The 57,671-nt window shown below is 63.5% G+C and carries 46 protein-coding genes and 2 tRNA genes (1 of these 48 running past the window's edge); 30 read left to right on the top strand and 18 right to left on the bottom strand.

Translation table 11 applies throughout. The features are described from left to right. Positions 1-1,247, bottom strand: the 5' portion of a protein-coding gene (locus BM193_RS21920; RefSeq protein ID WP_092801044.1) for a cytochrome c. 28 nt of this gene lie to the left of the window's left edge; only the first 1,247 of its 1,275 coding nucleotides appear in the window; it begins with the start codon at positions 1,245-1,247; the stop codon falls past the left edge of the window. Further along, entirely contained in the window at positions 1,244-1,921 is a 678-nt protein-coding gene (locus BM193_RS21915; RefSeq protein ID WP_254786380.1) for a c-type cytochrome, read from the bottom strand. The genes BM193_RS21920 and BM193_RS21915 overlap by 4 nt, the downstream gene beginning before the upstream one ends. 176 nt (positions 1,922-2,097) lie before the next feature. Between BM193_RS21915 and BM193_RS21910 the strand changes: the two genes are divergently transcribed. Beyond that, entirely contained in the window at positions 2,098-3,519 is a 1,422-nt protein-coding gene (locus BM193_RS21910; protein WP_092801050.1) for an aminotransferase-like domain-containing protein, read from the top strand. A 90-nt stretch (positions 3,520-3,609) separates the two neighbouring features. Continuing rightward, positions 3,610-3,957: a DUF4870 domain-containing protein gene (locus BM193_RS21905; protein ID WP_092801053.1), complete on the top strand. Its 348-nt coding sequence runs from the start codon at positions 3,610-3,612 to the stop codon at positions 3,955-3,957. Between the two features lie 22 nt (positions 3,958-3,979). Here BM193_RS21905 and BM193_RS21900 read toward each other — a convergent pair whose 3' ends face one another. From BM193_RS21900 to BM193_RS21890, 3 genes are read right to left on the bottom strand one after another with little or no spacing between them, the layout of a single operon-like run. Further along, positions 3,980-4,408 (bottom strand): SMI1/KNR4 family protein, encoded by a 429-nt coding sequence (locus BM193_RS21900; protein ID WP_092801056.1) that lies wholly within the window; start codon positions 4,406-4,408, stop codon positions 3,980-3,982. Between the two features lie 21 nt (positions 4,409-4,429). Continuing rightward, the gene (locus tag BM193_RS21895; protein ID WP_092801059.1) at positions 4,430-5,077 is read right to left on the bottom strand and encodes a 3'-5' exonuclease; all 648 of its coding nucleotides are present in this window, start codon (positions 5,075-5,077) and stop codon (positions 4,430-4,432) included. A gap of 9 nt (positions 5,078-5,086) precedes the next feature. After that, complete coding sequence (locus tag BM193_RS21890) at positions 5,087-5,596, bottom strand: ProQ/FINO family protein (RefSeq protein ID WP_092801062.1); 510 nt, start codon at positions 5,594-5,596, stop codon at positions 5,087-5,089. 567 nt (positions 5,597-6,163) lie between these two features. Between BM193_RS21890 and rpoD the strand changes: the two genes are divergently transcribed. Further along, complete coding sequence (gene rpoD, locus BM193_RS21885; protein ID WP_092801065.1) at positions 6,164-8,710, top strand: RNA polymerase sigma factor RpoD; 2,547 nt, start codon at positions 6,164-6,166, stop codon at positions 8,708-8,710. A gap of 62 nt (positions 8,711-8,772) precedes the next feature. Here rpoD and BM193_RS21880 read toward each other — a convergent pair whose 3' ends face one another. The 3 genes from BM193_RS21880 to ppc form a co-directional block, all read right to left on the bottom strand. Beyond that, complete coding sequence (locus BM193_RS21880; protein WP_092801068.1) at positions 8,773-9,918, bottom strand: hypothetical protein; 1,146 nt, start codon at positions 9,916-9,918, stop codon at positions 8,773-8,775. A gap of 90 nt (positions 9,919-10,008) precedes the next feature. Continuing rightward, entirely contained in the window at positions 10,009-11,766 is a 1,758-nt protein-coding gene (locus tag BM193_RS21875; RefSeq protein WP_092801071.1) for a PAS domain-containing sensor histidine kinase, read from the bottom strand. A 178-nt stretch (positions 11,767-11,944) separates the two neighbouring features. Next, positions 11,945-14,794, bottom strand: a complete 2,850-nt coding sequence (gene ppc / locus BM193_RS21870; RefSeq protein ID WP_092801074.1) for a phosphoenolpyruvate carboxylase — start codon at positions 14,792-14,794, stop codon at positions 11,945-11,947. 252 nt (positions 14,795-15,046) lie between these two features. Between ppc and hemC the strand changes: the two genes are divergently transcribed. From hemC to BM193_RS21850, 4 genes are read left to right on the top strand one after another with little or no spacing between them, the layout of a single operon-like run. Then, positions 15,047-16,027, top strand: coding sequence for a hydroxymethylbilane synthase (gene hemC, locus BM193_RS21865; protein ID WP_092801200.1), 981 nt, complete (start codon positions 15,047-15,049; stop codon positions 16,025-16,027). Next, positions 16,020-16,811 (top strand): uroporphyrinogen-III synthase, encoded by a 792-nt coding sequence (locus tag BM193_RS21860; protein ID WP_092801203.1) that lies wholly within the window; start codon positions 16,020-16,022, stop codon positions 16,809-16,811. Before hemC ends, BM193_RS21860 begins: the two co-directional genes overlap by 8 nt. After that, entirely contained in the window at positions 16,808-17,968 is a 1,161-nt protein-coding gene (locus BM193_RS21855) for a uroporphyrinogen-III C-methyltransferase (RefSeq protein WP_092801077.1), read from the top strand. Before BM193_RS21860 ends, BM193_RS21855 begins: the two co-directional genes overlap by 4 nt. 4 nt (positions 17,969-17,972) lie before the next feature. Continuing rightward, positions 17,973-19,169, top strand: coding sequence for a heme biosynthesis protein HemY (locus BM193_RS21850; protein WP_092801080.1), 1,197 nt, complete (start codon positions 17,973-17,975; stop codon positions 19,167-19,169). Positions 19,170-19,419: 250 nt separating this feature from the next. On the opposite strand, the gene BM193_RS21845 is transcribed toward BM193_RS21850, so the two are convergent. Further along, complete coding sequence (locus BM193_RS21845) at positions 19,420-21,855, bottom strand: membrane-bound PQQ-dependent dehydrogenase, glucose/quinate/shikimate family (protein WP_092801083.1); 2,436 nt, start codon at positions 21,853-21,855, stop codon at positions 19,420-19,422. Between the two features lie 686 nt (positions 21,856-22,541). On the opposite strand from BM193_RS21845, the gene ppa reads away from it, so the two are divergent. Together ppa and BM193_RS21835 are read left to right on the top strand one after the other, a co-directional pair. Next, positions 22,542-23,090 carry an inorganic diphosphatase gene (gene ppa / locus BM193_RS21840; protein ID WP_092801086.1) on the top strand — a complete coding sequence of 183 codons (549 nt, stop codon included), beginning with the start codon at positions 22,542-22,544 and terminating at the stop codon, positions 23,088-23,090. A gap of 195 nt (positions 23,091-23,285) precedes the next feature. Next, positions 23,286-23,867: an HdeD family acid-resistance protein gene (locus tag BM193_RS21835; protein WP_092801089.1), complete on the top strand. Its 582-nt coding sequence runs from the start codon at positions 23,286-23,288 to the stop codon at positions 23,865-23,867. 52 nt (positions 23,868-23,919) lie between these two features. Here BM193_RS21835 and BM193_RS21830 read toward each other — a convergent pair whose 3' ends face one another. Then, positions 23,920-25,065: a GNAT family N-acetyltransferase gene (locus BM193_RS21830; RefSeq protein ID WP_092801092.1), complete on the bottom strand. Its 1,146-nt coding sequence runs from the start codon at positions 25,063-25,065 to the stop codon at positions 23,920-23,922. 87 nt (positions 25,066-25,152) lie between these two features. Here BM193_RS21830 and BM193_RS21825 point away from each other — a divergent pair, with 87 nt between their 5' ends. Then, complete coding sequence (locus BM193_RS21825; RefSeq protein WP_092801095.1) at positions 25,153-26,769, top strand: NAD+ synthase; 1,617 nt, start codon at positions 25,153-25,155, stop codon at positions 26,767-26,769. Between the two features lie 40 nt (positions 26,770-26,809). Then, the gene (locus tag BM193_RS21820; RefSeq protein ID WP_034758685.1) at positions 26,810-27,148 is read left to right on the top strand and encodes a P-II family nitrogen regulator; all 339 of its coding nucleotides are present in this window, start codon (positions 26,810-26,812) and stop codon (positions 27,146-27,148) included. Between the two features lie 25 nt (positions 27,149-27,173). On the opposite strand, the gene BM193_RS21815 is transcribed toward BM193_RS21820, so the two are convergent. The 3 genes from BM193_RS21815 to trxB all read right to left on the bottom strand — a co-directional run bounded on the left by BM193_RS21815 (position 27,174) and on the right by trxB (position 29,574). Further along, positions 27,174-27,803, bottom strand: a complete 630-nt coding sequence (locus BM193_RS21815) for a trimeric intracellular cation channel family protein (protein ID WP_071324539.1) — start codon at positions 27,801-27,803, stop codon at positions 27,174-27,176. Positions 27,804-27,938: 135 nt separating this feature from the next. Continuing rightward, complete coding sequence (locus BM193_RS21810; RefSeq protein ID WP_092801098.1) at positions 27,939-28,613, bottom strand: Smr/MutS family protein; 675 nt, start codon at positions 28,611-28,613, stop codon at positions 27,939-27,941. Between the two features lie 7 nt (positions 28,614-28,620). Beyond that, positions 28,621-29,574: a thioredoxin-disulfide reductase gene (gene trxB, locus BM193_RS21805; RefSeq protein ID WP_034758671.1), complete on the bottom strand. Its 954-nt coding sequence runs from the start codon at positions 29,572-29,574 to the stop codon at positions 28,621-28,623. Positions 29,575-29,788: 214 nt separating this feature from the next. Here trxB and BM193_RS21800 point away from each other — a divergent pair, with 214 nt between their 5' ends. From BM193_RS21800 to BM193_RS21790, 3 genes are all read left to right on the top strand, one after another. Beyond that, a complete protein-coding gene (locus BM193_RS21800; protein WP_092801101.1) occupies positions 29,789-32,149 on the top strand; it encodes a DNA translocase FtsK in 2,361 nt (786 codons plus the stop codon). Positions 32,150-32,152: 3 nt separating this feature from the next. Continuing rightward, complete coding sequence (lolA, locus tag BM193_RS21795; RefSeq protein ID WP_254786364.1) at positions 32,153-32,809, top strand: outer membrane lipoprotein chaperone LolA; 657 nt, start codon at positions 32,153-32,155, stop codon at positions 32,807-32,809. 70 nt (positions 32,810-32,879) lie between these two features. Next, complete coding sequence (locus BM193_RS21790; protein WP_092801107.1) at positions 32,880-34,199, top strand: replication-associated recombination protein A; 1,320 nt, start codon at positions 32,880-32,882, stop codon at positions 34,197-34,199. A gap of 2 nt (positions 34,200-34,201) precedes the next feature. Here the strand turns inward: BM193_RS21790 and BM193_RS21785 are convergent, their stop codons facing one another. Continuing rightward, positions 34,202-34,939: an NAD-dependent epimerase/dehydratase family protein gene (locus tag BM193_RS21785; RefSeq protein ID WP_092801110.1), complete on the bottom strand. Its 738-nt coding sequence runs from the start codon at positions 34,937-34,939 to the stop codon at positions 34,202-34,204. Further along, on the bottom strand, positions 34,936-35,226 hold the full coding sequence (locus tag BM193_RS21780) for a DUF2917 domain-containing protein (RefSeq protein WP_175533384.1): 291 nt from the start codon (positions 35,224-35,226) through the stop codon (positions 34,936-34,938). The genes BM193_RS21785 and BM193_RS21780 overlap by 4 nt, the downstream gene beginning before the upstream one ends. A 180-nt stretch (positions 35,227-35,406) precedes the next feature. On the opposite strand from BM193_RS21780, the gene BM193_RS21775 reads away from it, so the two are divergent. The 5 genes from BM193_RS21775 (at position 35,407) to BM193_RS21755 (ending at position 39,243) form a co-directional block, all read left to right on the top strand. Beyond that, positions 35,407-36,828: an aminotransferase-like domain-containing protein gene (locus BM193_RS21775; protein WP_092801206.1), complete on the top strand. Its 1,422-nt coding sequence runs from the start codon at positions 35,407-35,409 to the stop codon at positions 36,826-36,828. Positions 36,829-36,977: 149 nt separating this feature from the next. After that, positions 36,978-37,181 (top strand): hypothetical protein, encoded by a 204-nt coding sequence (locus BM193_RS21770; protein ID WP_092801116.1) that lies wholly within the window; start codon positions 36,978-36,980, stop codon positions 37,179-37,181. A 135-nt stretch (positions 37,182-37,316) separates the two neighbouring features. Beyond that, positions 37,317-38,606 carry a serine--tRNA ligase gene (gene serS / locus BM193_RS21765; RefSeq protein WP_092801119.1) on the top strand — a complete coding sequence of 430 codons (1,290 nt, stop codon included), beginning with the start codon at positions 37,317-37,319 and terminating at the stop codon, positions 38,604-38,606. Positions 38,607-38,717: 111 nt separating this feature from the next. Further along, positions 38,718-38,807, top strand: a tRNA-Ser gene (locus BM193_RS21760). 346 nt (positions 38,808-39,153) lie between these two features. Continuing rightward, positions 39,154-39,243: transfer RNA gene (locus BM193_RS21755), tRNA-Ser, on the top strand. Between the two features lie 162 nt (positions 39,244-39,405). Here the strand turns inward: BM193_RS21755 and BM193_RS21750 are convergent. Continuing rightward, complete coding sequence (locus tag BM193_RS21750) at positions 39,406-40,173, bottom strand: hypothetical protein (RefSeq protein ID WP_139229973.1); 768 nt, start codon at positions 40,171-40,173, stop codon at positions 39,406-39,408. Between the two features lie 130 nt (positions 40,174-40,303). Between BM193_RS21750 and hisC the strand changes: the two genes are divergently transcribed. Then, the gene (gene hisC, locus BM193_RS21745) at positions 40,304-41,362 is read left to right on the top strand and encodes a histidinol-phosphate transaminase (RefSeq protein ID WP_092801125.1); all 1,059 of its coding nucleotides are present in this window, start codon (positions 40,304-40,306) and stop codon (positions 41,360-41,362) included. A 48-nt stretch (positions 41,363-41,410) separates the two neighbouring features. On the opposite strand, the gene BM193_RS21740 is transcribed toward hisC, so the two are convergent. Next, positions 41,411-42,064: a PEP-CTERM sorting domain-containing protein gene (locus tag BM193_RS21740; RefSeq protein ID WP_254786363.1), complete on the bottom strand. Its 654-nt coding sequence runs from the start codon at positions 42,062-42,064 to the stop codon at positions 41,411-41,413. Positions 42,065-42,327: 263 nt separating this feature from the next. Between BM193_RS21740 and BM193_RS21735 the strand changes: the two genes are divergently transcribed. The 8 genes from BM193_RS21735 (at position 42,328) to BM193_RS21700 (ending at position 51,726) form a co-directional block, all read left to right on the top strand. Beyond that, on the top strand, positions 42,328-43,197 hold the full coding sequence (locus BM193_RS21735) for an NAD(P)-dependent oxidoreductase (protein ID WP_092801129.1): 870 nt from the start codon (positions 42,328-42,330) through the stop codon (positions 43,195-43,197). Positions 43,198-43,414: 217 nt separating this feature from the next. Next, complete coding sequence (locus BM193_RS21730) at positions 43,415-44,479, top strand: YeiH family protein (protein WP_092801132.1); 1,065 nt, start codon at positions 43,415-43,417, stop codon at positions 44,477-44,479. 16 nt (positions 44,480-44,495) lie between these two features. After that, positions 44,496-45,845 (top strand): D-amino acid dehydrogenase, encoded by a 1,350-nt coding sequence (locus BM193_RS21725; RefSeq protein ID WP_092801135.1) that lies wholly within the window; start codon positions 44,496-44,498, stop codon positions 45,843-45,845. Between the two features lie 29 nt (positions 45,846-45,874). Then, on the top strand, positions 45,875-46,699 hold the full coding sequence (locus BM193_RS21720) for a thiazole synthase (protein ID WP_092801138.1): 825 nt from the start codon (positions 45,875-45,877) through the stop codon (positions 46,697-46,699). Positions 46,700-46,782: 83 nt separating this feature from the next. Further along, positions 46,783-47,793 (top strand): porin, encoded by a 1,011-nt coding sequence (locus BM193_RS21715; RefSeq protein WP_092801140.1) that lies wholly within the window; start codon positions 46,783-46,785, stop codon positions 47,791-47,793. A gap of 225 nt (positions 47,794-48,018) precedes the next feature. Next, positions 48,019-49,836 (top strand): sulfoacetaldehyde acetyltransferase, encoded by a 1,818-nt coding sequence (gene xsc, locus BM193_RS21710; protein ID WP_175533383.1) that lies wholly within the window; start codon positions 48,019-48,021, stop codon positions 49,834-49,836. A 125-nt stretch (positions 49,837-49,961) separates the two neighbouring features. After that, a complete protein-coding gene (pta, locus tag BM193_RS21705; protein ID WP_092804713.1) occupies positions 49,962-50,963 on the top strand; it encodes a phosphate acetyltransferase in 1,002 nt (333 codons plus the stop codon). A 1-nt stretch (position 50,964) separates the two neighbouring features. Then, positions 50,965-51,726, top strand: a complete 762-nt coding sequence (locus BM193_RS21700; protein ID WP_254786362.1) for a TSUP family transporter — start codon at positions 50,965-50,967, stop codon at positions 51,724-51,726. 13 nt (positions 51,727-51,739) lie between these two features. Here BM193_RS21700 and BM193_RS21695 read toward each other — a convergent pair whose 3' ends face one another. Next, entirely contained in the window at positions 51,740-52,423 is a 684-nt protein-coding gene (locus BM193_RS21695; protein ID WP_092804715.1) for a response regulator transcription factor, read from the bottom strand. A gap of 81 nt (positions 52,424-52,504) precedes the next feature. Here BM193_RS21695 and BM193_RS21690 point away from each other — a divergent pair, with 81 nt between their 5' ends. After that, positions 52,505-54,535 carry a sensor histidine kinase gene (locus tag BM193_RS21690; protein WP_092804707.1) on the top strand — a complete coding sequence of 677 codons (2,031 nt, stop codon included), beginning with the start codon at positions 52,505-52,507 and terminating at the stop codon, positions 54,533-54,535. A 171-nt stretch (positions 54,536-54,706) separates the two neighbouring features. Continuing rightward, the coding region (locus BM193_RS21685; protein ID WP_139229972.1) for a two-partner secretion domain-containing protein at positions 54,707-57,671 on the top strand (2,965 nt) is incomplete at its 3' end.

The following is a 57,671-nucleotide window of genomic DNA, read 5'->3' as shown; positions in this document are numbered from 1 at the left end:
TTCACCTCCAGGGCCGACACCGCCGGCGCATCATTGCCCCACGACGCGCGCAGGTACGTGACCACGGCCGCCACTTCCGTGTCGTCCATGACGGGGCCGAACGGCGGCATGCCATACGGGCGCGGGTTGCCCTTGGTGCCGGGCGCGAAGCCGCCGTTGAGCACCAGGCGGATGGCGTTCACGGCCGAGACGGTCGTCAGCGCACGGTTGCCGGCCAGCGGCGGGTAGGCGGGCGGCATGCCCTTGCCATCGTCCTGGTGGCAGCTCGCGCATTGCGCCGCATACAGTTTCGCGCCCAGCGCCAGTTGCTGCTTGGCTGGCTCGGACGTGTCGCGCGGCACGCGCCGTGCCGGTTGCGCCGGACCGGGCAGGCTCTTCAGGTAGACGGCCATGGCTTGCACGTCGCTCGTGTCCATGTGCTGCAGGCTTTGCCGCACCACCTCGGCCATGGGGCCGAAGACGGTGGCGCGCGGCGACACCCCCGTTTGCAGCAATTCCACGATATGCGCCGTGTCCCAGTCGCCCAGGCCCGCTTCCGCATCCGACGTCAGCGATGGGGCGTACCAGCCCAGCACGGGGATCAGGCCGCCCGACAGGCCATCGTCGCTGCCACCGAGCGTGGTGCGGCTGCTGTGGCAGGCGCTGCAGTGACCCAGGCCCTGCACCAGGTAGGCGCCGCGGTTCCATTCCACGCTTTTTTCCGTTGCCGGCTGGTAGACGCCCGGCTTGAAGTACAGGGCACGCCAGGCGGCCAGGGCGAACTGCTGGTTGTAGGGGAAGCGCAACGCATGTGGCTGATTCGTCTGCCTGTGCGGCGTTACGCTCTGGAAGTAGGCGTACAGGGCGTCGCTGTCCTCGCGCCGCACCTTGGTGTAATTGGTGTAGGGAAAGGCCGGATACAGCAGCCGCCCATCTTTCGATTTGCCGTTGTGGATGGCGCGCCAGAAATCGTCGGCCGTCCAGCTGCCGATGCCCGTTTCCCTGTCCGCCGTGATATTTGGCGAGAGTACCTTGCCGAACGGCGTCTGCAAGGCCCGTCCGCCCGCGTACGCCACGCCGCCGCGTGTCGTGTGGCACGCCATGCAGTCGCCCGCCTTGGCCAGGTAGGCGCCGCGTTCGATCAATTGTTGCGGGTTCAGGCCGCTGGCGGCCGCTGGCGGGCCCGGGTCGTCGGCGGGATACAGCAGGAAGGCGGCGCTGGCGCCGGCGATCAGGACCAGGCCTGCCGCGATGCTCCATTTTTTCATGGCGCCACCTGCGCGCCGGAACCGGGGACGCCGCCGCAATGCAGGGGCAGCGGCAAGGCGATGCTGGCGCCCGGACGCGCGTCGGCGCTGGCCACTTGCGTGCCCAGCCAGGCCGAGACGGCGCCCACGTCCGCATCCGACAGGCGCTGCGCCACTTGCGCCATGCAGTCGGGCGCGTGGGCGCGGCGGATGCCGTTCTTCCAGGCGCCCAGCTGGGCGTTGATGTAATCGCGCGGCAAGCCCAGCAAGCCGGGGATGGCGGGCGCCACGCCGGCCAGCTGCTGGCCGTGGCAGGCGATGCAGGCGGGGATTTTCTTGCCGCTGTCGCCCGTCAGCACCAGTTGCTTGCCGCGCGCCAGGGCCGCCGTGCCGGCACCGCTGGGCTGGGCCGGCGGCGGGGCAGGGTGCTGCCCCGCAAAATAGTCGGCGATTTCGCGCAGGTAGGCGTCCGGCAAATGTTCCACCATGTAGTTCATCAGCGGATACTGGCGCCGGCCTTCGCGGAAGTTCAGCAGCTGGTTGTACAGATAGCCGGCCGGCTTGCCGGCGATGCGGGGAAAGAAGGCGTCGTGCTTTTCCTGCTGCGCATGACAGGCCGTGCACGCCTTGATGCGCTGCTCCAGGCTGTCCGGCAGCGTGGCCGCCATGGCCGGGCCGGGCAGCACGAGCGCCATGCCGACAAGGAGGAAAGGAAGCCTGGCAATGGGAAGTCGCATGAAATAATTATCCTCTCTGGGCTGGCCGGGGCTGCTGGCATCATTGCCAAGGATATACTGTGGGCGGATATTGGAACAGGATCAGTTGTGCGGAAAAACTACGGATCAGTTTTGACGGAGACAGGGGAGCGGGATTGAAGCGATACGAAGTGTTGGCGGAAGAGATGGCTGCCATGATCAGCACGCAGCTGCTGCTGCCCGGCGACAAGTTGCCGTCCGTGCGCCAGCAGCATGCGCGGCGCGGTGTCAGCCCGTCGACGGTGTTCCAGGCCTATTATCTGCTCGAAGCGCGTGGCATGATCGTCTCGCGTCCCCGTTCCGGCTATTACGTGGCGCCGCAGCGCGCCGCGCTGGCACCCGAGCCGGACAGTTCCCACCCCGTCGACGCCAGCACCACCGTCGACGTCAGCGACCTCGTCTTCGAGGTGCTGGGTGCCGTGGGCGCGCGCGACATCGTGCCCTTCGGCTCGGCCTTCCCCAGTCCGCATCTGTTCCCAATGGAAAAACTGGCGCGGGCCGTCTCGGCCAGCATGCGCCGCCTCGACCCGTGGAGCACGGTGACGGATCTATCCCTCGGCAATGCCGAGCTGCGCCGCCAGATCGCCTTGCGCTACCAGCAGGACGGCGTGCCCGTCTCCAGCGATGACATCGTCATCACGAATGGCGCGCTGGAAGCGCTGAACCTGTGCCTGCAAGCCGTCACGCGGCCCGGCGACACGGTGCTGATCGAGTCGCCCAGCTTCTATGCCTGCCTGCAGGCGCTGGAGCGGCTGGAACTCAAGGCCGTCGAGATCGCCACGAGCCCGCGCGACGGCGTCGACCTGGCGGCGCTGGAGGAGGTGCTGCAGCGCCACCAGCCCGCGGCCTGCTGGCTGATGACAAGTTTCCAGAATCCCCTGGGCAGCCTGATGCCGCCCGAAAAGAAGCGCGCGCTGGTCGCCTTGCTGGCGCGCCATGGCGTGCCGCTGATCGAGGACGATGTGTATGGGGAATTGTATTTTGGCCAGCGGCGGCCAGGCTTGACGAAGAGCCATGACGGCGCGGGCCTGGTCATGCATTGCAGTTCGTTTTCCAAGACATTGGCGCCCGGTTTCCGGCTGGGCTGGGCCGTGGCGGGACGTTACGCGCGCCAGGTCGAGCGCCTGAAGCTGACCACCAGCCTGTCGGCGCCGATCCCGCTGCAGATGGCGCTGGCCGATTACCTGGCGCAGGGCGGCTATGACCGCCATTTGCGCCAGCTGCGCCTGACCCTGGCCGCGCAGCAACACATCATGTTGCAAGCCATTGCCGTGCATTTCCCGCCCGGCACGCGGGTCACGCGGCCGCAGGGCGGTTACTTCGTGTGGGTCGAAATGCCGGTGGGCGTCGATGCGCTGGCCTTGCACCGCCGCGCGCTGGCGGCCGGCATCAGCATCGCGCCCGGCCCCATCTTTTCCGCCACGCGCGCGTTTCGCCACTGCATCCGTCTCAATTACGGCCACCCGTGGACCGCGCCAATGGAAGCGGCCATCGCCACCCTGGGGCGGCTGGCGCAGGCGGCGGCAAGCGGCACGTGAAAAAAAATCCCGTGCGGCAGCAAGTGTTTCATTCCAAAAAGAAATATTACTGTTATATTGATGTATCTATAACAAATGATGGGAATGATAATGGAAAACTCGCAGCCGGAAGTGGGTCGTACGCAAGATACGACGATCGCCATTCTGTCCCATATCGGCGGGCTGTTCACCAGCTGGGTGGCGCCGCTGATCATTTATTTGATCAAGAAGGACGATGCGGACAAGTTCTCGGCCGAGAATGCCCGCGAAGCGCTCAATTTCCAGATCACCCTGATCCTCTGGTACATCGCCTGCTTCATCCTGTCGTTCGTGCTGATCGGCCTTTTCATGTTCTGGCTGGTGGCGCTGGGGAACCTGGTGTTTTCCATCATTGCCGCCGTCAAGGCCAGCAATGGCGTCGTCTACCGCTATCCGCTGACCTGGCGTCCCGTCAAATAAGCTGGCGCCGGCTGTCCGGGTTTTATCCCGGGCGGCCGGGCAGTATCAGGAATGATGCAAAATCGGGCGCCACCGCGGTGGCAGCCCCTGTTTCGTGCGACCACAGCACGACCACGGGTTCGCCAGCCGGCCCCATTTGCGCATAATCAAAACAATAGTAGTCGCCCGTGCCGAACTGGGCAAAGGGCAGCAGGGAAGCGGCATCGCTGCCGTTCGCGCCCGTATTCTCCAGCCATTCCTGCCAGCTCGTCTCGTAATGGCGCGCTATCGATTCCCACGTCTTGCGTGCATTGGCCGCGTCGTAGACGGGAAATATGCACAAGGCGCCCAGCGCGCGGCCATTGTTAAGCAATAACCATTGCGCGTAGGACGGGGGCAGGGATCGCCCCAGCGCCTGTTCGGCGGCGGCGATCGCGTCCAGCGTGGTGCCGATGGCCTTGCTCTTGCTCATGTGGCTGGAGGGCGTGCCGCCTCAGGCGGCGACGGGCGGCGGGGCCGGCGGCGTGCTGGCGCGCGGGGCCTTTTGCGGCGCCACCTTGCCGCCGTCGGCGATCCAGCGGCGGTACACGCGCAGGGCCACTTGCGCATCGTCGGCCGCGTACAGGATCTGCTTTTCCGTCAGGCGCGACGTGGCCCAGTTGGTGGTGGAGATTTTTTTCGACTTCTGCAGGTGCAGGCCGAAGAACTTGGCGACGGCCGTCTTCGCGCCCAGGTCGTTGCGCTGCCCGCCGCGCAGGGCGACGGACAGGTCGAGCACCTGGGCCGGCGCGATGCCCAGCTTGGCGCGCAGGCGCTTGACGTCGTCGGACAGGCCGAAGCCCACCTTCAGGGTGGTGGTCGATTCGAGGATGGCTTTCAGTTCGGCCAGGGCCGGGGCCGGCGTGGCGCCCACCTGGAACAGGTAGGCGATGTCATCGGTGGCCAGCTGGATCAGGTGCGGTCCCGTGGAGGACTCGCCCTTCACAAAAGTGGGCTTCGATTCCGTATCGAAGCCGATGGCGTCCGCTGCCAGCAGGGCAGCCATGGCCGCCTTGGCATCGTCACTGGTGCGTACCAGCTTGACGTGGTCGAGTTCGATGCCCCGGTAGGGCGGCAGTGGCGGCGCGGCAGCGGTGTCCATGAAACCGGATCAGCCTTTGCGCGAGAATTTCGCGGTCAGCTGATTCAGTTTTTCCAGGCGCAAGCGGTTCGCTTCTTCGGCGGCGGCCGCATCGCGCTCGGCTTTCTTGCGCTCGGCTTCTTTCTTGAAGCGCTGCTGCAACACTTGCGTGGCGTGGTCGCGGTGGGTTTGCGTCACTTCCGCGCCGGCGGTGCCGTCGAGGTCGTAGCGCACCTTGGCTTTTTCCATCACGCGCAGGTAGCGCAGCGAACCCGTGTGGATGCCCAGCGCCGTGCGCATCAGCTTGCGGTCCAGGTCCGGCAAACGCGCCAGGATCTGCTTGTCGATACCGATCGACAAGGGCAGGCAATCGCGGAAAGGCGTGAATTGCTCCTGGAACTGCTTCAACAGGGCGCGCGCGGTCAATCCGGCGGGCGCCGGTGTGGCCGCGGCGGCGGGTGCCGCCGCTGGGGCTGCATCTGCTGGCGTGACAGGAGTGGTGGCTTGCTGGTCTGGCGTGGAGCTGGTCATCGACATCATTGGTTGGGCTATAAAAGGGGAGCATAGCACGCGCCACAGGCAAGTGCATTGTCTTTTTTGGCAACTTGACCTGCGATAAGCGGCTTCGCACTGCAGGGAGCACAGCGCGAAATACGGGAAATGTGTATAATGTCGGCTTGCGCTGATGACTGGGCCCTGTTTTTGATGGTCTGGCTCAGGTGTGCAGGGGATAGGAGCAGTGCGGTGCAGGGCGACAATTATTGGTATTTTTGATATCGGACATTCCGTTTATCAATTATCCAGATAACTGGCCTTCGTGCATAATCTTGCTCTCCGCTGTGTCTTCAATGAACAACAATAGATTCAAGCCCGTTCTGGTACGGGCTTTTTTTCATTCCGCAATGTACATCGCCTATTTATCTGACCCGGTTTCGGCCTCGCCGCTCCGCCTGCCGGAGGCGCGGGCTTTGAACGTTCCGATAGACAGGCGCCGCTGCCGTTGACGGCAGCCGCAACAACACGCTCCATCGAGTCCGGTTTCGCAGGCTTAGGTGGAATCATTCACTTCGCGCCGACACCATCTGGTCTCGCATTAAGAGATATCTCATGAAGAATACGCCAAAAACTTTAACGTTGTCCGCCAAGGCGCCACGCCCAGCCGCGGCGCCACTTGCCGTACCCAAAACGACTTTATCTTACTTCATCGATAATGCGCAAGCGAATCCGGAAGCCACCGTCACGACGGCGCCCACCGTCGTCACCGTGGTGAAGAAAAGCCGCTCGCGCCTGGCCGCCGTGCCGCCAGCCGAGTCGGCTGCGGAAGCGCCAGTGGCCGCAGCGGTCGTCGAGGCGGTTGCCGAGTCGGTCGACGCGGCGCCAGCCAAGGTGCCGAGCGTGAAAATCGCCCCGGCCGTCAAAGTGGCCGTCGCGCCGCGCAAGGTCAGCGAAAGCGCCGCCACGAACAAGGTGGTGACGGCGGCCCGCTCGAAAGTCGTGCGCGCCAAGCCGGAAGCGGCGCCCGTGACCATCATCAGCGGCGCGCAAGTGGTCAGCAAGACCACCGATGCCGACGCCCTGGCCGCCATCGATACGTCGAATTATTTCTTGCCGACAGTCAAGGTGCCTGGCCGCCGTGGCCGTAAACCAAGCGAATTCACGCCGGAAAACGATGAAGTGGCAGCACTGAACGCCGTCGAACGCGCCGAACTGAAGGCCGTCTCGAAAGCGCGCGACCGCAAGGCCAAGGGCGGCCTGGCCGATGCGCTGGGCGATCCGGAAGCGTCGGCAGCGGACCTGGAACGCCGCCGCAAGCAGATCACGGGCTTGATCAACATGGGCAAGGAACGCGGTTTCCTCACCTATGCCGAGATCAATGACCAATTGCCGGAAAATATTATCGATCCGGAAGCGATCGAAGGCATCATCGCCACCTTCAACGACATGGGCATCGCCGTCTACGAGCGCGCCCCTGACGCGGAAAGCCTGTTGCTGACAGACAACGTTGCCACCGTCACCAGCGACGATGAAGTGGAGGCGGCTGCCGCCACGGCCCTGTCGACGGTCGACTCCGACTTCGGCCGCACCACCGACCCCGTGCGCATGTACATGCGTGAAATGGGCGCCGTGGCGCTGCTGACGCGCGAAGGCGAGATCGAGATCGCCAAGCGCATCGAAGGCGGCCTGAAGGACATGATCCAGGCCATTTCCGCCTGCCCGACCACCATCGGCGAAATCGTCGCCCTGTCGCAGAAAATCGCGCGCGACGAGATCAAGGTCGATGAAGTGGTCGACGGCTTCGTCGATCTGAACGAAAGCAATGCCCCGGCGCCCGCCGCTGCCGCCGCGCCGGCCGCCGCCAGCGATGAGGACGAAGAGGAAGAGGAAGCCGAGGAGGAAGACGGCGACGCCAATGGCGGCGCGGCCGGCTTCTCCAGCGAGCAATTGGCGCAGCTGAAAAAGAATGCGTTGGAGAAATTCAACGTCATTTCCACGCAGTACGACAAGATGCGCAAGGCGCCCGAGGGCTACAACTCGAAAGCCTACATCAAGGCGCAGGAAGCCATTTCGCAGGAATTGCTGGGCATCCGCTTCACGGCCAAGGTCGTGGAAAAGCTGTGCGACACCCTGCGCGGCCAGATGGAAGAAGTGCGCCACATCGAGCGCGCCGTGCTGGAACTGTGCGTGAACAAATGCGGCATGCCGCGCGCCCACTTCATCAAGGTATTCCCGGGCAATGAATGCGACCTGGAATGGGTCGACCGCGAAGTCGACTGCAAGTACCCGTACAGCGCCATCCTCAGCCGCAACGTGCCGGCCGTCAAGGAACTGCAAAAGAAGATGATCGACCTGCAAGCGCGCGTGGCCCTGCCACTGGCGGACTTGCGCAAGATCAACAAGCAGATGGCTGCGGGCGAAAAGCGCGCGCGTCACGCGAAACGCGAAATGACGGTCGCCAACTTGCGCCTGGTCATTTCGATCGCCAAGAAATACATCAACCGCGGCCTGCAATTCCTCGACCTGATCCAGGAAGGCAACATCGGCCTGCTGAAGGCCGTGGATAAATTCGAATACCGCCGCGGCTACAAGTTCTCGACCTACGCCACGTGGTGGATCCGCCAGGCCATCACGCGTTCGATCGCCGACATGGCCCGCACCATCCGCGTGCCGGTGCACATGATCGAAACGATCAACAAGATGAACCGCATCTCGCGTCAGATCATGCAGGAAACGGGCAGCGAACCGGACCTGGCGACCCTGGCCGTCAAGATGGAAATGCCGGAAAACAAGGTACGCGAAATCATGAAGATCGCGAAAGAGCCGATTTCCATGGAAACGCCGATGGGCGAAGATGGCGATTCGCAACTGGGCGACTTCATCGAAGACAACACGACGCTGGCACCGCTGGATGCCGCGCTGCACGCCTCGATGCGCAACGTGATCAAGGAAGTGCTGGACTCGTTGACGCCGCGCGAAGCGAAAGTGCTGCGCATGCGTTACGGCGTGGAAATGTCGAACGACCACACGCTGGAAGAAGTGGGCAAGCAGTTCGACGTGACGCGCGAGCGCATCCGCCAGATCGAGGCGAAAGCCATGAGCAAGCTGCGCCAGCCTTCGCGTTCGGACAAGCTGAAAACGTTCCTGACACAGAACTAAGCGTTCAGCAGGCAACAAAAAAGAGGCGCAAGCCTCTTTTTTTTCGTCTGTACTGTCGTGGTCTACATGAATCGCGTGCGCGCCCCCAGCAGACCCATGCGGTAGTTGCGCTGCAGCTTGTACAGCACCACGCCGCTGGCGCCGATGACGAAGGTGATGACCAGCCAGTCCAGCGGGTTGCCGCGCTGTGGTGGCGGCGCCGCGCGCGACGAGACGGCAAAAGCCTGGAATTTATGCCCCGTGTAGATGGCGCCCACCACTAGGCCGGCGTCCGTGATCTTGTTGGTCAGGTACAGGCCGTCGTCGCGGCGGCGCACCGTCATCACGCCGTCCTTGTAGACAAAGGTCATCGGTTCATAGCCATTGATCTTGACGCTGCCGACGACATGCCCGGCCGCATTCACGGCCGTGGCGTAGCTGTCGCCCTGGCCGATCATGGCGCCCAGGTCGAGCATGCGCTTGCCGTCCCAGGCGAAGGCATGCCAGCGGCGTTTTTCCGTTTCCGAGGCGCCCACGACCAGGCCCGCGTCATTGATGGCGGTGGCCGAGCTGATGCGCCCGCCAGGCAGGGTGCCGATTTCCTGCATGCCCGCACCGGGGCGGTAGACGAAGGCGCGGCGGTAGCCGTCGCTGCGCTGCGCCGTGCCCACCACCACGCCATGCGCGTTCAGGCCGCTGGCATAGCTGCTGGCGCCGCCCAGCGTGCCCAGGTCTTGCAGGCTGTGGTCGGCCTGTGTGACGAACGCATGGAAGTCGCCGCCGCTGGTATCGGCATAGCCGGCCACCTTGCCATCGCGCGTGATGGCCGTCGCATAGCTGCTGTTGCCGCCCAGGGTGCCCAGGTCGCGCATGCCGCCCGCTTCCTCGTAGCGGAACGCATGCCAGGCGCCGCTGGCGGTCTGCGCGGAACCGACCACCACGCCATGGGCATTGATGGCCTTGGTAAAACCTTCATTGCCGCCCAGGGTGCCCAGTTCGCGGATGCGGCCGTGCTGGTAGATCACGGCGCGGCGCCGTCCTTCTTCTTCCGTGATGATGCCGGCCACCAGGCCCGCCGGGTTCAGGTCGGAAGCGATGCTGCCATCGCCGCCTTTTTCGCCGAAACCATGTTCGGCGTAAATGCTGGCGCCGGCGAGGGGTGTGGCGCACAGCAACAGGAGCAAGGTCAGGCGTGGGGCGGCGGACAGGCAGGAGAACCGTGGCGGCATGATAGTTTCCTTAAAGAAAAAACTCACTATACTTTTTTACGTTGTCACTGCATACCTAAATTTCTACTATTTTTAGTAACTTTTGCAATGTCATGCCCGCGCCGCGGCCGGGCGGGGCTGCGGCAGGTGGATCGCCAGCGCCGTGCCCTGGCCCGCCTGGCTGTCGATGCGCAGCTCGCCACCGAGCGCATGCACGCGCTCGCGGATGCTTTTCAGGCCGAAGGCGGCCTGCTTGCCGTCGTCGCCCGGCTGCATGCCGATGCCGTTGTCGCTGATGCGCAGCACGATGGCGTCCTCGTCCTGTGCCAGCGCCACCTCCACTTCGCTGGCCTGGGCGTGGCGCACGATGTTCGACAGCGATTCCTGCAGGACGCGGAAGATGGCCGACGTCTGGCGCTGGTCCAGGCCCAGGTGCTGCGCGTCGCTGGCGATGCGCAGGCGGTAGCGGATGGCGCTCCGGCCCTCCATCTGGCGGATCAGCCACTCGGCGGCCGGCCCCAGTCCCAGTTCCAGGGTGCTGGGGTGCAAGTCATTGATGATGGTGCGCACGGAACGGATGGTGGCGTCGATGGTGTCGAGCACGCGCTGCGCGTGGCGGTGCAGGCGCGGGTGCGTGATGGCCGTGCGCGCGTGCAGCAGCGAGACGTCGATGCGCAGCACCATCAGGTTTTGTCCCAGGTCATCATGGATGTCGAGCGCGATGCGCCGCCGCTCCTCTTCCTTGATGGTTTGCTGGTGGTCGGTCAGCTCGCGCAGCTGGGCCAGCGTGCGCTGCAGGTTTTCCTCGTTGCGCTTGCTGTCGGTGATGTCGATGCCCATGGCGATGATCATCTGCGGCTTGCCGTCGGCATCGAAGACGGGCTTCTTATGCGTCTGCACCAGGCGGTTTTCCTGCAGCTGGGCATTCCACACGAGTTCTTCGCGGATCACCACCTGGCGGCTGGCAAATGCCTGCTGGTCGGCCGAGAGGAAGCCCGTGTTTTGATCAGCGGGGAAGTGCCGCAAGTCGCGCCCTTCGGCCACATCCTGGAAGCGCACGCCCCATTGCTGTTCGCAGGCCTGGTTCATCAGCAGCAGGCGCGAATCGGCATCCTTGAGGAAGAGCGACAGGGGCATCATCGAGATGATGTCCTGCAGCCGTTCCTCGCTGCGCGCCAGGGCCGCTTCCGTCTGCGCGCGCATGGCGACCTCGGCACTGAGCAGGGCATTCACGTCCTGCAACTGGGCCGTGCGCAGCGCCACGCGGTTTTCCAGCTCCGCATGGGCCAGGCTTAAGGCCTGCTCGGCGTGTTTGTGTTCGGTGATGTCGCTGGCCAGCACCAGGGCGCCCGTCAGCTTGCCGTGCCGGTCGTACAGGCGGCGTCCGCTGATCATGGCCCAGCGTTCCGTGCCGTCGCTGTGGCGGTATTGCAGTTCACCCATGCAGCTTTGTTCCTGCGCGCGCAGCAGCGGGCACAGGCGCAGCAAGGTGGCATGGTCGTAGTATTCGCTCATTCTGCGGCCCAGCAACTGGTCCGCGGGAATACCCAGCATATCGCTGAGGCGCTGATTGATGTGCAGGATGGTGCCTTGCGCATCCGTTTGCCACATGCCGTCCTGCGCCGTCTCGCTCAGGTCGCGGTAGCGCATGGTGCTGGCGTCCAGTTGCTGGCGCGCGCTGGCCAGGCAGGTGCGCAGCTGGTGCATCAGCCACATGGCCGTGCCGGCGGCTGCCACCAGCAGCAGGGCCAGGCAGACATGTTCCCAAAAATCGAGTCCCGGCCAGGCCGCGCCCGACAGCCAGCCCAGCATGACCAGGATCAGTGCGGCGCATGCCGAACCCAGCGTTTCAATCGACCATTTACTCATCCGCGCCCCTGGCGTCGTGGTTGGCCGCTGCGGTGCCCTTGGCGCCGGAGTGGGGGGAAGTATCCGACGCTAGTGTAATGGGTTTTGTTGTCTTATTGAGAATAATTTTCCAACAGGAAAGCAAAAAAAAGGCCGGCGTCGATGGCGCCGGCCTCGTTTTCCGATCCGTCTGCCCTTGTCAGCCCGTGTTGCGCAGGCCGGCCGCCACGCCGTTGATCGACAGCTGGATGCCGCGATGGACCCGTTCGTCGATCTTGCTTTCACTGGACAGGGCGCGGTTGCGCTTGATCAATTCCACTTGCAAGTGGTTCAGCGGATCGAGGTAGGCGAAGCGGTTCTGGATCGAGCGGGCCAGCAGCGGATTGCCGGCCAGGCGTTCCGTATTGCCCGTGATCAGTTCCAGGCATTGCAGGGTGTTGCCATGCTCGTCCGTGATGCGCTTGTAGATGCGTTCGCGCAAGCCCTGGTCGGCCACCAGTTCCGCGTAGCGCGAGGCGATCGCCAGGTCTGTCTTGGCCAGCACCATGTCCATGTTCGACAGCAGGGTGGCAAAGAACGGCCAGTCGGCGTACATGGCGCGCAGGGTGGCGATCCTGTCATCCTTCGACGCTGGCGCGCCGTCATGGATCCACGCGTGGATGGCGCTGCCGAAGCCGAACCAGCCGGGCAGCAGCAAGCGGCACTGGCCCCACGAAAAGCCCCAGGGGATGGCGCGCAAGTCTTCGATGCGCTGGTTGGCCTTGCGCGAGGCGGGGCGCGAACCGAGGTTCAGCTCGGCAATTTCCGCGATCGGCGTGGCCGAGAAGAAATACTCCGTGAAGCCCGGCGTTTCATACACGAGGTCGCGGTAGGCGTGATAGGCCAGGTCCGACAGTTGCGCCATGACCGCTTCGAACTGCGCCAGCTGGCTGTTGCGCGCCGGGTTGGCTTCCTGCGGCGCCAGGCTCGCTTCCAGGGTGGCGGCCACCAGCAATTCCAGGTTGCGCCGGCCGATTTCCGCGTTGGAGAATTTCGAGGCGATGATCTCGCCCTGTTCCGTCAGGCGGATCTGCCCGTTGACGGTGCCCGGCGGCTGGGCCAGGATGGCTTCGTAGCTGGGGCCGCCGCCACGGCCCACCGTGCCGCCGCGGCCATGGAACAGGCGCAGCTTGACGCCGGCCTTCTGGAAGTCGGCCACCAGCGCCAGTTCCGCCTTGTACAGTTCCCAGTTGGAGGTGAGAAAACCGCCATCCTTGTTCGAGTCGGAATAGCCGAGCATGACTTCCTGCAACTGTCCCTGCTTGGCGATCAATTGTTTGACCAAAGGCAAGGCCATCACCTGGCTCATGATGCCGGCCGCGCGCTGCAGGTCGGGGATCGTTTCGAACAGGGGGATGACCATCAGCTCGCACGTGCTGTCGCCGTCGCCACCGGCTGTCCGGTCGGTGCGCAGCAAGCCCGTTTCCTTTTGCAGCAGCAGCACTTCCAGCAGGTCGGACACGGTTTCCGTGTGCGAGATGATGTAGTTGCGGATGGCCCGCGCGCCGTAGCGCTGGCGGATGTCGCGCGCCGCGCGCAGGATCGCCAGCTCGGAATCGGTCTCGGTGGCGTAGCCGATGTAGGGCGAATACAGCAAACGCGGCTGGGCCAGCTCATTGAGCAGCAGGGCCTGCTTGTCCGCCTCGGCCATGCCGGCGTAGTCGGCGGCCACGCCGCTCTTGGCGAACAGGTCGGCCAGCACGCGCTCGTGCACGTCGGAGGTCTGGCGCATGTCCAGCGAGGCCAGGTGGAAGCCGAAGATGTCGGCCGCGCGCGCCAGGGTGGCCAGGCGCGGGCGCACGAGGGCCGCGCCATGGTGCGCTTCGAGCGAGGCGACGATGGTGCGCAGGTCCAGCACGAAGGCGGCCGCATCGGGATAGGCGGCGGCCGGCCCCACTTCCTTGCGCAGGATGTTGGTGGCGCCCAGGGCGCGGGCGGTGGCGGCCAGGCGCGCATAGATGCCGATCAGGGCGCGGCGGTACGGTTCGTCGCTGCGGTGCGGCGAGGCGTCCGGCGACTGGTCGGCCAGCGCCTGCAGTTCGCCGCTCACGCCCACCATCAGCGTCGAGACGGACAGTTCCGCGCCCAGGGTGTGCACTTCGTCAAGGTAAAAGTCGAGGATGGTGGTGGCGTGGCGCGCCAGCGCGTGCTGCATGGTGCCCGCGTTGACGTTCGGGTTGCCGTCGCGGTCGCCGCCGATCCAGCTGCCCATCTGCACGTAGGCGGCATTGATCGGTTCGACCGTGCCGTCGCCATTCGGGTATTCGGCGGCGATATCGTCCTCGATGTCGTCGTACAGGCCCGGCAGCTCGCGCAAAAAGGTGATGCGGTAGTAGGACAGGGCGTTCTCGATCTCGTCGGCCACCGTCAGCTTGGAATAGCGCAGCATGCGCGTCTGCCACAGCGTCGATACGCGCGAGCGCAGCAGCTGCATGTTGGCGTGGCGTTCCTTCGGCGTCAGCGGCAGGTCGCGCTCGGCCAGCAGGCGGGCGATGTCGTGCTCGGCGTCGAGGATGCTCTTGCGCTGCACTTCCGTCGGGTGCGCCGTCAGCACGGGGGCGATCAGCGCATCCTGGAAGAAGGTGTCGACGGTCTTGCGCGGCACGCCGGCGGCGCGCAGCTTTTTCAGCGCGAAGCTGACGCTGCCTTTCTGCGCCGGCGAGCCGGCCAGCAGGTGGGCGCGGCGGCGGCGGATGTGGTGCTGGTCCTCGGCGATATTGGCCAGGTGCGAGAAATAGGAAAAGGCGCGCACGACGGAAATGGTCTGTTCGCGGCTTAGTTCCTTCAGCATGGCGTCCAGTTCCAGCGCGGCATCGGCGTCCGCCTCGCGGCGGAAGCGCACGGACGTCTGGCGGATGGTTTCCACCACGTTGAAGACGGCGTCGCCTTCCTGTTCCCGCAGCACGTCGCCCAGCAGGCGGCCCAGCAGGCGGATATCTTCTTTCAGGGGCGCATCCTTGTCGGCGCCGGCCGGTGGGACTGTTTCTGGTGCTACAGCGTCATTGAGCATAATAAAGAACCAAAGTAAGTGGAAAAGCAAGGGAATGAAGATCGCACCGGGCGTTTGGCCGCAGGGGGAGGGGGCGCATGATAAAATTTATGGTCTTTAACATGGACGCCAGCCTGACTTGGCCGTGTAGGCAAAGGGATAACGATTATAGCCACGGCGGGCGCGATATCGCGCATCACGCATGCCACATCGCGTGGCGCGGCCCGCGAAACAACAACGACAGCGAAAGAACTTGTTTTGAAAGCATCCGAATTGACCCAGAGTATTCCTTCCCGGCTGGTGATCGCCTCGCGCGAGAGCCGTCTTGCCATGTGGCAAGCTGAACACGTGCGCGCGCGCCTGGCCGCCTTGTATCCACAGTGTAGCGTCGAAATTCTCGGCATGACCACACGCGGCGACCAGATCCTCGACCGCGCCCTGTCCAAGGTAGGCGGCAAGGGCCTGTTCGTCAAGGAACTGGAAGTGGCGATGGAAGATGGCCGTGCCGACCTGGCCGTGCACTGCCTCAAGGATTTGCCGATGGACTTGCCGGAAGGGTATACCCTGGCCGCCATCATGGAGCGCGAAGATCCGCGCGACGCGTTTGTGTCGAACGACTATGCCAGCCTGGACGCGCTGCCGCATGGCGCCGTGGTGGGCACCAGCAGCCTGCGCCGCCAGGCCCTGATCGCCGCCCGCTACCCGCACCTGACCATTTTGCCCCTGCGCGGCAATCTCGATACGCGCCTGGGCAAGCTGGACCGTGGCGACTATGCCGCCATCATCCTCGCCGCCGCCGGCCTGAAACGCCTGGGTCTCGCGGCGCGCATCCGCGCGCTGCTGGCGCCGGAACTGAGCCTGCCAGCGGCGGGCCAGGGCACGCTGGCCATTGAAATCATGGGCCAGCGCGCCGATGGCGTCGACCTGCAGCGCCTGCTGGCGCCCCTGAACGACGCCGAGGCGACGCAAGTGTCGCTGGCCGAGCGCAAGGTATCGCGCATCTTTGGCGGCAGCTGCCAGATTCCCTTGGCCGCCTACGCCACCGTCGACGGCGACACTATGCGCCTGCGCGCCATGGTCGCCACGCCCGATGGCGCGCGCATGGCCAGCGCCGAAGCCAGCGGCCCGGCCAGCGCGCCGGAATTGCTGGGCGAGCAAGTGGCCGCGCTGCTGCGCGCGCAGGACGCCGCCGGCATCCTCGCCTCGTGTGCCGTCACGCCCGACAACCATGAAGGCCTGGCGCCGCATGCCTGACACCGTGGTGATCACGCGGCCCGCGGCGCAAGCGGGGCCGCTGGCCGCCAAGGTCGCCGCCCTGGGCTTGCCCGTGCAACTGCTGCCGCTGCTGGAAATCCATGCCCTCGACGGCGAACAGGAGCGCGCGCAGCTGCAAGCCGTGCTGGCGCGCCTGCAGCAATTCGATCTGGTGGTGTTCGTCTCGCCGAACGCCATCGACTGCGTGTTTGCGCATTTGCCGGCCTGGCCGGCCGGCGTGCCGCTGGCCGTGGTGGGCGAGGGCAGCAAGATGGCCCTGGCCGCGCACGGCGTCACGGATGCCAATGCCAGCATCACCAGTCCGCTCGATACGGCGCGCAGCGATTCCGAGCATTTGCTGCTGGCGCTGGACCTGCCGGCCCTGCGCGGCAAGCGCGCGCTGATCGTGCGCGGCGATGGCGGCCGCGACTTCCTGGCCGAGGGCTTGCGGGCCGCCGGTGCCAGTGTCGAATTCGTCACCGCCTACCGCCGCTGCGTGCCAGCCTTGACGCCGGCCTTGCGGGCGACCCTGGAAAACTTGTTGCAGCATAATAACGACTGGATCATCACGAGCTCGGAAGCGCTGCGCGGGTTGCTGGCATTGCTGGCTGCGCTCGATGACAGTGGCAGTGAAAATGGGGTTGTTGTGAAAATGCAACAGCAGCATCTGATCGTGCCACACGCCCGCATTGCACAAACGGCGACCGCCCTGGGCTTTGCCCGGGTCACCTTGACAGGATCAGGCGACGCAGGAGTGCTCGCCGCGTTACAATCACGACCATGAACGAAATGCCTACCATCTCCGAAACGAATGCATCGCCTGGCAGCGCCGTGAAGACGGCGCCGCAGGCGGCCGACCAATCCGCTGGCCGTGCGCCGACCCTGCTCGAACAGCTGCAAAAGCCCATGAGCATCGCCGTCATCGTGCTGGCCGTGCTGCTGGCCGCGCAAAGCTGGTCGACCAGCAAGCAGATCCGCAGTCTGCGCGAAGAAGTGGCCAAGCGCCTGCAAAAAGGCGATGTCAGCAATGCCGAAACGGGCGTGCTGGCGCGCACCGTGCAAGAAGGCACGAAAGAGCTGCAGATCAAGGTGGGCGCCCTGGAAAACCGCCAGAGCGAAACCCAGAGCCAGCAGCTGGCGCTGGAACAACTGTATAACGACTTGTCGAAGAACCGCGACGAGTGGGCGCTGACGGAAATCGAGCAAGTGCTGTCGACCGCCAGCCAGCAGCTGCAACTGGCAGGCAACGTGCCGGGCGCGCTGATCGCCCTGCAAAACGCCGACCGCAGCCTGTCGCGCTCGGACAAGCCGCAATTCATCACCATCCGCCGCGCCATTGGCCGCGACATGGAAAAACTCAAGGCCCTGCCCAGCGTCGATTCGACGGGCGTGGCCCTGCGCCTCGATGCCGTGATCGCCCAGATCGATGCCTTGCCGATGCTGTCCGACGAAACGCCGGCCTTGCCGGCCGCGCCGGAAAAGCCGGGCAAGGCCAAGGCGGGCGCCAAGCCCGTGCGCGATGCCGCCGGCAAGCTGGTGGGCCCGCCCGCGCCGGAACCGCTGCTGCAGAAAGTGCGCGACGGCTGGGACACCTGGAGCAGCGACATGTGGAGCGACGTGCGCCAGCTGATCCGCATCCGCAGAGTCGATACGCCGGAAGCGCTGATGCTGTCGCCGACGCAGTCGTATTTCTTGCGTGAAAACGTCAAGCTGCGCCTGCTCAATGCCCGCATGGCCCTGTTGTCGCGCAACGAAACGGCGTTCAGGAACGACTTGATCGCCGCCCAGGATGCGCTGGCCAAGTATTTCGATACGCGCGCCCGCAGCACGCAGACGGCGCAAGCGCTGCTGCGCCAGGTGCAGGCCAGCAACCTGGCCATCGAAATGCCGACCTTGTCCGACAGCCTGGCGGCTGTGCGCAACTACAAAGCGAAGTCCTGAGCCCATGCGTCTATTTCTCTGGTTACTCGCCCTGATGGCCGCGGCGATCGGTATCGCCGTGACGGCCCGTTTTAACCCTGGCAACGTGGTACTGTTCTATCCGCCGTACCGCATCGACTTGTCGCTCAATCTGTTCCTGCTGCTGCAGGTGCTGCTGTTCGCGCTGCTGTATTTCCTGCTGCGCGCCGTGCGCGCCACCGTGCGCATGCCGGCGCAAGTGGCCGCCTACCGCCAGCGCAAGCGTGAGCGCGACGGCAACAAGGGCTTGCGCGAAGCCTTGAAAGCCCTGTTCGAAGGCCGTTTCGGCCATGCGGAAAAAGCCGCCCTGCGCGCCGCCGAACTGGAAGAAAACGCGGGCCTGGCCGCGCTGATCGGCGCGCGCGCCGCGCACCGCATGCGCCAGTCCGAACGCCGCGACAGCTGGCTGGCCCGCGTCGAAGGTGATGCCAGCCTGAAGACGGCGCGCCTGATGACGGTGACGGAATTGTTGGTCGACGACCACCAGCCGGAAGCGGCGCTGGCCGCCGTGCGCGAGCTCAACGCCAGCGGCACGCGCCACATCCACGCGCTGCAATGGTCGCTGAAGGCGGAGCAGCAGGCGAAGAACTGGCCGGAAGTGCTGCGCCTCGTGCGTTCGCTCGACAAGCACCGCGCCCTGCATCCGGCCCTGTCGTCGCGCCTGCGCGAGCTGGCCTACGACCATTTGCTGTCCGACCCGACGCACGACGCCGAATCGCTGATGCGCGTCTGGTCCACCGTGCCAAGCGCGGACCGCGTCAAGCCGTATATCGCCTGCCGCGCCGCCACGGCCCTGAACGCGCGCGGCCTGCACGACGAGGCGCGCCTGGTGTGCGAAGAGTCCTTGGCAGCCGACTGGGACGACCGCGTGGTGCGCGCCTACCGCGAAGCGGCGGCGCCCGCCGGCACGCCGGCCTTGCTGCTGCAGATCGAGCATTGCGAACAGTGGCTCAAGCAGCGTCCGCTCGATGCGGAGCTGGCGCTGACCCTCGGTTCGCTGTGCCTGAAGCAAAAACTCTGGGGCAAGGCGCAGCGCCACCTGGAGCAAGCCCTGTCGGACGCCAACGAGCCGCAGATGGTGCGCGAGGCGCACCTGAAGCTGGCGCAGATGCACGATGCCTTGCAGCAAACGGAACAGGCCGCCGCGCATTACCGGCAGTGTGCCCTGGCGACCATCCTGTAAGGCGTTTCTCCAGACGTAACAAAGCCGTTCAGTGCAGACTGAACGGCTTTTTTTATGCGCGCGCGTTCCTCCCGCCGGCTTGGCGCATTGCCGCCGGTGCGTGCCCGTGGGCAGAGCTCTGTCATCGGCTGCGCCCGGTGAAGGCCCGTCTCGCCGGCGCCAGCCCGCCATGCAGCCGGCGTCCACGTAAAAACGGCCCGGTCGATGATTCGACCGGGCCGTCTGGCATGCAGTTAATGTCGTGCCTGGCTTATTTCTTTGCGTCGGCTTGCTTGCTGGTCGTTCCTTCCGGCAAGGCATACGCCACCAGGGTATCGCTCATCTTCGTGCCCAGCGAACCGTGGCCGCCGGCCATGACGACGACGAACTGGCGTCCCGACTTGTTCGACACATAGCTCATCGGCGTGGCCTGGCCGCCAGCCGGCAGGCGGGCTTTCCAGATGACCTTGCCGTTGCTGACATCGTAGCCGCGGATGTAGTAGTCGAGCGTGCTGCTGAGGAAAGTCACGCCACCGGCCGTGGTGACCATGCCGCCCAGGCTAGGCACGCCCAGTGGCAGGGGAATCGGCACGGGGCCGCTGTCGCGCGTGGTGCCGTTCTTGTGCATCCACACTTTTTTCATGGTGCGCAGGTCGACGGCGGCCACATAGCCCCAAGGCGGTGCCTGGCATGGGAAGCCCAGCGGCGACAGGAAGGCCTTGATTTCCACGGCGAACGGTACGCCCGTCTGTGGCTGCAAGCCCATTTCGCCGCCCGTGCCGCCCTTGGCCGTCGTTTCCGCGCGCGGCACGAGTTTTTCCAGGAAGCCCATGTAGTCGGGATTGACGATCAACAACTGGCGCACGGGATCGACGGCTGCGCCGCCCCATTCGAAGATGCCCAGCGGGCCCGGCGAGATGACGGCGCCCTTGCCGGCCGTTTGCGGCGTGAACGGGCCTTCATAGCGGCGTTCCTTGAAGATGATGCGGCAGGCGAGCTGGTCGAACGGCGTGGTGCCCCACATGTCCGCTTCGCTGATATTGCGTTCTGGCAGGAATGTCAGGGCCGAGAACGGCTGCGTGGGCGACAGCGTGTCGCCGGCGGCCGGATTGCTCGTTGGCACGGGTTTTTCCGGCGCCGGCACCACCAGGCTGCCGTCGCGGCGGTCGATCACATAGATGTCGCCGCGTTTCGTCGTGGCCACGACGGATGGCACCTTGCCCTTGGGCGTGTCGATGTCGACCAGGGTAGGCTGGCCGCCGATGTCCATGTCCCAGATATCGTGGTGCACGGTCTGGTAAGCCCAGCGCACTTTACCCGTCGCCAGGTCCAGCGCGACGATGGCGCTATTGTATTTCTCGCCATTCTTGTTGCGGTTGCCGCCCCAGGTGTCAGGGGTTTCATTACCCATAGGAATGTAGACCATGCCCAGCTTTTCATCGATGCTGGCCACGCCCCACGAGTTGGGCGAGTTGTTGACGTAGTTCTTGCCCTCAGGGAAGGGGGCCGTATCTTCCGGCGTGGCCGGGTCCCAGTTCCACAGCAGCTTGCCGGTGACGGGATCGTAGCCGCGGATCACGCCCGATGGCTCTTCCGTCGAATGGTTGTCCGTCACGCTGGCGGCGATCACGGCCACGTTTTGCGCCACGGCTGGGGGCGAGGTCGGCATCAGGAAACCGCGCTTGATCATGGCCATGTTTTTATACAGGTTGACGACGCCGTTGTTGCCAAAGCTCTTGCAGGACTCGCCCGTATCGGCGTTGACGGCGATCATGGTGCCGTCCATGGTCGGCGCCAGGATGCGGCGCGGGCATTCCATGCTGGCCGCTTCGGGCGCAGGATTGTTCTTGGCGCGGCCCGCGTTGACGTCCCAATATGCCACGCCACGGCAGATCATGTGCTGGTAGCTGGCCGCGTCGCGGTTGATCTTCGGATCGTGGCGCCAGATTTCCTTGCCCGTATCCGGATTCAGGGCGATGACGATATTGTGCGGCGTGCACAGATACAGCATGTCGTTGACCTTCAGCGGCGTGACTTCGTTGGCGATCTCGCCCGGGTCGGTCACGCCCTTGAAGTCGCCCGTGTGGTAGGTCCAGGCTTCTTTCAGGCCGGAAATGTTGGCAGGGGTAATCTGCGCGGCCGGGGCATAGCGGTCGCCATAGCCGGAGCGGCCATACGCGGACCAGTCATTGTGCTCGACGCCGGGCGCCAGGTCGCCCGTGGCCGTGGCGGCCATGTTGTCCGCTGGCACCTCGCCATGCAGGTCATGGTAATCCTGGAACAGGGCGATGACGCCGGCGATGACGGTCAGGGCCACGGCGGCGGAGAGCGCCGTCTTGCCGGCCTGTCCCTGTTTCTCGGCGGCGGGTGGCGCCAGGCGGCGGCTGACGAAAGGCAGCAGCAGCCAGACGGCGGCGGCAAACCAGATGTCCAGGCGCGGCAGCAATTGCCACCAGTCGAATTTCACTTCAATGACGGACCAGACCAGCGTGGCAAACAGCAAGAAGGCGAGGAAGGGCTGCGCGCTGCGGCGTCCCTTGAAGACGAGGCCGCCAGCGACCAGCATGCCTATGCCAGCCAGCAAGTAGTACCAGGAGCCGCCGAGACTGGCCAGCCAGATGCCGCCGCCCAGCAGGGCGAGGCCAAACAGAATGAAAATAACGCCGGTGACCTTTAATAAAGGCCCGGGCCGGTAAGAGGGAGTCATATTATTCCTTTTTGCAAGGATTTATCGGTGGCGCATTGAAAGCGCCATAGTCAATTCAGGGAAGGCGTCGATTGCAGAATATACAAAGTTTGAAATCACCAGAATGTGACAGTTTATCAGAATTGATGATTGTCTTCTGGTCGCGCCATTTTTTTCAGGGCATTCAATTTGAATCGAATAAACTCTTCAAATAAAAGCAAATATTATGCTGGAAAGGGCGGAAAGGCGTCTTCCAGGGGCGGGAGATGGGAGGCATGCAGCGGGGGCGGTAGAAAATACTGCAATGGGCGCATCCACCTGCGCGGCAATGGCGAGGCGATTCGCGGCGCTGCCACTATTATAGAAGACTGCAAAAAATACAATATTATTTATAATATGCGTGCCGATGTGCTGATTATGTGCCGAGGCACGATTGCGGAATTATTCGATATTAATTCAGGGTGGCAGTAGTATTACTTAAGTGTTTTCACTTATTATGTCTGGCGGCCCGCCTGTTTCCTGAATGGCCAGGCTTGCCAGGCGGGGAATGGCAGACGGGCGGCAGGCTGCGCGTGGCGTCGGGCGCTCCTGCCACTGTTGCTGGCTGGATGCGCGAAACGCGGCCAGGCTGCTGCTGCATCGCACAAGCGGCCTGTACTTCGCTATAATTACGCGGTTAAAAACACAATCCGCTAATGAGGAACCCCATGAGTTTGAATAACGTCTCTTCCGGCCGCGACCTGCCGAACGATTTCAACGTCGTCATCGAAATCCCGATGAACGCCGATCCGATCAAGTACGAAGTCGACAAGGAAAGCGGCGCGATCTTCGTCGATCGCTTCATGGGTACCGCCATGCACTACCCATGCAACTATGGCTACGTGCCGAACACCCTGTCGCCGGACGGCGACCCGGTCGACGTGCTGGTCATCACCCCATTCCCGCTGATTCCAGGCGTGGTGGTGCGCTGCCGTCCTATCGGCGTGCTGAAAATGACCGACGAGTCGGGCGAAGACGCGAAAGTGCTGGCCGTGCCAGTCGACAAGGTCCTGTCGATCTACAGCCACTGGCAAAAGCCGGAAGACTTGAACGAACTGCGCCTGCGCCAGATCCAGCATTTCTTCGAGCACTACAAAGATCTGGAAAAAGGCAAATGGGTCAAGATCGACGGCTGGTATGGTCCTGACGTGGCCAAGGAAGAAATCCTCGGCGGCGTCGCCGCCTACAAGGCGGATGCCGAGAAAGCCGCTTCCTAAGCAAGCGATTGCCCGCGGAGCCGGCGGCTAGCCGCCGGTGTTCTGCCGTGTGCGAGTAAAAAGCGCACCCTGCTATGATGGCCGGGTGCGCTTTTTTATTGCCACAACATAACTCTTTCCGGTGGATAGTACGGCACTCGCACGCCAAAAATATTATCGAAAAGTTAACTTCGCAGTCCTTGAACGGGAGGTGGTATGTATACTGAGCACTTATTGATGCGCTCGTGGTGGGTACTGGCCCTGCGCGGCCTGGCCGCGATCGCCTTTGGCGTGATTGCCCTGGCCTTACCCGGCGTGACGGTGCTGTCGCTGCTGACCGTGTTTGCCGTGTATGCGCTGCTGGGCGGTGGCGCCTCCATCGTCGGCGCCTTCAGCAACCGCAAGCATGGCGGCGACTGGTGGGCCTTGCTGCTGCTGGGCATCTGCGGCCTGGCCGTGGGCATTTTGACCATCATCTACCCGCTGCTGACGACGTTTGCCCTGATCGTCATGATGGGCGTCAACGCGCTGGTGTCGGGCGTGTTCGATATCGTGCTGGCGATCCGCCTGCGCAAGGCCATCCAGGGCGAATGGCTGCTGGTGCTCAATGGCATCATTTCCATCGCCTTCGGCATCCTGATCCTGGTGTTTCCCGCCGCCGGCACGTTCGCCCTCGTGTGGATGATCGGCGTGTATGCCTTGCTGACGGGTATCTTGTTGCTGAGCCTGGCTTGGCGCGCCTACAAGCTGAAGAAAGACGGCGCCTTCGGCTCCGGGGCGGGGCGCCCGGCCGTCTGAACGACGCGCGCGTGACCGCAGCTGCTCCCCGCCCGCCGGCCGGGAGCATTTTTTACGATCGAAACGGGCTGTGCTCGTTCAATTCATCGAGATAGGCATCGATGCCGCCCCGTTCGCGTTCCAGGAAGCGCTGCACCGCGTCGGCGAAGGCCGGGTGCGCCAGCCAGTGGGCGGACCAGGTCTTCTGCGGCAGGAAGCCGCGCGCCATCTTGTGCTCGCCCTGCGCGCCGCCCTCGAAGGTGGCGATGCCGTTGGCGATGCAAAATTCCAGCGGCTGGTAGTAGGCCGTCTCGAAATGCAGGCACGGCACGTGCTCGAGCGCGCCCCAGTAGCGGCCATATAAAGTATCGGCCGTGTGGATCAGCAGCGAAGCGGCAATCGCCCGGCCGTCGCGCTCGGCGATCACCAGCAGGATGTTGTGCGGCATGCTGACGGCTATGCGCCGGAAGAAGTCCAGCGACAGGTAGGGCGAGGACCTGTGCTCGGCATAGGTATTGCTGTAGCAGCGGTGGAACAGCTGCCAGTCCGCGTCCGTGGCGTCCAGGCCGCGCACCTGGCGCAGGGTCACGCCCGCTTCCCTTACCTTGCGCCGCTCGGCGCGGATATTCTTGCGCTTCTTGTGTTCCAGGGTGGCGAGAAATTGCTCGAAGTCCGTGTAACCGGGATTGAGCCAGTGAAACTGCACGCCACTACGCAGCAGGTAGCCGGCATCTGCCAGTTGCCGCGCCTCGCTTTCGGGCGGGAACAGGATGTGCGTGGACGACACGTCGGCCGCTTGCTGCTGCGCTTGAAGAAAGGCCAGCAGGGCGGCGCGCGATTCGCCGTCGCGGGCCAGCAGGCGCGTGCCGCTGACGGGCGTGAAGGGGATCGCGGACAATAGTTTCGGGTAATATTCGAGGCCATGCTGCTGATAGGCATCGGCCCAGGCCCAGTCGAAGACGTATTCGCCGTAGGAATGCATTTTGAGGTACAGGGGCAGGGCGGCGGCCAGGGTTTCGCCTTGCCACAGCACCAGGTAATTCGGCTGCCAGCCCGTGTCCGCGCTGGCGCAGCCCGATTCGTGCAGCGCGTGCAGAAAGGCGTAGGACAGAAAGGGATTGGCCTCCGCCTTGGCGTCCTGCTGGCGCGCCAGCAGGTCTGACCAGGCCGCTTCACCAATTTCCGCCAGGGTCGAGACGATAGCCGTGCGATAATTCATTGTTGTAGTGTGCATTCATCACTCTCGGGGCGCCGCCATCGGCCTGCGCGCCACCGTCTTGTTTAATAAAACGAAATTTCCATCATCATGACAGTCAAAGTCGCAATTGCTCAAATGAATAGTACGGTCGGCGATCTGGCCGGCAACCGTGCCAAGATCTTCGACCTTTCCCGCCGCGCCTTTGAGGCGGGCGCCGATATCGTGCTCACGCCGGAACTGTCGCTGGTCGGCTATCCACCCGAGGACCTGCTGCTGCGCAATGCATTCTACGCAAAAACGCAGGAAGCGTTTGCGGCGCTGGCCGCAGACCTGGCCCAGTTCAAGGATTTGCACGTGGTGGTGGGCTTGCCCCTGCAGGATGAGAAGGGCGTGCGCCATAACGCCGCTTCCGTGCTGCTCAACGGCGAAGTTCTGGGCACCTACCGCAAGCACGACTTGCCGAACACGACGGTGTTCGATGAAAAGCGTTACTTCACGTCGTCGGACCAGGCCTTCGTGTTTGGCGTGAAGGGCGTGCGTTTCGGCATCAATATCTGCGAAGACACGTGGTTCGAGCATGCGCCCATGCGCGCCCGCGCGGCCGGCGCGCAAGTGCTGCTGGTGCCGAACGGCTCGCCCTACCACATGAACAAGCAGCACCTGCGCTATGACACCATGCGCAAGCATGTCAGCGCGCAAGGCATGGCCCTGGTCTACGCCAACCTGGTGGGTGGCCAGGATGAGCTGATTTTCGATGGCGACTCGTTCGTCATGGATGCGGCCGGCACCATCTGCGCCCAGCTGCGCCACTTCGAGGAAGACTTGCAACTGGTCGAGTTCGACGGCGCCACGCCCGTGCCGCAGGCGCTGGCCGCGCCCTTGACCACCGAGGCGCAGGTGTACCAGGCGCTGGTGCTGGGCGTGCGCGACTACATCGTCAAGAACGGCTTCCCTGGCGTGCTGATCGGCATGTCGGGCGGCGTCGATTCCGCGCTGACCCTGGCCATCGCCGTCGATGCGCTGGGCGCCGACAAGGTGCGCGCCGTCATGATGCCGTCGCAATTCACGGCCGATATCTCGTGGATCGATTCGCGCGACATGGTAAAACGCCTCAATGTGCGCTACGATGAAATTCCGATCAAGCAAACCTTCGATGCCTTCCGCGCCACCCTGGCTGACGAGTTCGCCGGACTGGCGGAAGACGCGACGGAAGAAAACATCCAGGCGCGCATCCGCGGCACCTTGCTGATGGCCCTGTCGAACAAGCATGGCAGCATCGTGCTGACCACTGGCAACAAGAGCGAGATGGCCGTTGGTTACTGCACCCTGTACGGCGACATGGCGGGCGGCTTTGCCGTCATCAAGGATATCGCCAAGACGCTGGTGTACCGTTTGTGCGCGTACCGCAATAGCGTGTCGGACGTGATTCCCGAGCGCATCCTGACGCGCGGACCGTCGGCCGAGCTGCGTGCCGACCAGCTGGACCAGGATTCCTTGCCGCCGTATGAAATACTCGACGGCATCATGCAACTGTACATGGAAGAAAACCGGCCGATCGCCGAGATTATCGAAGCTGGCTACCCGCCGGCGGACGTGGCGAAAATCACGCGCCTGATCAAGATCAATGAATACAAGCGGCGCCAGTCGCCGGTAGGCATCCGCGTCACGCACCGTGGCTTTGGCCGCGACTGGCGTTATCCCATCACTTCCAAGTTCTTTGAGTAAGCAGCTAAAGTCCACAATCCAACAATTTTAAGGAGTAGCCATGAAACAGATTACCGCCATCATCAAACCATTCAAGCTCGACGAAGTGCGCGAAGCCCTGGCCGACGTGAACGTGACGGGCTTGACTGTGACGGAAGTGAAGGGATTTGGCCGCCAGAAGGGGCATACCGAGCTGTACCGTGGCGCCGAGTACGTGGTCGACTTCCTGCCGAAGGTCAAAGTCGAAGTGGTGGTCGATGACAGCGTGTCGGAACTGGTGGTCGACGCCATCATCAAGGCGGCCCGCACGGGCAAGATCGGCGACGGCAAGATCTTCGTGCGCGACGTGGAGCAGGTCATCCGCATCCGCACCGGCGAGACCGGTCCTGACGCAGTGTAAGTGTTTCAGCCTGGGATGCTGACCTTCAGCGTCCCAGCCGCATGTCGAATTTCCAGCAGATCAGGCGCAGGATGGTGATGCCGCTGGCGCTGGTCCACAGCGCGAAGTCGTGCTCGGCACCGAAGTGCATCTGCAGCAGATAGGCCCAGCAGCCGAAGAACGCGCAGATGGCGTAGGGTTTGCCGTCACGAAACACCATCGGCACTTCGTTGCAGACGATGTCGCGCATCACGCCGCCAAAGATTCCCGTAATCACCCCCATCATCGAGGCGATGAAGATCGGCATGCCGGCGCGCATGGCCTCGGCCACGCCGGCGATGGCGAACATGCCCAGGCCGATGGCGTCGGCCACGACGATCAGGCGTTCCGAGACAATTTGCCGCAAGTGCTGGATCAAGGGCGCGGCCGTCAGGGCCAGCACGAAGATCAGAATCGCGTATTCCTGGTGCGAGACCCAGAACAGGGGCCGCTTGTCGAGCAGGATGTCGCGCAAGGTCCCTCCGCCGAAGGCCGTGATGAAGGCCACGACGAAGACGCCGACCAGGTCCATGCGCTTGCGGCGCGCCTCGATGAAACCGGAAAACGCGCCCACCAGGATGGCGATGACCTCAATGATCTTGATCAGCGAGCCAGGCGGCAGTTGGGGTGGCATCATGGGTGGAGCGCGTGCACGAGACGCTAAGCAGGAAATAATTGTCACAGGTTAACATGACACGGCCCCGAATGGTGACAAACGGGGCCGTGTGCAGTGTGGAACGTGTGACGGAATGGTAATTCCTTGCTGGCAAGCCTAACGGATGGGCTGCAGGGCCGCGGAGAGCAGCACGACCAGGGCGCCATCGCCCCCTTCCGAGCGGCGCGCCTGGCAAAAGGCGATGACTTCCTCCTTTTGCACGAGCCAGCTGTGCACCATCGATTTCAAGACCGGTTCCTGGCCTTTCGAGCCAAAACCCTTGCCGTGGATCACGCGCACGCAGCGCAGCTTGCGCCGCGTCGCCTGGTTCAGAAAGGCGCCGATGCCGTCGCGCGCCTCGTCGCGGCGCAAGCCGTGCAAGTCCAGCTCATCCTGGATGGGCCAGTGGCCCTTGCGCATCTTTTTCACCACGTCCGGGCCCACGCCGGGACGCGCGTAGTTCAGGGCCGGATCGTTTTCCAGGTAATGGTCGACTTCGAACAAATCCGACAGCGACTCGCGCAGCACGGCCGCATCGTCCTCTTCCGGTGTCAGCTTGCGGGCCGGCTGCTGGGGCGCCATGGCGCCTGCCTTGGGCAGGCTGGGCACGTAGCGGTCCGACTCGGGCAGGCGCTTGACGCCGCCGATGCTGGCCTTGAACAGATTGCTCTCCACGGCCTGCACCTTGGCTTGCTGCGCGCGCTCGGCCGCGGCTTGCGCGCGCGCATCGGCCTGTTCCTTGAGCTGCTTGCTGACCGCTTTCAGATCGGCAAAGTCTTTCATCGACGCCATGCGCCGATTACTCCTGGCCTTCCAGGTAGCGCTGGGCGTCCAGTGCTGCCATGCAACCCGTGCCGGCGCTGGTGATGGCCTGGCGGTAGATATGGTCCTGCACGTCGCCGGCGGCGAACACGCCCGGCGCGCTGGTGGCCGTGGCCATGCCTTCCAGGCCGGTTTTCGTCTTGATGTAGCCGTTGTGCATGTCCAGCTGGCCTTCGAAGATGCCCGTGTTCGGCTTGTGGCCGATGGCGATGAACACGCCGTGCACGCTCAATGCTTCGACCTTGCCGTCGATGGTCGACTTGATGTTCAGGCCCGTCACGCCGCCTTCGTTGCCCGTCACTTCGTCCAGGGTGTGGTTATATTTCAACACGATCTTGCCTTCGGCAACCTTGGCATTCAGGCGGTCGATCAAAATCGCTTCCGCGCGGAACTTGTCGCGGCGATGGATCAGCGTGACCTTATTGGCGATGTTCGACAGGTACAGCGCTTCCTCGACGGCCGTATTGCCGCCGCCGACGACGGCCACTTCCTGGTTGCGGTAGAAGAAACCATCGCAGGTGGCGCAGGCGGACACGCCCTTGCCCATGAATTCCGCTTCCGATGGCAGGCCCAGGTATTGCGCGGACGCGCCCGTGGCGATGATCAGCGTGTCGCACGTGTATTCGTGGCTGTCACCTTTCAGGCGGATCGGCTTTTCATTGAGGAAAGTGGTGTGGATGTGGTCAAACACGATTTCCGTATTGAAGCGCTCGGCGTGCTGCAGCAGGCGCTGCATCAGGTCCGGGCCTTGCACGCCCATCGGGTCGCCTGGCCAGTTTTCCACGTCGGTGGTGGTCATCAGCTGGCCGCCCTGTTCCACGCCGGTGACCAGCATCGGGTTCAGGTTGGCGCGGGCGGCGTAGACGGCGGCGCTATAGCCGGCGGGGCCGGAACCGAGAATCAAGACGCGGGCGTGTTTGGTAGTAGTCATGGGGGCTTCTCTATGAGTGTGGTCTATCCGAATTGGGGGCGTACGCGCGAAGAACAAGGGCGTATTGCGCTTGCGCAAGCAATCCCGGATTATAGACCAAGCCGCCTGAGGCGACGAATCGTGGGGCCATCCATGACATATATGGCTTAGAATACATCCTTATTATGGGAAATTCCCTTCCAGAAACATTTATCACCTTGCAGCGCTTCCCAGAATGACTAAACCAGCCCAGGCCAATCAAAATAGCTACACCCGTAAACCGGTCGAACGCCGGCCCTTGCCGAACCGGCTGGTAAGGCTGTTGTCCGAGGCGCGCTGGTTCGCGCTGGCCGCGTTTGCCCTGTACTTCGTGCTGATCCTGGCCAGCTTCAACAAGCTCGACCCTGGCTGGTCGCACGCCACCAATGTCGACAAGGTCGCCAACCTGGGCGGCAAGCTGGGCGCGACCTTCTCCGATCTGTTGCTGTATATCTTCGGCTTTTCCGCCTGGTGGTGGTGCGTGTGGCTGCTGCGCACGGTATGGAACGGCTATCGCCGCCTGAGCAAGCGCTTCCTGCTGGAAGAAGAGGAAGTCGAGCGCGAGCACCATGTCGAGATGCTGATCCGCATCGTCGGCTTTTCCATCATGCTGATCGGCAGCATGGGCCTCGAATACCTGCGCATGGCGAAGAGCCTGCACGTGCAGCTGCCGCGCGATCCTGGCGGCGTGCTGGGCCAGCTGGTGGGGCACTCGGCCCACGTGGCCTTCGGCTTCACGGGCGCCACTTTATTACTGTTGCTGCTGTTCGGTCTCGGTTTCAGCCTGTTCTTCCACGTTTCGTGGTTGCAAGTGGCCGAGCGCATCGGCGGCGCCATCGAAGACGCGTTCAACTGGTTCGTGCTGCGCTACCAGGACCGCGAAGACCGCCGCCAGGGCGAAGTGGCCGCCGTGCGCCGCGACGAGGTGGTGGTGATCGAACGCGCCAAGCACGTGGAAAAGCACGTGGCCGCGCCGCCCGTGAAGATCGAGCCGCAGGTGGTCACGGTGGTGAAGTCCGAGCGCGTGGAAAAGGAACGCCAGGCCCATCTGTTTGAAACCCCCGGCGACGGCAAGCTGCCGCCGTTGTCCTTGCTCGACGAGGCGCCGCCTGTGGTGGAAACGGTGTCCGTGGAAACCCTGGAATTCACGAGCCGCCTGATCGAAAAGAAATTGTCGGACTTTGGCGTGGATGCCAAGGTAGTGGCCGCTTACCCCGGCCCCGTCGTGACGCGCTATGAAATCGAGCCGGCCACGGGCGTCAAGGGCAGCCAGATCGTGGGCCTGGCGCGCGACCTGGCCCGTTCGCTGTCGCTGACCTCCATCCGCGTCGTGGAAACCATTCCCGGCAAGAATTACATGGCGCTGGAGCTGCCGAACAGCAAGCGCCAGATCGTGCGCCTGACGGAAATCCTCGGCTCCAAGGTCTACAACGATGGCGTATCCAGCCTGACGATTGCGCTGGGCAAGGATATCGCCGGCAAGCCCGTCGTGGCCGATCTGGCCAAGATGCCTCACTTGCTGGTCGCCGGTACCACCGGTTCCGGCAAGTCGGTGGGCATCAATGCGACGATTTTGTCGCTGCTGTACAAATCCGACCCGCTCGACGTGCGCCTGATTTTGATCGATCCGAAGATGCTGGAAATGTCCGTCTACGAAGGCATTCCGCACTTGCTGGCGCCCGTCGTCACCGACATGCGCCAGGCGGGCCACGCGCTGAACTGGGCCGTGAACGAGATGGAACGCCGCTACAAGCTGATGAGCAAGATGGGCGTGCGTAACCTGGCCGGCTACAACGCGAAGATTGCCGACGCGAAAAAGCGCGAAGAACACATCCCGAACCCGTTCAGCCTGACGCCGGACTCGCCGGAGCCGCTGGAAAAACTGCCGACCATCGTCATCATCATCGACGAGCTGGCCGACCTGATGATGGTGGTGGGTAAAAAAGTCGAGGAATTGATCGCGCGTATCGCGCAAAAGGCGCGTGCCGCCGGCTTGCACTTGATTCTGGCCACGCAGCGCCCATCTGTGGACGTGATCACGGGCCTGATCAAGGCGAACATCCCCACGCGTATCGCCTTCCAGGTGTCGTCGAAGATCGACTCGCGCACGATTCTGGACCAGATGGGCGCGGAAACCCTGCTGGGCATGGGCGACATGCTGTACATGCCGCCCGGCACCGGCCTGCCGATGCGCGTGCACGGCGCGTTTGTGTCCGATGAGGAAGTCCACCGCGTCGTCAGCCATCTGAAGCTGCAGGGCGAACCGAATTATATCGAGGGCATCCTCGAAGGCGGCACCCTGGAAGGCGACGGCGCCGAAGGCGGGGCGCCGGGCGAGGGCGGCGGCGAGGCCGATGCCCTGTACGACCAGGCGGTGGCGGTGGTGCTGAAAAACCGCCGCGCCTCGATTTCGCTGGTGCAGCGTCATTTGCGCATCGGCTACAACCGCGCCGCCCGTCTGCTCGAGCAGATGGAGCAGAGCGGGGTAGTGTCAACCATGCAATCCAATGGCAACAGGGACATCCTGGTGCCGGCGGCCAGTGCAGAACAAGGGTAATAAATGAAAAGCAAAATTTTCGCAGCAAAAATGATCATCGGCGCGGCCGGCATCGCCTGCAGCCTGCTGTTCGCGGCCAGCGCCTCGGCCAGCGCGCTGGAGCAATTCAAGAGCTTTGCCGCCGGCACCAAGTCGGCCAAGGGCGAATTCGTGCAGCGCCAGGTCAAGAAGGCGGACGCGGCCGGCAAGGCCAAAGTCTCCACGCCGGCCAGCGGCACGTTTGAATTCGCCCGTCCCGGCAAGTTCATCTGGACCTATCTGAAACCGTACGAGCAGCTGCTGCAAGCGGACGGCGAGCAGCTGTATATCTACGACAAGGACCTGAGCCAGGTGACGGTGAAAAAACTGGGCGACGCGCTGGGTTCCTCGCCGGCGGCCATCCTGTTTGGCAGCAACGACCTGGAAAAGAATTTTACGTTGGCCGAAGCGGGCACGCGCGATGGCCTGGAATGGCTGAAGGCGACGCCGAAAGCCAAGGATACGACGTTCGACGAAATCAGCATCGGCCTGCGCAACGGCGTGCCGGAAGCGATGGAGTTGCGCGATTCGTTCGGCCAGACCTCGGTGCTGGCGTTCAAGAATTTCCAGAAAAACCCGGCCTTATCGGCCAATCACTTTAAATTTGTCATGCCCAAGGGCGCGGATGTCATCAATAATTGATTGTTGACATCTGGTTGTTGACCGGCCTCGCAGCGATGCGGGGCTTTTGCATTCTTACCCGGTAAATATTATGGCGGATCTCTTTTCCACCGCACCGCGCCAGCCGCTGGCCGAGGCCTTGCGGCCAGCTACCCTCAACGAAGTCATTGGCCAGACGCATCTGCTGGGCGCGGGCAAGCCGCTGCGCCTCGCGTTCGAGGCGGGCAAGGCCCATTCGATGATTTTATGGGGGCCGCCGGGCGTGGGCAAGACCACCCTGGCGCGCCTGATGGCGAACGCCTTCGACAGCGAATTCATCGCCCTGTCGGCCGTGTTCGCTGGCGTGAAAGATATCCGCGCGGCCATGGACCAGGCCCGCCACAGCCTGGACCAGTTCGGCAAACACACCTTGCTGTTCGTCGATGAAATCCACAGGTTTAATAAATCGCAACAGGACGCCTTGCTGCCCTTTGTCGAATCGGGCCTGGTGACGTTCATCGGCGCGACGACGGAAAACCCCAGCTTCGAGGTGAATTCGGCGCTGCTGTCGCGCGCGCAAGTGTATGTGTTGAAATCGCTCAACGAAGACGAGATGAAGCAGCTGCTGGCCAAGGCGCAAAGTTCTGCGCTGACGCATTTGACGTTCGACGAGGCGGCCGCCGACACCCTGATCGGTTACGCGGATGGCGATGCGCGCCGTTTCCTGAATTTGCTGGAGCAGGCCGAGACGGCCGCCAGCTCGACGGGCACGACCACCATCGACGCGGCCTTCGTCGACAATGCGCTGACCTTGAATTCGCGCCGCTTCGACAAGGGCGGCGACAATTTCTATGACCAGATTTCCGCGCTGCACAAGTCCGTGCGCGGTTCCAATCCCGATGCGGCCCTGTACTGGTTTTGCCGCATGATCGACGGCGGCGCCGACCCCCGCTACCTGTCGCGGCGCATCGTGCGCATGGCCTGGGAAGACATCGGCCTGGCCGACCCGCGCGCCCTGACCATGGTCAATGATGCGGCGGAAACGTACGAGCGCCTCGGTTCGCCCGAAGGCGAGCTGGCCCTGGGGCAAGCCGTCATCTACCTGGCGATTGCCGCGAAAAGCAATGCGGGCTACAACGCCTTCAATACGGCCATGGCTTTCGTCAAGAAAGACAAGTCGAAGGAAGTGCCCGTGCACTTGCGCAATGCGCCGACGAAATTGATGAAGGAACTCGGCTACGGCCACGCCTACCGCTATGCGCATGACGAGCCCGATGCCTACGCGGCCGGCGAAACGTATTTCCCGGACGGCATGGCCGAACCGGGCTGGTACCAGCCCGTGCCGCGCGGCCTGGAAAGTAAAATAGCCGACAAGCTGGCCTGGCTGCGCGAGCTGGACAGAAAAGCCGGCAAGCCAGCCGGCAAGGGCTGAGGCTACAGGCCCAGCAAGGTAAAACCATCGTCCTGCGGCGCGTAGCGCACCAGCCGGCGCGTCGCGTCGATGGATAGCCGTTTATAGCGGTTGTCCGACACGCCATGCACGACATGGTAGCCGGCGGGAACGTCCGCCGCGATGCAGCGGGCCAGCAGTTGCACCACGTCGCGCTCGCTGATGAAGGCGGCGATGTCGCGCGCGCTGTGCTGCTGGCCTGGCGCAAACTGCGCCACGTTGGCGATGCGCACGGCGATCGCCGTCATGCCGTGCTGGTGCGCGAAGGCCGACGCCACGCCTTCGCCAAACGCCTTGCTGGCGCCATACAGGTTGGCCGCACGCGCCGGCATGCTTTCCTGCACCTGCACGTCCAGCGGATAGCCTTCGACGGCTTGCGCGCTGCTGGCGAAGACCACCCGTTTCACGCCCTGCGCCTGCGCCGCGCGGAAGATATTGTGCGTGCCGACGATGTTCGGCTGCAGCAATTGCGTGTCGAAATCGGCGCTGGCATGCGGCACGCCGGCCAGGTGCAGCACCACGTCGGTATCGATGCAGGCGGCCAGACAGGCGGCGTAATCGCCCACGTCGAGTCGCATGGACGGGCAGGGCGCTTCGGCCAGCTTGCTTGTGTGCAGGTCGGCCAGGCGCAGGGAGAATTCCCCGTGCCGGCGCTTCCAGAAAGCGGTACCGATGATGCCGGCGGCGCCCGTGACGAGGACGCGCAAAGGTTGTTGAGTCATGTATTCCTAGTATTGAGTGGGTGAGGCAGTGCCAGGTTCAGCCAGCGCAGCAGGGCGGGGCGCGGGGCGGCCGTGCCATGCACGCGGATGCGTCCGCTGCCCACGGCTTCGACCAGCACCAGGCCGTCATTCGGTATCGTGTAGCGCTCGCCGCTGCGCAGCACGCAATCCTCGAACTGGGCGTAGGCCGTGATCCAGGCCGTGCCGGACAGGCATTCGATGACCTTGGCGCGCGCTTTTTCCAGGCGCAAGGGCCGTTCGTTGCGTAATTCGTGGTCGGTCTGCATGGCATCGCTCCTGTTGTGCTGACAGGAACAGCTTAGGCGCTTGGCTTGAACCATGACAGATGCAGGAAACCGAAATTGTCATGCATACAGTGCGCTTCATCGTACACTGTGCTTGTCAAAAAAACGGGCAACTGTATCTGTGCGTGCCGCGCGCGGCAACCGCATACTGAAGGGATGAACATGAGCGCGCATTTGAATCTGTACGAGCATCTGGCCAACGAGCTGGGCGCCTTGATCGACGCGCGCGTGTTCGCGCCCGGCGAGCGCCTGCCGTCGATCCGCCACCTGGCGCAGCAAAAGCGCATTTCCATCAGCACGGTGATGCAAGCCTTGCGCCTGATGGAAGACAGGGGGCAAGTCGATGCGCGGCCCCAGTCCGGCTATTTCGTGCGCCACCGGGCGCCGCGCCGCCCGTGCAGCGCCGACGCGCCGCATTTGAAGGAGCCAGCCTTTGTCGGCATCAACAACCTGCTCATGCGCGTGCTGAAGGAGAACGAGACGCGCGACGTGGTGCAGCTGGGCACGGCCTGGCCGCCCGACGAGATCCTGCCCATCAAGCGCATGCAGCGCACCATCAGCGCGGTGGCGCGGCGCGAGCCGGCGTTATTGAGCAAGGTCAGCTGCTATGACATCAGCGAAGGCAATTTCCTGCGCCAGGTGACGCGCCGCGCGCTGGACTGGGGCAAGCTGGACCCGCACGAGATCGTCGTGACGAATTCCTGCACGGAAGCGATCAGTCTGTGCCTGCGCGCCGTGGCCAGGCCGGGCGACACCATCGCCATCGAATCGGCCACGTATTTCGTGCTGCTGCAGATGATCGAAAGCCTGGGCATGAAGGCGCTGGAAATTCCCACCGATCCGAAGACGGGGCCGTCGCTCGACGCGCTGGAGCTGGCCCTGCGCGCGGGCCTCGTGCAAGCGTGCCTGTTCGTGCCGAACGCCAACAATCCACTCGGCTGCGTCATGCCGGAAGCAAACAAGAAACGGCTGGCGGGCTTGCTGTCGGAATTCAATATTCCGATGGTGGAAGACGATGTGTATGGTGACCTGTGCTTTGCGCCGCAGCGCCCGTGGCCCGTGAAGGCCTACGATACGAGCGGCAACGTTTTATTGTGCTCCTCGTTTTCCAAGGCCATCACGCCCGCCTCGCGCGTGGGCTATGTGCTGGCCGGGCGTTTCGCGCAGGAAGTGGCCCTGCTGAAAACCGTGTCGAGCGGCGCCACCAGCCATTTCTTCCAGGCCGTGCTGGCCGACTTTCTGGAAGGCAGTAGCTACGACCAGCAATTGCGCAAGATGCGGCGCACCCTGGTGCAGCGCATCGCCCGCATGTCCGACGCCGTGGCGGCCAGCTTTCCGCTTGAGTGCATGCTGTCCGAACCGCAGGGTGGTTTCGTGCTGTGGGTGCAGATGCCGCCGCAGGTCGATGCGCTGGCCCTGCACGGGCAGGCCATCGCCGATGGCGTGGCCTTCATGCCGGGCCAGCTGTTCTCGGCCTCGGGCAAGTTCGGCAATTATCTGCGCCTCAACTGCGGCAATGCGTGGACGCCGCGCATCGAGCAGGCCATCGGTCGCCTGGGCCGCCTGGTGCACGGGGCCTTGTAACCATTCTTTGCGCTTCAGTCGCCGTTTTTCACCGTTCGCTCCCTGTTTTTTGCCGCTGGTCGCAAGCCGGTGGCGTCTTGCCAGCGCGTTGGCTAAAGTACCACCATACCAAGCGCAGTCAAACGAACAAACTAACCAGGAGTTACATCATGCACGCACTGAAAAACATGGAAATCGCCTTTGTCGCCGCCGCCGTCATCGCCATCGGCGCCAGCTTCGCCACCGCCGGCGCGAATACGGTCGAAGTGAGCGCCAGCACCACGGTCATCGCCCAGGCAGCCGATGTGAAAATGCCTGTCGTTACCGTCAGCGCCCGCCGCCTGACCGCTGCCGAAAAAGCCGCGTTTATCTAAGCTGTAGCCGTAAAGCGGGCGCGAGTGCCCGGCCATGCCGCCATGACGATGGCAGAGCGTGTGCAAAACTCGGAAAGAACTGAACGGGTCTTGGTACAATGGATGCTTTCGATACATCGGCACCGCCATCCACCCATGATAGATATCCAACTTCTCCGTAAAGACATCGCTACCGTCGCAGAACGTCTGGCGACGCGCAAATTCCAGCTCGACGTGGCAGGTTTTACCGCCCTCGAAGCCGAACGCAAGGCGATCCAGACGCGCACCGAAGAGCTGCAGGGCAAGCGCAACGCGCTGTCCAAGCAAATCGGCATGTTGAAAGGCAAGGGGGAAGATACCTCGGCCGTGATGGCGCAAGTGGCGGGCCTGGGCGACGAATTGAAAGCCGATGAAGCGGCCCTGACCCTCGTGCAAGCCAAGCTGAGCGACTTCATCATGGCCGTGCCGAACCTGCCGCACGAATCGGCGCCCCTGGGCACGGACGAGTCGGGCAACGTGGAAGTGCGCAAGGTCGGCACACCGCGCAGCTTCGATTTCGAGGTCAAGGATCACGTCGACGTGGGCGGCCCGCTGGGCCTCGATTTCGAAGTGGCCACCAAGCTGACGGGTTCGCGCTTTTCCGTCATGAAGGGCGGCATCGCCCGCCTGCACCGCGCACTGGCGCAATTCATGCTCAACACGCACGTGGACGAGCATGGCTACACGGAATGCTATACCCCGTACATGGTCAACGCCGATTCGCTGCGCGGCACGGGCCAGCTGCCGAAATTCGAAGCGGACCTGTTCTCGGTGAAAAAAGGCGGCGCGGAAGGCGAGGGCGAAACCTTCTACCTGATCCCGACCTCGGAAGTATCGCTGACCAACATCGCCCGCGATGAAATCCTGGCGATCGATCAATTGCCCCTGAAAATGACGGCCCATACGCCATGCTTCCGCTCGGAAGCGGGCAGCTACGGCCGCGACACGCGCGGCATGATCCGCCAGCACCAGTTCGACAAGGTGGAAATGGTGCAAGTGGTGCACCCGGACACCTCGTACCAGGTGCTGGAAGAGATGGTCGGCCATGCGGAAGCCATCTTGCAACGCCTGGGCCTGCCATACCGCGTGATGTCGCTGTGCACGGGCGACATGGGTTTCGGCGCCACCAAGACCTTCGACCTGGAAGTGTGGCTGCCGGCGCAAAACACCTACCGCGAAATCTCGTCCCTTTCGAACTGCGAAGCCTTCCAGGCCCGCCGCATGCAGGCGCGTTTCCGCAACGCGGCCGGCAAGCCGGAACTGGCGCACACCCTGAACGGCTCCGGCCTGGCAGTGGGCCGCACCCTGGTGGCCGTGCTGGAAAACTACCAGCAAGCCGATGGCAGCGTCGAGATCCCGGCAGTGCTGCGTCCGTACATGGGCGGCCTGACGCATTTGAAGGCCTGAAAGGTTAGCGCAGCCGGATGAAGGAAAGGCATAAAATAGTCCTTCCATTTTTTCAAGCGGCTGCTATAATCTTGCCTTCTCGCAGCAATGCGGGAAAAGACCGCAGCAAATGGAGAGGTGGCAGAGTGGTCGAATGTACTTGACTCGAAATCAAGCGTACGTTAAATCGTACCGTGGGTTCGAATCCCACCCTCTCCGCCAGAACAAATAGAGAAAGCTCCCGCAAGGGAGCTTTTTTTATTTGTGGCGGCGGAAAGGAGTACGCCCCCTGCGGGGCGTACGCGTGGGATTCGAAGCCCCGCGCATACTTGCGCGGGGCTCTCCGAATCGCCAAATTGTTTTTTACGCGGGTACCAAGACGGCAGGTTCGAAGACGAGCGCGTACTCGCGCGAGGCTTCCCGAATCGTCCAATTGGTTTTTCGGGTTGGCGACCAGCAATCAGTTACAAATCACCAATAAACCCCTACCCAACCCAACAACACCCATGCTAAAATAGCGCCTCGTTCAAACAGGCATGCCAGTTTGAAGGAGTAGACCGCAGTAAACGGAGAGGTGGCAGAGTGGTCGAATGTACTTGACTCGAAATCAAGCGTACGTTAAATCGTACCGTGGGTTCGAATCCCACCCTCTCCGCCAGAATAAATAAGAAAGCTCCCGCAAGGGAGCTTTTTTTATACCCGCAACGCCAAAAAACCACCAACGTATCAATGCAGGTAGAAAAAACCGCCCAAAGCGCGCAGCGCAAGGCGTTTTTTCCTCCATTCAAGCTCTAATTGCCAGCGCCGCCACGAACTCAAGCTAGTGCACCAGCCGCGCCACCGCAAACGCCACACTCGACAGCGCAATCATCGTCCCCACGCAAGACAGGATGACAGCCGACTTCGCCTCAGCCACATCGGACCTGGTCGCGTAATTGGAGCGCACCACCGCCAAGTCCAGTTTCAAGCTGCTGACATCCGTCTTGAGGACAGTGACATCCGTTTTCAGGCCGGCGACATCCACTTTAAGGTCTGCCACATCCACCTTGAGACCAGCGACATCCGTTTTCAGGTCCGTCACATCCACCTTGAGACCAGCGACATCCGTTTTCAGGTCTGTCACATCCACCTTGAGGCCAGCGACATCCGTTTTCAGGCCAGCCACATCCGTTTTCAGACCAGCCACATCCACCTTGATGCCAGCCACATCAACCTTCAAATCAGCAACGTCCAGTTTCACACCGGCCATGTCTTTTCCCAGTGTGTTGACTTGCTCGTCCATGGCGCAATCCTCCGTGCTTGTCACTGCATGCTCCTCGCTTTTTTCACCGCTGTCAAACAGTGTCCCGAGGGTATCGCGCATGGCTTTGCTATTGTTTGCCAGGCGTTGTGCCAGTGCCGTCACGCGCTGCAAGTCGGCCATTCCTTCGCCCTGTAGCTGCTCCGTGGCAGTCTGCAATTCGACGGTGATCTGCTCGCTGAGACTGGCTGCGACCTGCAGCCACGCATCGATCTTGCGCTGGCGCGCCTGTTGCGTGAGCGCGTCATGCCGCACCCGCGTATCGCTCAGCTTGTGCATGCTGTTCATGCCACGTCCTCTACAGTCTGGGGCCAATGCCGCTGCTGTCCACGCTACCCCTTGCCGATGCACCCCACCTTGACCCCGCTCAGCCTATGTTAATCTACCCCCTCCCATCCCGACCCCACCCATAAAAGCAATGAGCCGATTCTGGAGCAACATCGTCAGCGAGCTGACCCCCTACGTCCCCGGCGAGCAGCCGAAACTGCCCGACCTGGTGAAACTCAACACCAACGAAAACCCCTACGGTCCCTCGCCGCAGGTACTGGCCGCGCTGCGCGACGCCAGCAACGACAGCCTGCGCCTCTACCCCGATCCCACCGCCAGCGAACTGAAGCAAACCCTGGCCGACTACCACGGCTTGAACAGTGAGCATGTGTTTGTCGGCAACGGTTCCGATGAAGTGCTGGCGCTGGCCTTCATGGCCTTGCTCAAGCACGACGCGCCCTTGCTGTTCCCGGACATCAGCTACAGCTTCTATCCCGTGTATTGCAAGCTGTACGGCATCGATTACCGCACGGTAGCGCTCGACGAATCCATGCGCATCCGCCCCGACGACTACCTGGGGCCGTGCGGCGCCATCATCTTCCCGAATCCCAACGCGCCGACGGGCGTAGGCTTGCCGCTGGCCGGCGTGGAAGCCATGCTGCGCGACCATCCCGATGCGGTGGTGGTGGTCGATGAAGCGTATGTGGATTTCGGCGGCGAGAGCGCCGTGGCCCTGGTGGAGCGCTATCCGAACTTGCTGGTGGTGCAGACGTTCTCGAAATCGCGCTCGCTGGCCGGCTTGCGCGTGGGCTGCGCCTTCGGGCATGCGGATCTGATCGAGGCGCTGGAGCGCGTGAAGAACAGTTTCAACTCGTATCCGCTGGACCGGCTGGCCTTGGCCGGCGCCGTCGCTTCGTTGCGCGACGAGGCGTATTTCCAGCAGACGCGACAGGCCGTGATCGCCAGCCGCGCACAGCTGACGGCGGATTTGACGGCGCTGGGCTTCGAGGTGCTGCCCTCCGTGGCCAACTTTGTCTTTGCCCGCCACCCGCAGCATGACGCGGCGCAATTGGCGGCCGGCTTGCGCGCCCGCTCCGTGATCGTGCGCCATTTCAATGCACCGCGCATCAGCCAGTATTTGCGCATCAGCATCGGCAATCCGGCACAGTGCGCGGCCCTGATGGCGGCCCTGCGCGAGACAGTGTCGTGATGGCAAGCCTGATACGGCTGCCGGCAGCCGTATCAGGCGCCAGTTCGCTTAGTGCTGGCGGGCCTTGCGGCGGCGCGTCATGAAGCCCAGCAAGCCCAGGCCGCCCAGCAGCATGCCGTAGGTGGCTGGTTCCGGCACGGCCGACACGGACAGGTTATTAATGGTGGGCCAGATGCCGATCTGTCCTGCCGTGCTGACGGCCAGGTCGGAGAAGGCGCCCGTCGAAAGGAAGCCGACAAATGATGCCTGCGTCGGCAAGGCCAGTTCGTAGGTGAGCAGTTCACCCAGCGCATTGCGCGCTGTCAAGGTGATGCTCTGGCCGCTGGCATATTCGCCAGAAATGTTCGAGCCGAAGAAGAAGCCCCCCACACCGCGCACGGCACTGGAAAAGTTGGAGAACACCACGCTGTCGTTGCGGTTGTTCGTGCTCAGCCAGTTGTCGCTGCCCGTGCCGGCGCCATACAGGATGGGCGAGGCGCCCTCGCTGCTGACCGTGTAGGTGTAGCTGCCGGCGTTGCGGTTCAACGGGCCACCCAGCGCATCGATCGGCAAATCATCAAAGGTGTCGACGCCCGTATTGCTGACGGCTGCCAGGTAGGCGGACTGGCTGGTGAAGAGCGAGATGTCTGCTTGTGCGGCGCTGGCGGCGAGCAGGAGGGCGGCGGCGCTGATGATTTTCAGGCGGGAGAATGAAGTTTGCAAGATTGACTCCTTAACAGGGATGGGGGAAAGGACTTGGCACCGTGCATCGAGATTTCCCAATGCCAATTCAATATAGTATTTGCTAGAAAAAAATGCAACATAAAGTTTCTTTATGATAATTTCCATCTTGTATAGTTGAACTGTAGATGTTTCCCAATCGCCACTGCAGGTGCGGCCGTGGTGGCCGTATGGCAGCGCCATGCTGCCGGCGCAGGCCATTTGTGCAACAATAATCGGATTCATTCATCGACAGGACGGACAATATGGCAAAAGTGGCATTCATCGGTTTGGGCGTCATGGGTTTTCCCATGGCCGGCCATCTGGCGGCGGGCGGGCACGACGTCACCGTGTACAACCGCAACCCGGCACGCGCGCAAGCCTGGCTGGCGCAGCACAAGGGCAGCAGCGCCACCACGCCGGCCGCCGCCGCCGCGGGCGCCGAGTTCGTCTTTACCTGCATCGGCAACGATAACGACCTGTATCAAGTCATCCTGGAAGAGGGCAGCTTGCTGTCCGGCATGGCACCGGGCAGCATCCTGATCGACCATACGACGGCGTCCGCCGAAGCGGCGCGCACCATCCACGCGGCGGCGAAAGAGAAGGGCGTGTTCTTCCTCGACGCGCCCGTGTCCGGCGGCCAGGCCGGCGCGGAAAACGGCAAGCTGACCGTGATGGTGGGCGGCGATGCGCAAGCGTATGCCCGCGCCGAGCCCGTCATCGCCCTGTTCGCGCGCGCCGTCACCTACATGGGCGCGTCCGGTTCCGGCCAGCTCACAAAAATGGTCAACCAGATCTGCATCGCGGGCCTGGTGCAGGCCTTGAGCGAGGGCATTGCCTTCGCGGAAAACGCGGGCCTCGATGCGGCCCTGGTGGTGGACGTGATTTCCAAGGGCGCGGCGCAGTCGTGGCAGCTGGAAAACCGGGGCAAGACCATGATAGCGCGCGAGTTCGACTTCGGCTTCGCCGTCGACCTGATGCGCAAGGACCTGGGCATCTGCCTGGCCGAAGCGAAACGCAACGGCAGCCAGCTGCCCGTGACGGAACTGACGGACCAGTTCTATGGCGAAGTGCAGCAGGCGGGCGGCAACCGTTACGACACGTCCAGCCTGATTACGCGCCTGAACAAAAAGTAAGCTCTTAGACTCATCAGCAACAGCGGCGCGTCCCTGCCAGGGGCCGCGCCGCTTGTCGTTTACGCCGGCGCCATCGCGAGATGAACACTAAAACGTCAGTTTCCGGAACATCTGGTTTCGATTTTCATTGAAAAGCATGGACTTCGCTAGCTCATCGTGTATTATTAAAAAACGAGATGAAATGTCCCAATTTTTAAAACATTATGAGCGGACCCGCATGAAAACCAACTCCTCAGCGATAACACGCGTTGTCGACAAGAACATCCCCTACCTGTCTTCCGCCGTCGCCATCTGGCGTCCCCGCGCCGTGCTGCGCAGCTGGCCCGGCGTGGCCATCGCGCTGGTGATTGCCCTGTCGGCCACCTTTATTTCCAGCAATTACGGCGGCCCGCAACTGCTGTATGCGCTGTTCTTCGGCCTGGCCTTCCACTTCCTCGCCTCCGACCCCACCTGCAAGCCCGGTATCGAGTTTTGCAGCAAGGTGCTGCTGCGCACGGGCGTGGCCTTGCTGGGCGCGCGCATCACCTTCAACCAGATCGCCTCGGTCGGCGTGACGCCGTTGCTGATCGTCGTGGGCGGCCTGATCGCCACCCTGGGTTTCGGCTACCTGCTGGCCAAATGGCTGAAACGCCCCATCACGGAAGGCATTTTGTCGGGCGGCTCCGTGGCCATCTGCGGCGCCTCGGCCGCGCTGGCCATCTCGGCCGTGCTGCCGCAAACCAAGGAAAACGAAAAATTCACCCTGCTGACGGTGGTGGGCGTGACGACCCTGTCGACCCTGGCCATGATCGTCTACCCGCTGCTGGTCAAGCTGCTGGGTTTTGACCCCACGGAAGCGGGCGTGTTCATCGGCGGCACCATCCACGACGTGGCGCAAGTGGTGGGGGCGGGCTATCTGGTCAGCAACCACACGGGCGACGTGGCCACCTTCGTCAAACTGACGCGCGTCGCCTGCCTCGTGCCCGTCGTGCTGGGCCTGTCGATCATGTTCAAGCGCAAGGATGGCAAGAGCGAAGTCGATGCGCCGCCGCTGGTGCCGTTCTTCCTGATCGGCTTTGTCTGGCTCGTCATCACGAACAGCCTCGGCCTGATTCCACAGGAAGTGAATGGCTGGATCAACAATGCCTCGCGCGCCTGCCTCGTCATCGCCATCGCCGCCCTGGGCGTGAAAACCTCGTTCCAGTCGCTCGCTTCGCTGGGCTGGCGTCCCGTGATCATGCTGGTGATGGAAACCGTGTGGATCGCCGCCTTCGTCGCCATCGCCGTGCTGCTGACGCGCTGAGCGCTGGCCATCCGCCATGAAGATCCTTGTCCTCGGCGCCGGCGTGGTCGGCACGGCATCGGCCTGGTACTTGCGCCAGGCGGGCCACGATGTGCGCGTGCTGGAGCGCCAGGCGGGCGCGGCACGGGAAACCAGTTTTGCCAACGGCGGGCAGATTTCCGTCTCGCATGCGGAACCGTGGGCCAATCCCGCCACCCTGCGCAAGGTCGTCCGCTGGCTGGGCCAGGACGATGCGCCGCTGCTGTTCCGTCCCCGCCTCGATACGCTGCAGTGGCAGTGGGCGCTGCATTACCTGCGCGAATGCTGGCCGTCGCGGGTGGCGCGCAACATGCGCCAGATCGTCGCCCTGGCCGAGTACAGCCGCCAGAGTTTGCAGGCGCTGCGGCGCGAGACGGGCATCGTCTACGACCACCTGGAACGGGGCATCCTGCATTTCTATACGGACCAGCAGGAGTTTGATAAATCGCAAGCGGGCGCCGCGCTCCTGCGCGAACTGGGCTGTCCGCGCAATACCGTCAGCGCCGACGAAGTGATCCGGCTGGAACCGGCCCTGGCCCATGCCCGCCAGCAGATCGTCGGCGGCGACTTCACGGCCAGCGACGAGTCGGGCGACGTGCACCTGTTTACCACGGCGCTGGCTGCGCGCGCGGTGGCGGCCGGTGCAGATTTTCAGTACGGCACGACGGTGACGCGCTTGCTGGCCGATGGCGAGCGCGTCACCGGCGTGGAGTTGATCGATGCGCACGGCTGCCATCGGCTCGAATACGCGGACGCCGTGGTGGTGGCGATGGGCAGCTTTTCCGCGCCCTTGCTGCGGCCGCTGGGCATGCGCCTGATGCTGTATCCGGGCAAGGGCTACTCGGCCACCTATCCGATTCTTGACCCGTCAGCCGCGCCTTCCGTGTCGCTGACGGACGATGGCCACAAGCTGGTGTTTTCACGACTGGGATCGCGCCTGCGCGTGGCCGGCACGTGCGAGCTGAACGGCTATACGCGTGACCTCAATCCCGTGCGCTGCGCCGCCATCACGCGCCGCGTGCAGGCGCTGTTCCCCGATGCCTGCGATTACAGCGACCCCGTCTACTGGGCCGGCCTGCGCCCGCTCACGCCGTCGAACGTGCCCTATATCGGCGCCACGCGCTACCGCCAGCTCTATCTCAACACCGGTCACGGCACCCTGGGCTGGACCATGGGCTGCGGCGCGGGCAGGGCGCTGGCCGACCTCGTGTCGGGACGGCGGCCGGAAGTCGATTTTGCGTTTTGCGGGCAACGCTTGGCACCGCAGTCTGCGGCAGAGGAATTCCGGGGTCAGACCCGCCGGGGGAATATGCCCCAATGGGGCACATTCCGATCCCGGAAGGACTGACCCCAGCTTTAACTTAGGAGAGCACCACGATGAGAGACGACGCCACCCCCAGCCAAGCACCGACCGGCCTGACCCTGGCCGGCACCACCTACCAGTCGCGCCTGCTGGTGGGCACCGGCAAGTACAAGGATTTCGAGGAAACGCGCCTGGCCATAGAGGAAAGCGGCGCCGAGATCGTCACCGTGACGATACGCCGGGTGAATATCGGCCAGGAAAAGGGCGAGCCGAACTTGCTCGACTTCATTCCGCAGTCGAAATACACGATCCTGCCCAACACGGGCGGCTGCTACAACGCGCGCGACGCCGTCTACACCCTGCAACTGGCGCGCGAGCTGCTGGGCGGCCACCCGCTGTGCAAGCTGGAAGTGCTGGGCGATGAAAAGACCCTGTTCCCGAACATGCCGGAAACCTTGAAAGCGGCGCAGGAACTGGTGCGCGACGGCTTCCAGGTGATGGTGTATTGCAGCGACGACCCCATCCAGGCACGCATGCTGGAAGACATCGGCTGCATCGCCGTCATGCCGCTGGCGTCATTGATCGGCTCGGGCATGGGTATCTTGAATCCGTGGAATCTGTCGCTGATCATCGAGCAAGCCCGCGTGCCCGTGCTGGTCGACGCGGGCGTGGGCACGGCGTCGGACGCGGCCATCGCCATGGAACTCGGTTGCGACGGCATCCTGATGAATACCGCCATCGCGGCGGCGCGCGAGCCGATCCGCATGGCGCGCGCCATGAGACTGGCAGTGCAGGGCGGACGCGAGGCTTATCTGGCCGGGCGCATGCCGAAAAATACCACGCGGGCGGGCGGCATGAGCGCCTCGCCCTCGTCGCCCATGGCCGGGCTGATCGCCTGAGCCGCCGCATTGACCGCAGTTTGCAGCACCGTAGTTGACTATCGTTTCAAGCGTTTATAAAAACCACAATACCTGGAGATGACATGAAACACACACTCGCAGCGGCGGCCGTCCTGGCCTCCCTCTTCGCCGGCAACGCCAGCGCCCAGTCGTCCGTCACCGTGTACGGCTTGCTCGACGCGGGCCTGACGTCGGAGCACGGCGGCGCGGACGGTTCCGTCACCAAGCTGGCCACCGGCGTGCAGTCGGGCAGCCGCATCGGCTTCAAGGGCACGGAAGACCTGGGCAACAACCTGAAAGCCAATTTCTTGCTGGAAAATGGCCTCGACCTCGACACGGGCGCCTACCGCCAGGGCGCCCTGTTCGGGCGCAAGGCCTACGTGGGCCTGTCCGGCGACTTCGGCGCCGTGAACCTGGGCTTGCAGCATAACCCGCTGTTTACCGCGCTGGACAATATCGATCCCTTCGAGACGGGCATGACGGGCGCCTCCATCAACCTGATGAGCGTGGCCAGCCTGCGCACGAAAAATTCCATCATGTACGAGACGCCCAAGGTGAACGGCCTGTCGGCATCGATCATGTATGGCCTGGGTGAAAAGCCGGACAGCAACACCCTGGGCCGCACCATCGACTTTTCCATCGACTACGCCAATGGTCCGCTGGTGCTGACCCTGGCGCACGACAACCGCAAGGATACGCCGCTGAACACGGCGAAAGTCACCTTGCTGGGAGGCACCTATGACTTCGGCCCCGCCAAGCTGCACGCCGCGTATGAAACGGACAAGGATGACGCAGGCACGGATTTCCGCGATTACATGCTCGGTGTTTCCGCGCCTGCGGGGGCGGCCGGCAGCGTGATGGCCTCGTACATCCGCAAGGATGACCGCACGAATGCGCGCCGCGGCGGGCGCCAGCTGGCCATCGGCTACACGTATGCCTTATCCAAGCGCACCAATCTGTACACCTCGTACGGGCGCATCAACAACGATGGCGCGGGCACCAATGTCGTCGGCGACGCATCGAGCGGCGGCAGCGTGCCCTTGCCGGGGCATAACTCGAGCGCCTTCACGGCCGGCATGCGCCTGAAGTTTTAAGCACGGCGACACGGGTAGCGATGGCGGCTTGTCTGTTGCGGATAAGCCGCCATTGTCGTTTCAGGAATGGGTCTAAGTCACGGATTCCGGATTCAGGAATGAAACAGTCCGATTTTTCATGAATTTTCATTGACAGCCCATTTCGCAACCGTTAAATTGGATACGTATTTCAAATATCGGAACAAAATATACCGATTTTTCATAAAACCGTAAGGAGACTGAGCCATGACCGATTTGTCCGACCAAAAAGCCGCCGCCGCAGCGGCCATCCCCACCGGCCCGCAAAAGATGACGCCGTCCGAAGCGTTCGTGGAAACCCTGGCCGCCAATGGCGTGACCGACATGTTCGGCATCATGGGCTCGGCCTTCATGGACCCGATGGACATCTTCGCGCCGGCCGGCATCCGTTTGATCCCCGTCGTGCACGAGCAGGGTGCCGGCCACATGGCCGACGGTTATGCCCGCGTCTCGGGCCGCCATGGCGTCGTCATCGGCCAGAACGGCCCCGGCATCAGCAATTGCGTCACCGCCATCGCCGCCGCCTATTGGGCGCATACCCCCGTCGTCATCATCACGCCGGAGACGGGCACCATGAGCATGGGCCTGGGCGGCTTCCAGGAAGCGAACCAATTGCCGATGTTCGAGGAATTTACGAAATATCAGGGCCACGTGACCAATCCGGCGCGCATGGCGGAATTCACGGGCCGCTGCTTCGACCGCGCCATGTCGGAAATGGGCCCGACGCAATTGAACATTCCGCGTGACTATTTTTATGGCGAAATCAAGGCGGAGATTCCGAAGCCGAACCGCCTGGACCGTGGCGCCGGCGGCGAGCAAAGCCTCAACGATGCGGCGGAACTGCTGGCGAAGGCCAAGTTCCCCGTGATCATCTCGGGCGGCGGCGTCGTCATGGGCGACGCGATCGAGGAGTGCAAGGCGCTGGCCGAGCGCCTGGGCGCGCCCGTCGTCAACAGCTATCTGCACAACGACTCGTTCCCGGCCAGCCACCCGCTGTGGTGCGGCCCGCTGGGCTACCAGGGTTCCAAGGCGGCCATGAAACTGATCGCCCAGGCCGACGTCGTCGTGGCCTTGGGTTCGCGCCTGGGCCCGTTCGGCACCTTGCCCCAGCACGGCATGGATTACTGGCCGAAGAACGCCAAGATCATCCAGATCGACGCGGACAACAAGATGCTGGGCCTGGTGAAAAAGATTTCGGTGGGCATCTGCGGCGACGCCAAGGCGGCCGCGAAAGCCATCCTGGCGCGCCTGGACGGTAAAAAACTCGACTGCGACGCCACGCGCGACGCACGCTATGCCACGGTGCAAGCTGAGAAGGCCGCGTGGGAAGAGGAGTTGACCAACTGGACGCATGAAAAGGATGCGTACAGCCTGGACATGATCGAAGAGCAGAAGAAGGAGCCGGGCAACTACCTGCACCCGCGCCAGGTCTTGCGCGAGCTGGAAAAAGCCATGCCGGAAGACGTGATGGTGTCGACCGACATCGGCAACATCAACTCGGTGGCGAACAGTTATTTGCGCTTCGAAAAGCCGCGCAGCTTCTTTGCGGCGATGAGCTTTGGCAATTGCGGCTACGCGTTTCCGACCATCATCGGCGCGAAAGTGGCGGCGCCGCACCGTCCGGCCGTGTCGTATGCGGGCGACGGCGCCTGGGGCATGAGTTTGATGGAAACGATGACCTGCGTGCGCCACAACATTCCCGTGACGGCCGTGGTGTTCCACAACCGCCAGTGGGGCGCGGAAAAGAAAAACCAGGTGGATTTCTACAACCGCCGCTTCGTGGCAGGTGAGCTCGACAACCAGAGTTTCGCCGAGATCGCGCGGGCCATGGGCGCCGAAGGCATCACGGTCGACAAGCTGGAAGACGTGGGGCCGGCCTTGAAAAAGGCGATCGACATGCAGATGAATGAAGGCAAGACGACCATCATCGAGATCATGTGCACGCGCGAGCTGGGCGACCCGTTCCGCCGCGATGCGCTGAGCAAGCCTATCCGTCATCTGGACAAGTACAAAGACTACGTGTAATCAGTCAGCCCGATCCTTGTATGACCCCGGCATCGCGCCGGGTTTTATGTGCCGGAACCATTGCTTCATGTTCATACCTCATGCTTCCATGGTTCCGGCACTTTTTTTACCGAATTGGAGTCACCATGAAAGCCCTGCACCGCATCATCGAGCAAGCCCGCGCCGTGCCGAAAAACATCGTTTTGTGCGAGGGCGACGATGTGCGCGTGCTGCGGGCGGCCGCGCGCGCCGCTGGCGAAGGCCTGGCGCGCATCAGCATCGTCGGCAAGCCGGCCGCCATCCTGTCCCTGGCGCGCGAACAGGGCCTGGACCTGGAGGCCGTGCGCCTGGTCGACCCGGCTACCTCAAGCGAGTCGGAACACTATGCCCAGCAATTGTTCCTGCTGCGCCAGGCCAAGGGCATGACGGTGGAGCAGGCGCGGCGCGCCGTGCAGGACCCGCTGTGCTATGCCAACCTGATGGTGCGCCTGGGCGACGCGGACGGCTGCGTGGCGGGCGCCGTGCACACGACGGCCGACGTGGTGCGCAGCGCCATCCAGATCATCGGCGTCGATCCCGCCTTCAAGCTCGTGTCGAGCTTTTTCCTGATGATGCTGTGCGAACCGTTCCACAGCCTGAAGGGCGGATTCATCTTTTCCGACTGCGCTTTAGTGGTGGACCCGAAGGCCGAGGAGCTGGCCGACATCGCCATGGCCGCCGCCGACAGCGCGCAAGCCTTGTTGATGGAGGAACCGCGCGTGGCCATGCTGTCGTTTTCCACCAGCGGCAGCGCCCACCACGCGGCCGTCGACAAGGTGCATGCGGCCACGGACAAGGTCAAGGCGCAGCGCCCGCTGCTGGCCATCGATGGCGACGTGCAGCTCGATGCGGCCATCGTGGCCGAGATTTCCCAGAGAAAAGTCAAGGATTCCGTCGTCAACGGCCGCGCCAATGTGCTGGTGTTCCCGAACCTGGACGCGGGCAATATCGGCTACAAGCTGGCCGAGCGCATGGGCGGCGCCGTCGCCATCGGCCCCTTGCTGCAAGGCTTGAACAAGCCTGCCAACGATTTGTCGCGCGGCTGCAGCGCCGACGACGTGTATAACGTGATTGCCGTGACGGCCGTGCAGGCCCAGGGTGGGCGCTGAGTTGTTCAGCCTGCCTGTGCTGGCGCTGCTGGGCGTGGTGGCGGCGGGCACGTATTTCCAGACCGTCACGGGCTTTGGCCTGGGCATGATCGTCATGGGCGTGGCCAGCGGACTGGGTCTGGCGCCCGTGCCGGCGCTGGCGGCCCTCGTCAGTTTATTGTCCTTGGCCAATTGCCTGGTGGCCTTGCCCGGCGCCTTGCACCACCTGGACTGGCGCGCCATCCGCGCCGCCAGCATCGGCTTGCTGCCGGCCATGGCGGCCGGCGTGTTGATGCTGGGCTATCTGGACAAGGCGTATGCGCCAGTCTTGAAACTCTTGCTGGGCGCGGCCATCGTGTATGGCGGCGTCAGCATCCTGCTGCAGGCGCCGCCGGGACCGGGCGCGGCGGACAAGCGCAGTTTCTTCATCAGCGGCGTGTGCGGCGGGCTGTTTTCCGGCCTGTTTTCGCTGGCCGGCCCGCCGCTCGTGTACCAGTTCTATCGCCAGGAAATGAGCTTGACCACCATCCGCTACAGCCTGATCTTTTTATTTGCCATCAGCGCGGGCGGACGCTCGCTGATGGCGGGCAGCCAGGGTCAGCTCGATGCGAAAGTGCTGTTGCTGTGCATGCTGGCCTTGCCCGTGGGCGTGCTGGCCACGATCGCCGGCAAGCGCTATCCGCCGCCGATTGCCCAGCGCGGCATGCGCCGCATCGCGTTTGCCGTGCTGACGGCCATCGGCATTTCCCTGATGGTGGCGGCCGTGCCGCAGTTGCTGGGCTGAGCGGACAGGGCCGTCAAAGACGCACGGTGGCGTTGGCGAAAAACCGGTAGCCGGCGTTGCGCGCCGTGTTGATCGGCAAGGACAAGCCGCTGGCCAGCTCGGTCTTGCGCCGCAGGCGGCGGATTTGCGTATCGAGGCGGCGCTGGTCGTAATCGAGGAAGTCCTCGCCCAGCGACTGCACGATCTGCTGGCGGCTGACGATGCGTTCCGGCTCGGCCATCAGCACCTGCAGCACGGTGGTGTCCTGCTGCGACAAGGCGATGGCGCCGCAGCCTGGCGGAAACAGGCGGCGCGGCGCCAGTTCGAGTACCCATGCGGGCGCGGGCGCCGGTTCTCCCAGGCGCCGCTGCAAGCTGCCCAGGGTGGCCGCCAGCTCTTCCAGGTCGGTATGCTTGGGCAGGTAGTAGTCGGCGCCGCCCGTCAATCCGCTGACCTTGTCCTGCGTGGCGCCGCGCGCGGTAAACACGACGATGCCCAACTGCCGGCCCTGGGCGCGCAGCGCGCGCACGAGGGCCATGCCGTCGCCGTCGGGCAAGCCCAGGTCGATGATGGCGATACGGTGCAGCGCGGGAGCATAGCTGGCGTGAAAGCCGGCCAGGTCGGCGACGGCGCTGACCTGGTAGCCGCAGTCGCCGAGAAATTCAGTCAATTCTTGCCGCAGGACGGCTTCATCTTCAAGCAAAATAAGGTTCAGCATGGCGCAAGGATAACCGATCGCCTGCATGGCGTGAAGGCGGCCTGTCGCTTCCTTGATATCGCTGTGTTAAGCTGCCGCGCCATGCGATTCCTGCTTGCCCTTCTCCTTTTTTTCAGCACCTTCCATCCACTGGCCGTCCATGCCGCGCCACCGATGCCAGCGCCGCTGGCGCTGCCCGGCACGGGCCAGCAAGTGTCGGCCAACGGCCACATGCTGCTGTTGCGCGACCCGGGCGCCGTACTGACCCCGGAGGCGGCATGGGCTGCGACGGACTGGCGCGCGCTGCCTGGCGCCGTGAGTGCCGGCTATACGGATGACACCATCTGGCTGCTGCTGGAGGTGCAGCGCGCGGTGGATGCGCCCGAGGAGTGGGTGTTGCGTTTTAGCAACGCCGTGCTCGACAATGTTCGCCTGTACCGGCGCGATGGCAACGGGCAATGGCGCGTGCAGGAAGCGGGCGCCGCCGTCGTGCGCGACGACTGGCCCGTCGATGCGCGCCAGGTGGTCTTCCCGCTGCGCCTCAAGGCGGATACGGCCGAGCGCTGGCTGGTGCGCCTGGAGAGCAAGAAATCCATGTCGACCGAGCTGAGCCTGTGGCCGCGCGCGGTGTTCGATGAATCCTCGCGTCGCGAGTACCTGTACTACGGCTTGCAGTTCGGCACGTATCTGTTGCTGATCCTGTTCCACGTCTTCTTCTGGCGCATGACGCGCGAAGCCCAGAGCGGCTGGTACCTGCTGTACGTGTGCACGAGCGCGACGACGGAAGCCTTCACGATCGCCATTCCCCAGCAGATTTTCGACATGCCGAACTGGCTGTCCGATCCCATCCTTGGCCTGTCGCTATGCATGTCGCTCGCCGTCGGCACGCGCTTTTCCTTCATGCAACTGGATTTGCCGGAGTTGTTTCCCCGTCTGACCCGCGCGCTGACGGGTATGGCCTGCGCGATGGCCGTGGCTGGCGCTAGCCTGGTGCTGCGCGGGAAGTATGGCGCCGGCGTGCTCACCGTGCAGTACACGGCGTTGCCCCTGATCGTCTTTTTTGTCGGCATGGCCAGCTGGCTGGCGTGGCGCGGGCATCGCAGCGCGCGCGCCTTCCTGCTGATTTTCGGGATTTTCTACGCGGGCGCCGTCATCAGTTTCCTGCGCAATATGGGCCTGCTGCCGCCGAACTTCGTGACCAACCATGCGGCCACCCTGGGCGCGTTCGTGCACATGATGTTGATGAGCTTGCGCCTGAACCGGCGTTACGCGGGCTTGCGCCGCGCCAAGGACCAGGCGCAAGCCGAGGCCGTGCGGGCCGTGCGCGCGCTCAACGAACGGCTGGAGGAACAGGTGGCCCTGCGCACGGCCGCGCTGCAGCAGGAGATCGCCTGGCGCGTGACGCTGGAGGCGGAGCTGCGCACGGCGCTGGAAGTGGAAACGCGCACGCGCGAAGAGCAGCAGGATTTCGTTGCCATGGTGTCGCACGAATTCCATACGCCGCTCGCCATCATCAATACGACGGCCCAGCAGATCGCCCGCAATCCCGCCGCCGCGTGGGAAAAAACCTTGCAACGCTGCCAGAATTTACGCGAGGCGAGCGGGCGCATGACGGCGCTCGTCGACGAGTACCTGAGCGCCGACCGCATGGAAACGAGCGCGGCCACTTTCCGTGCCCAGTCCTGCGACCCGCGCAAACTGGTCGAGGCGGTACTGGCCGAGTGGCCGGAGGGGCGGGTCGAGGCGCTCATGTCCGGCTTGCCGGCGCAGTTGCAATGCGATCCCGGCCTGCTGCGCGTCGCGTTGCGCAACCTGCTCAGCAACGCGGACCGGCATGCGCCGCAGGCGCTGGCCATACGCGTGCTGGCCGCAGGACACGGCGATGGCGGCTTGCAAGTCACCGTCAGCAATACGGGCGACTCGCTGCCCGCCGATGAGATCCCGCGCCTGTTCCAGAAGTATTTCCGTGGCCGCATCGCGCAGCACAAGCCAGGCGCCGGGCTGGGCCTGTACCTGGTGCAGCGCATCGCGCAACTGCACGGCGGCAATGTCACACTCGACAATGCCGGCATCGACGGCACCATCAGTTTTTCCTTGCGCGTCCCCGCTGGCGCATCCCGCATTCCCGACTGAATCAGTCGGGAATCGCTCAGGTTTGCTCACTTATAAATCCGCAATCTTTGTTACATTTTCCCCAAGGAAATTTCTGTAGCTTTTTGCCACATATATATAACGAAAAGCAACAGGAAAGGGCGCCAGGCAAACGCCGCCACGCCCGTTACAACACAAGACAAGGATAAGAGCATGCACCGTCACGCATCATTGAATCACATTTACCGGCTCGTCTGGAGCCACGTCCTGAATGCCTGGGTCGCCGTTGCCGAAACCTCGCGTGGACGCGGCAAGGGCGGCCGCCGCAAGCTAGGCGCCGCGGCGGCCGCCATGGCCGCGCTGGCGCTGGGCGGACCGGCCTGTGCCGGACCCACGGGCGGCCAGGTGGTGGCCGGCACGGCCACCATCACCCAGTCCGGCGCGACGACGACGATCCAGCAGACGAGCCAGCAGGCGTCGCTGAACTGGGCCAGCTTCAACGTGGGCAGCAAGGAAACCGTCAACTTCGTCCAGCCCTCGTCGCAGGCGCTGGCCGTCAACCGCATTCTCGACAGCAATGGCTCGCAGATTCTCGGACGCGTGAACGCCAACGGCCAGGTCTACCTGATCAATCCGAACGGCATCCTGTTCGGCCGCACGGCCCAGGTCAACGTGGGCGGCCTCGTCGCGTCGACCCTGGATGTCGACAATGGCAGCCTGGGCGGCAGCAAGCATCTGTTCACGGGCAAGGGCGGCGGCAGCATCGTCAATGAAGGCGCTATCCGCGCAGCGGACGGCGGCTACGTGGCCCTCGTTTCCGCGCGCATCAGCAACAGCGGCAGCATCGCCGCCCACGCCGGTAGCGTGCTGATGGGGGCTGGCAGCCAGGTCACGCTGGACCTGGGTGGCCCCGTCAAGCTGCAGGTGACGCAGGGCGCGCTCGATACCCTGATCGAGAATGGCGGCGCGATCCGCGCCGATGGCGGCCAGGTCTACCTGACGGCCAAGGCGGCGGGCGCGCTCGCTTCCAGCGTCATCAACAATACGGGCGTGATCGAGGCGCATACCCTGGCGACGGGGGAAGCAGGCCAGATCGTGCTGCTGGGCGACATGCAGCAGGGCAAGTTGCACGTGGCTGGCGTGCTCGACGCCAGCGCGCCGCAGGGCGGCAATGGCGGCTTTATCGAAACCAGCGCCAACCAGGTAGACATCGGCGCCGCGCGCGTCACCACGGCCGCGGCCGGCGGCAAGACGGGTGACTGGCTGATCGACCCGAATGACTTCACGGTGGCGGCCAGCGGCGGCAACATGACGGGCGCGGCCGTGTCCAGTGCCCTGGCCAGCAACAATTTCACCATCATGACCACCAGCATGGGCACGGCGGGCGGCAATGGCGACATCCACGTGAATGACGCCATCAACTGGTCGGCCAACAAGCTGACCCTGACCGCCGAGCGCAACATCAACATCAATGCGACCCTGAACGCCACGGGCAGCGGATCGCTGGCCTACCAGTATGGCCAGGCAACGGCCGATGGCGCCGGCAGCGGCTACAAGGTAGCGGCGGGCGTGGCCGTGAATATTCCCAGCGCCGGCGCTTTTACGTGGAAAAAGGGCAGCGCAGGCAGCGTGAACAATCTGGTGCTGGACAACGGCAAGGTACGCTTTGGCAATGGCGTTGAAGATTCCTTTACCAGCGATGGGCTGTTGAAGACGCCATTTTATTTCGATAACACCACCCCCGGCCGCAACGGCTGGTTCATGCTGACCTTGAACCGGCCCTTCGAATTCGCCGTGGCCGCCGGCGGCAATGGCAGCAATGCCTGGAATAGCACGGGACAGGTGCTGATCGCCGACGGTGGCATGGGGGGCGGTTTCCCCGGCATGAATACGGGGGGGAGTTACTCATCGGCTCTCAGCAATCGTGCACTGAACATCGCCGGCTACCAGGAAGGCATGGGCTCGATCTCGACGACGGGCACGCTCAATTTCAGCACCCTGAACCAGTCGGCCGGCATCACGCACACCTATACCTTGAAGGCGGGTGATGCGTTCGTCAACATGGATAGCCGGCTCACCAATTTGAGCAGCACGCCGCTGACGAATGTGCGCATGTGGCTGGGAACGGGCGATGATTTCATCGGTCAGTCGGACAGCAACTACAAGATCAAGGGCAATATCGTTGCGGGTGCCTTTGCGCAATTGACTGATGGCAAGGCCAGCTCCAATGCCATCATGGTGACGGAAACCAACAGCACGACGAGCGGCTCGGCCATCCTGTTCTATTCCACGACGGCTGGCGTCGATACCGTGCATAGTCGTTGCTGTTCCATTTCCAATGTCATCAACCAGGATCCACGCGGCAACGCCGTGGCTTCCGGCCAGACGGATGGCAGCTACGCCATGTTCCTGCGCGCGGCGGACCTGGCGCCGGGCCAGTCCGGCGGCCTGTCCGTGTATTACGCGGCGGCCCCCGTGGCGCAACTGAACGACGCCATCACCTCCGTCGACAATGCGGCAGGCAACGCGTCCAAGCCCGTGTATGTCCGCTTGACGCCAGGCACCAGCGTGTATGGCGATGTCCCCGTGTTTAACTACGCACTGTACGATGCGCTGAGCGGAGGCTTGCTGATCACCGATGCCAGCGCGAGCGGCACTATTTCCTGGCTGGGCGCGCCCACGGCCACGTCGGCGGCGGGCGTCTACACGATCAGCTATGACACGGGCCTGGTGCTGGGCAAGACGGGCTATACCCTGACGCCGGGCGGCCCCGTCTACTGGACGGTCACGCCGCGCCCGTTGAACGTTGCAGTGACGAAAACCTATGATGGCAGCAGCACATTCAATTCAGGCTTCGTCCTGTCGGGCCTGGTCAATGGCGACAGCGCGCCAGCCGTCACGGGGTCGGCCAGCGTGGGCGGCCGCAATGCCGGCCGCTACAGCAGTTTCGATTCCAGCACCCTGAGCCTGTCGAACACCAATTATGTGCTGAACACCGGCGGCGTCAGCGCCAGCATCGATGCGCGTCCCATCACGGTGACGGCCGACGCGAAGAGCAAGGTGTATGGCAATGTTGATCCGAGCCTCACGTATCAGCTCACGCAAGGTTCGCTGGTGGCCGGCGACAGCCTGAATGGCGTGCTGCGCCGCGTGGCTGGTGAGAATGTCGGCAGCTACA

Origin of the sequence: Janthinobacterium sp. 344 (assembly GCF_900112025.1) — a bacterium.
Taxonomy (GTDB): Bacteria; Pseudomonadota; Gammaproteobacteria; order Burkholderiales; family Burkholderiaceae_D; genus Janthinobacterium.
Note: the sequence above shows the minus strand (reverse complement) of the source record. Positions and strands in the feature narration are given on the sequence as shown.

Excerpts from the sequence above, each read along its gene's own strand:
- BM193_RS21715 (WP_092801140.1), top strand. The coding sequence starts at position 46,783 with ATGAAACACACACTCGCAGCGGCGGCCGTCCTGGCCTCCCTCTTCGCC.
- pta (WP_092804713.1), top strand. The coding sequence starts at position 49,962 with ATGAAAGCCCTGCACCGCATCATCGAGCAAGCCCGCGCCGTGCCGAAA.
- BM193_RS21905 (WP_092801053.1), top strand. The coding sequence starts at position 3,610 with ATGGAAAACTCGCAGCCGGAAGTGGGTCGTACGCAAGATACGACGATC.
- ppa (WP_092801086.1), top strand. The coding sequence starts at position 22,542 with ATGAGTTTGAATAACGTCTCTTCCGGCCGCGACCTGCCGAACGATTTC.
- BM193_RS21735 (WP_092801129.1), top strand. The coding sequence starts at position 42,328 with ATGGCAAAAGTGGCATTCATCGGTTTGGGCGTCATGGGTTTTCCCATG.
- BM193_RS21900 (WP_092801056.1), bottom strand. The coding sequence starts at position 4,408 with ATGAGCAAGAGCAAGGCCATCGGCACCACGCTGGACGCGATCGCCGCC.
- serS (WP_092801119.1), top strand. The coding sequence starts at position 37,317 with ATGATAGATATCCAACTTCTCCGTAAAGACATCGCTACCGTCGCAGAA.
- trxB (WP_034758671.1), bottom strand. The coding sequence starts at position 29,574 with ATGACTACTACCAAACACGCCCGCGTCTTGATTCTCGGTTCCGGCCCC.
- BM193_RS21815 (WP_071324539.1), bottom strand. The coding sequence starts at position 27,803 with ATGATGCCACCCCAACTGCCGCCTGGCTCGCTGATCAAGATCATTGAG.
- BM193_RS21780 (WP_175533384.1), bottom strand. The coding sequence starts at position 35,226 with ATGCAGACCGACCACGAATTACGCAACGAACGGCCCTTGCGCCTGGAA.
- BM193_RS21750 (WP_139229973.1), bottom strand. The coding sequence starts at position 40,173 with ATGAACAGCATGCACAAGCTGAGCGATACGCGGGTGCGGCATGACGCG.
- BM193_RS21720 (WP_092801138.1), top strand. The coding sequence starts at position 45,875 with ATGAGAGACGACGCCACCCCCAGCCAAGCACCGACCGGCCTGACCCTG.
- BM193_RS21895 (WP_092801059.1), bottom strand. The coding sequence starts at position 5,077 with ATGGACACCGCTGCCGCGCCGCCACTGCCGCCCTACCGGGGCATCGAA.
- BM193_RS21835 (WP_092801089.1), top strand. The coding sequence starts at position 23,286 with ATGTATACTGAGCACTTATTGATGCGCTCGTGGTGGGTACTGGCCCTG.
- BM193_RS21810 (WP_092801098.1), bottom strand. The coding sequence starts at position 28,613 with ATGGCGTCGATGAAAGACTTTGCCGATCTGAAAGCGGTCAGCAAGCAG.
- BM193_RS21825 (WP_092801095.1), top strand. The coding sequence starts at position 25,153 with ATGACAGTCAAAGTCGCAATTGCTCAAATGAATAGTACGGTCGGCGAT.
- BM193_RS21730 (WP_092801132.1), top strand. The coding sequence starts at position 43,415 with ATGAAAACCAACTCCTCAGCGATAACACGCGTTGTCGACAAGAACATC.
- BM193_RS21850 (WP_092801080.1), top strand. The coding sequence starts at position 17,973 with ATGCGTCTATTTCTCTGGTTACTCGCCCTGATGGCCGCGGCGATCGGT.
- BM193_RS21830 (WP_092801092.1), bottom strand. The coding sequence starts at position 25,065 with ATGAATTATCGCACGGCTATCGTCTCGACCCTGGCGGAAATTGGTGAA.
- BM193_RS21820 (WP_034758685.1), top strand. The coding sequence starts at position 26,810 with ATGAAACAGATTACCGCCATCATCAAACCATTCAAGCTCGACGAAGTG.
- BM193_RS21845 (WP_092801083.1), bottom strand. The coding sequence starts at position 21,855 with ATGACTCCCTCTTACCGGCCCGGGCCTTTATTAAAGGTCACCGGCGTT.
- BM193_RS21915 (WP_254786380.1), bottom strand. The coding sequence starts at position 1,921 with ATGGCGCTCGTGCTGCCCGGCCCGGCCATGGCGGCCACGCTGCCGGAC.
- xsc (WP_175533383.1), top strand. The coding sequence starts at position 48,019 with ATGACCGATTTGTCCGACCAAAAAGCCGCCGCCGCAGCGGCCATCCCC.
- BM193_RS21855 (WP_092801077.1), top strand. The coding sequence starts at position 16,808 with ATGAACGAAATGCCTACCATCTCCGAAACGAATGCATCGCCTGGCAGC.
- BM193_RS21725 (WP_092801135.1), top strand. The coding sequence starts at position 44,496 with ATGAAGATCCTTGTCCTCGGCGCCGGCGTGGTCGGCACGGCATCGGCC.
- BM193_RS21860 (WP_092801203.1), top strand. The coding sequence starts at position 16,020 with ATGCCTGACACCGTGGTGATCACGCGGCCCGCGGCGCAAGCGGGGCCG.
- BM193_RS21770 (WP_092801116.1), top strand. The coding sequence starts at position 36,978 with ATGCACGCACTGAAAAACATGGAAATCGCCTTTGTCGCCGCCGCCGTC.
- hisC (WP_092801125.1), top strand. The coding sequence starts at position 40,304 with ATGAGCCGATTCTGGAGCAACATCGTCAGCGAGCTGACCCCCTACGTC.
- ppc (WP_092801074.1), bottom strand. The coding sequence starts at position 14,794 with ATGCTCAATGACGCTGTAGCACCAGAAACAGTCCCACCGGCCGGCGCC.
- BM193_RS21790 (WP_092801107.1), top strand. The coding sequence starts at position 32,880 with ATGGCGGATCTCTTTTCCACCGCACCGCGCCAGCCGCTGGCCGAGGCC.
- lolA (WP_254786364.1), top strand. The coding sequence starts at position 32,153 with ATGAAAAGCAAAATTTTCGCAGCAAAAATGATCATCGGCGCGGCCGGC.
- rpoD (WP_092801065.1), top strand. The coding sequence starts at position 6,164 with ATGAAGAATACGCCAAAAACTTTAACGTTGTCCGCCAAGGCGCCACGC.
- BM193_RS21775 (WP_092801206.1), top strand. The coding sequence starts at position 35,407 with ATGAGCGCGCATTTGAATCTGTACGAGCATCTGGCCAACGAGCTGGGC.
- BM193_RS21880 (WP_092801068.1), bottom strand. The coding sequence starts at position 9,918 with ATGCCGCCACGGTTCTCCTGCCTGTCCGCCGCCCCACGCCTGACCTTG.
- BM193_RS21690 (WP_092804707.1), top strand. The coding sequence starts at position 52,505 with ATGCGATTCCTGCTTGCCCTTCTCCTTTTTTTCAGCACCTTCCATCCA.
- BM193_RS21785 (WP_092801110.1), bottom strand. The coding sequence starts at position 34,939 with ATGACTCAACAACCTTTGCGCGTCCTCGTCACGGGCGCCGCCGGCATC.
- BM193_RS21800 (WP_092801101.1), top strand. The coding sequence starts at position 29,789 with ATGACTAAACCAGCCCAGGCCAATCAAAATAGCTACACCCGTAAACCG.
- BM193_RS21890 (WP_092801062.1), bottom strand. The coding sequence starts at position 5,596 with ATGATGTCGATGACCAGCTCCACGCCAGACCAGCAAGCCACCACTCCT.
- BM193_RS21875 (WP_092801071.1), bottom strand. The coding sequence starts at position 11,766 with ATGAGTAAATGGTCGATTGAAACGCTGGGTTCGGCATGCGCCGCACTG.
- BM193_RS21695 (WP_092804715.1), bottom strand. The coding sequence starts at position 52,423 with ATGCTGAACCTTATTTTGCTTGAAGATGAAGCCGTCCTGCGGCAAGAA.